The sequence below is a fragment of the Paraburkholderia sediminicola genome, assembly GCF_046026895.1.
Lineage (GTDB): Bacteria > Pseudomonadota > Gammaproteobacteria > Burkholderiales > Burkholderiaceae > Paraburkholderia > Paraburkholderia sediminicola_C.
In genome coordinates this window covers 115,344-173,014 of the sequence record NZ_JAQQEU010000006.1, presented here as the reverse complement: position 1 = coordinate 173,014, position 57,671 = coordinate 115,344, and the positions used below count along the sequence as shown (strand labels likewise).

Sequence of the window (57,671 nt, the reverse complement as noted above, 5' to 3'; positions counted from 1 at the left end):
ATGCCTTCGATGATCGAAATGATGTCCGCGATCTTCGCCGAGCTCTGGTTGATGTCGCCCATCGTGCCGACCACCTGGCCGACCACCGCGCTGCCCTTGTTGGCAATCTCCGACGCGTTGGCCGCGAGCGAACTCGCCTGGCGGGCGTTATCGGCGTTCTGCTTGACCGTGCCGGTCAGCTCTTCCATGCTCGACGCGGTTTCCTGCAGCGCCGAGGCCTGCTCTTCGGTGCGCGAGGACAGGTCGATATTCCCGGCGGCGATCTGCCGCGTCGCGGTCGCGATCGACTCGGTGCCGCTGCGCACCGCGCGCACCGTTTCGGTGAGGCTGCGCTGCATTTTGGCGATTCCGTCGAGCAGCTGCCCCATTTCGTCGCGCGAGCTCACGACCACCGGGCGGCGCAGATCGCCGGCGGCGATCGCGTCGAAATGACCGAGCGCTTCGCCGAGCGGCCGCGCGATCGCGCGGCTCAGCGTCAGGTACGAGAGCGCCGCGGCCACGATGCCAAGCGCCAGCGCGCCCATGCTGACGATGCGGAACACCTCGAAGCTGCCCTGCGCGGCGTCATAGCCCTCTTTCGCCGACTCGAACTGGAGCTTGCGCAGCGCGTCGTCGGCGCTGGCGAGTTCGTTGTAGGTTGACTGCAGCAGCTTGGCGCCGTCGATCAGCTTGCCCTGGTCGTTCGCCGAGACGATCGACGCGAACGCGTCCATCTGCCGATGCAGCGTGTCCCGTTTGGCGGCGGCATCCTGCGCGAGACGGTCCTCTTCGGCGCCGCGCGGCAGGTCGAGATACTTTTTCCACCAGGCGTCGGACGTGCTGCGCATCAGGCGCGCGCGCTCCAGCGTCGCCGCCGATTCGGGCGTGCCGGCCATGAACGCGGCGCGGTCGAGGGCGAGACGTTCGCGCGCCGCGTACAGCTCGGCGTTGCCGACATTGACAGCGCTCGGCATGGCGTCGGTGAAGGTTTCCTTGTATCCGTCGTTCGAACGGCTCATGCCGAACAGACCGAAAACGCCGGTCGCGACCAGCAGCGCGGCGAGAAAAGCCATCGTCAGGCCAATCCGTGCCTTGATCGTAATGCCCTTGTTCAACATGTCTGATTCCTGTGCCTGGCAAATGAGGGACTGCATACGCAGCGCGAAACAACGTTTGGCGTATACGTTCTGGCACTTTTCGAAGAAGCGCTCTAGTTAGTTCGTTTACGGCGCAGGAATGGCATCCTTGAATTATCTATATAGTATGAAGAAAGACGTGGAAGACAACGGAAGAAATTACAAAATACTTTCGGGGTTGGAGGGTGAGCAAGCCGCACGTAGCTTTGGCTGAGTCGCCGGGGCGTCGCGGCATGGGAAAGGAGCGGGTCTGCTTGACCGGCTGCGTATCGGAGTGATGCAGCTGCCTGAATTCAGCAGGCAAAGCAATGAAGCCACCGATGCAGCGCAGGCGCGAAACATATCCGCAAAAGCACCACCCATGCTCAAGCGCCACGATAAGGACAGAATCGGCGCCGTGCCCGGCCACGGTGAATCAGCTCAACGCGTCGAGTTCCGCGCTAGTGGGAATAGACGGCTGCGCACCGGCGCGCGTCACCGATAGCGCCGCGGCCCGCTGCGCGAAGCGGATCGCGGCATCGACGCTCGCGCCCTGCGCCAGTTGCGCCGCGAATCCGCCAATGAACGTATCGCCCGCCGCGGTCGTGTCGACCGCTTTCACGTGCGGCGCGTCAAACAGCGCGGCGGCCGCGCCGTCGAGCGTCGCGTGCACGCCGCGCGCCCCGAGCGTCACCAGCACGTTGCGCGCGCCGGCCGCGCGCAGCGCGGCGGCGGCGCGCGCCGCGTCCTCCGGCGAATCGACCGGCAGCCCGGTCAGCGCGGCCGCTTCCAGTTCGTTCGGAATCAGGTAGTCGATCAGCGGCAGCCAGTCGGCGGGCAATGGTCCGGTGGCGGGTGCGGGATTCAGGATCACCGTCTTGCCGAGCCGCCGCGCCGCGGCGAGCGCCACGCGCACCGTGACCGGCGGCGTTTCGAGCTGGCAGACCACCACGTCGGCGGCGGCCAGCACCGCCTCGTGACGGGCAATCGTTTCGGGCGTCACTTCGCCGTTGCTGCCTGCGACGATCACGATCGCGTTCTGGCTCGCGTCGTCGACGACGATCAGCGCGACGCCGCTCGATGCTATGCCGGTTTCGAGCGCCGCGCAGTCGATCCCTTCGGCTTCAAGCCCGGCGCGCAGTAGTCCGCCATTGGCGTCCGCGCCGACGCAGCCGAGCATCGACACCCGCGCGCCGAGCCGCGCCGCCGCGACCGCCTGGTTGCCGCCCTTGCCGCCCGCCACCTGGGCGAACGTGTGGCCGGCGAGCGTCTCGCCGGGATGCGGCAGGCGCGGCGCGCGCACCACGAGGTCCATGTTCAGACTGCCGACCACCGTCACGCGTGAGCGCGGTTCGTTGTTTGCCACTCGCTTCTCCTCGATGTCACCCAAGGTGTTCCGCCACGGGCTCATGCAGTGAGGTCATGCAGCGGGCTCACGCAGCAGCCAGCAGGCTCACCAGCGGGCTCATGCAGCAGCCAGCACGCTTACCAGCGGGCTCATGCAGGGAAGCCCGCTCGCGCGGCCGGGTCGCGTTGCGCCGCCCCGGCCCACGTCGCGGTGGATTCGCGCACGATCAGGCGCGGCGACACGACGCGCCGGCGGCCCGGCGCGCGAACGCTGCCCGACGAGCTCCCCGCGATCCGCTCGATCAGCGTCTGCGCGGCCATGTCGCCGAGCGCACGCACCGATTGCCCGACCGTCGACAGCGCCGGATAGGTGAAACGGCCCAGCTCGATGTCGTCGAAACCGATGATCGAGCAGTCGTGCGGCACGCCGATGCCGCGTTCGGCGGCCGCGCGCAGCGCGCCGATGCCCATCATGTCGTTGCCGGCGAAAATTGCCGACGGCTTGACCGTATCGAACAGTTGTCCGGCCGCGCGATAGCCGCCCGTCCCCGAAAAATCGCTCTCGACGATCGCGTCGACCGGAATCTCGATGCCGCGCTCGGTCATCGCGCGGATGAAGCCGTGCACCCGCATCGCGCTGACCGCCGTCTGCACCGGCCCGGTGATGCAACCGATCCGCACGTGTCCCAGCTCCAGCAGATGACGGGTGGCCAGATACGCGCCCTTTTCGTGGTCGATCTGCACCAGGTCCGCGTTCAGGCCTTCGATGTTGCGATCGACGATCACCAGCGGCTCGTGCGCGTCGGCGAGCGTTTGCGCGAGTATCGCGTCGTCGCCGGCGGACGCCACGATCAGCCCGTCGATACGCTTTTCCTGCAGCACGCGCAGATAGTTGCGCTGCTTGGCGGGGTCGTCGTCGGAATTGCAGAAGAACACGCAGTAGCCGTTGCGCGCGCAGCCGTCCTCGATCCCGCGCGCCAGCTCCGCGAAATACGGGTTGGTGCTGTTCGGCACCACGAGGCCGATCGTCGAGGTCGCGCGCGCCTTCAGCGAGCGCGCCACCGCCGACGGCACGTAGTGCAGTTCACGGATCGCGTGCTCCACCTTCGCGCGCACGTCGGCCGACACCGGCCGCGAGTTGTTCACCACGTGCGATACCGTCGTGAACGACACGCCCGCCACGGCTGCCACATCCTTGATCGTCGTCATAACCTGTTGCTCTCCTGCCTGTTTTTCCCGCCGGCCACGCCACCTGGCGACCTACCGGACGTCTTCCTCGAAGACAGACCCAACTTATGAATACCTGTGCGTTACCGCCAATCCAACTGCATCCGCGCTGCTTCCACGAACCCCGGCTCAAGCGCGCTTGCGCCGGCTCCGGTAGGTGTCCAGCACCACCGCCACCACGATCACCGCGCCGGTGATCATGCGTTTGGTCGGCTCGTTCGCGCCGATCTGCGCGAGCCCGGCCGCCAGCACCGAAATGATCAACACGCCGAAAAACGTGCTGATCACCGAGCCGCGCCCGCCCATCAGACTCGTGCCGCCGATCACCACGGCCGCGATCACCTGCAGCTCCAGGCCGACACCCGCATTCGGGTCGGCCGCTTCCAGACGCGAGATCTGGAACAGCGCGGCGAGCCCCGAGAGCGCGCCCATCAGCGCGAACACCACCACCTTGTACGGGCGCGGATTGACGCCCGCGAGCCGCACCGCTTCCTCGTTGGTGCCGATGCCGACCAGATAGCGGCCGAACACCGTGCGCGTGAGCACCAGCTGCGCGATCACCATCACCGCGACCGCGATCAGGAACGCCGGCGAAATGCCGAGCGCGATCGGGTTCGACAGGAAGTCGAACGCATCGCCGATATAGGCGGTGCGCGAATTGGTCATCTGATACGCCAGGCCGCGCGCCGCTTCGAGCACGCCGAGCGACACGATGAAGGACGGAATCCGCCAGCCCACCGTCACCGCGCCGGTGATGGTGCCGGTCAGCCCCGCCGCCGCGACGCCGAGCAGCGCCGACGGCAACGGCCCCCAGCCCCACTTCAGCGCGGCCACGCTCACCACCGACGCTCCCAGCGCCAGCACCGACCCCACCGACAGATCGATCCCCGCGACGATCAGCACGAAGGTCATGCCCACCGACATCACCACCAGATCCGGAATCTGGTTGGCGATCGTGCTGAACGTGTCATAGGTCAGAAAGTGCGAACTCAGCAGCGAGAACAGCACGATCATCGCCAGCAGCGCGCCGGCCAGACCGAGGTAGTTCGAAAAGCCGAGCCGCGTGCCGGCCGGCTTGCCGCTTGCGAGCGGCGCCGACGGATCGGCCGGCGGCACGAGGTTGGCGTTCGCGCCCGCGTTCGACTGTGCGTTGGTGCCGCCCTGCTTGCCGCCCGACGCTTCGCGCAACGATTGATCGGTCATGACAGACTCCCTGCTTCGTTGGTGTCGGGGGCGTGCAGCGCTTCGCGGCCGCGGTAGCCGGCGAACGCGGCGGCCAGCAACGCATCCTGCGACCAGCTATCGCGCTCGAACACGCCCGTCATGCTGCCCGCGGACATCACGCCGATCCGGTCGCAGATCAGCATCAGCTCGCGCAGGTCGCTCGACACCACGACGAGCGCGCGTCCTTCGCGAGCCAGCGCGCCCATCAAGCCATAAATATCGAACTTCGCGCCGACGTCGATGCCGCGCGTGGGTTCGTCGAACAACAACACGCGGCTCTCGCGCGCCAGCCAGCGGCCGATCACGACCTTCTGCTGGTTGCCGCCCGACAGCTCGCCCACGATCTGCGCCGGTCCCGAACCGCGAATCCGCATCGCGTCGATCTGCTTTTGCGCCAGCGCGTTCTCGCGCTTCGCATCGACGATGCCGTGCCGCGCCACGCCGCCGATGTTGCCGAGCGACACGTTGGCGGCCACCGGCTGCGGTAGCAGCAGGCCTTCGCCTTTGCGGTCCTCGGTGATCAGCGCGATGCCCGCGCGCACCGCGTCTGACGGCGAATCGATCCGCACCGGCGTGGGCGCCGCACCGGCCGTCGCGGCGAGCGACACGGTGCCGCTGTCCTTGCGGTCGGCGCCGTAGATCAGCCGCATCAGTTCGGTGCGGCCCGCGCCGATCAGGCCGCTGATGCCGAAGATCTCGCCCGCGCGCACCTCGAACGACACGTCGCGCACCACCTTGCCGCGCGCCAGCCGGTCCACTTTCAACAGCGGCGCGCCGATGTTGCGCACGCCCAGATCGATCCGCTCGCCGAGTTCGCGCCCGACCATCCACGTGACGATCTGCTCGCTCGTCAGCCGGGCCATCGCGTCGACGTGCACCAGCCGGCCGTCGCGCAGCACCGCGACCCGCCCGGCCACCCGCGCCAGCTCCTCGAGCCGGTGCGAGATATAGACCAGCGCGACGCCACGCGACTTCAGCCGTCCGATCTGCTCGAACAGCAGGTCGACTTCGCGCGCGGTCAGCATCGCGGTCGGTTCGTCGAGGATCAGCACGCGGCAGTCGTCGATCAGGTTGCGCGCGATCTCCACCATCTGCTGATGCCCGATGCCGAGTTCGCCGACCAGCGTGCCAGGATCGATCGCGTCGAGCCCGACTTGCGCCATCGCGTGACGCGCGTCGTCGCGCAGCTTGCGGCGGTCGATCCAGCCGAAGCTGAACGCGCCCACGCGCGGCAGGCGGTTCAGGAACAGGTTCTCGGCCACCGACAAGGTCGGCAGCAGGTTCAGCTCCTGCATCACCATGCGCACGCCGAGCGTCTCGGCCTCGGTGCGGCTCGCCGGCGCGTACGGCTCGCCGGCCAGCTGCATCGTGCCGGTGGTCGGCTCGACCAGCCCACCGATAATTTTGGACAGCGTACTCTTGCCCGCGCCGTTCTCGCCGGTCAACGCCAAGACCTCGCCGGCGCGCAGCGCCAGCGAGACGTCGGCGAGCACCGGCTCGGCATAGGTCTTGCCGATGCCGCTGACGGACAGGACGACAGGCAAGACATCGTGGTCGGTTGAATCCATCGCGATCCCGGTTCCATGGCGGCCTTCGCGGCCTCATGCGATTCGCTCGAATGAAGCCGTCGACGGCCGTCACGTATCATGTCGGCCCCATGCGCAGGCGCTAAACGACCGCTTATCCTCCCGCCGCGCAGCCGCCGTCATGACGCTTACCTCTGGAATTAACGGCGGCGCGCGCCAATTCTTGAGCGCTGGTTGAGCGTTTGTTGAATAGCGGCGGATTCGCGGGTCTGGCATCACGTCATGGGCCGCTTCTTAGCCGCTTCTTAGCCGCTTCTTAGCCGCTTCATAGCCGCTTCATAGGCCTCTTCACGAGCCGCCTGCGCGGCATGCAACGGCGCGGGCGCCAACCGACGAATCCGCGGTCCCGGCGCCGACTTCGACGCCGGGCGAACGGCGCTTATTTGGTCACGAGGCTAACCGGCGTTTCCACCACCCCGGACAGCTGCGACTGCTTCTTGTGCTCGCTGAGCGCCTTTAGCGCGGTGTCGATGCCGAACACGGCTTGCTTCGCTGCGTATTGATCGGCGGTGGCGAGCACGCGGCCGTCCTTCAGCATCGGCCTGATCGCGTTGATGTTGTCGTAGCCGACCACCAGCACCTTGCCCTGCTTGCCCGCCGCGCGTATCGCCGAGACCGCGCCGATCGCCATGTTGTCGTTGCCCGCGAGCAGCGCCTTCAGGTTCGGGTACTCGTTGAGCATGGCGGAGGCCACCGCGTTGCCCTTGTCGATTTCCCATTCGCCGGATTGCACCGACACGATCTTCGCGCCAACCTTCTGCATTGCGTCCTTGAAGCCCGCCGTGCGCTGCTGCGCGTTGGTGGTGGTCGACACGCCTTCGAGGATGCCGACCTCGTCGCCCGACTTCAGCCGCTTGGCCAGGTAGTCGCCGACCAGCTGCGCGCCCTTGCGGTTATCCGGGCCGACGAACGGCACGTTCAGGTCTTTCGACTTGAGCACGTCCTGATCGAGCCGGTTGTCGATATTCACGACGATGATGCCCGCATCCACCGCCTTCTTGACGACCGGCACGAGCGCCTTCGAATCGGCCGGCGCCAGCACGATCGCATCGACCTTCGAGACGATCATCTGCTCGACGATGCGTATCTGGTTCGCGGTGTCGGTCTCGTCCTTGATGCCGTTGGTGATCAGGTCGAACTGGCCGGGATTGTGTTTCTGGTAGTCCTTCGCGCCGGTTTCCATGGTCAGGAAGAATTCGTTGGCGAGCGACTTCATGACCAGCGCGATCTTCGGTTTATGGGCGGGGGCGTTTTGCGCGTACGCGGTGGAAAACGGCAGCGCGGCGCTAGCGGCGGCGAGAATGGCGGCGGTGAGAAGGCGACGGCGAATGCGATGGCTCATGCGTATCTCCTGGTTTTTCGGGCTCGGGTTCGAGCCATATTTTTCATGGCGCGCAAACGTTTGCGAGGGCTATTCTCAACGCAGACCTTTCGGAATGTCAACGAGCGGCCATGGTGCGGTGCACCGGCGCGCAGCATGCTGCGGCGATGCGGGGTGCTCGATCGATTCAGGCCGGCGTGCTGGATGAGCGCGCCGGCGGGCAGCGTGTGGCAGGGGTCCCTCGCTTGGTCCATGCGTGGCGGTTTTGCCACAGCCGCAAGACGAGCGACCGGCGGGCCGCCTATGCTGGCCTTTTATTGCGTGCCGTGCAAGCCGGGACAATACGAGGCGAGGCCGACGTCAGCCGCGCGCGACTGGGCGAGCTAGAGCCAGCCAGCCTTGCGGAAACGCCGGAACAGGATGAGGTCGACCAGCAGCATGATCCCCAGACATAACGGATAGCCGAACCGGAAGTGCAACTCCGGGATGTTCTGGAAGTTCATCCCGTAGATGCCGGCGATCATGGTGGGCACCGCGAACAGGGCCGCGAACGAACCCAGCCGCTTGGTCACCTCGCTCTCGGTCAGCGAGATCATCCCGAGATTGATCTGCACCGCGGTGACGACCATTTCACGCCGGCCGTCGATGGTTCGGACGATCCGCTCGAGATGGTCGTAGACATCGCGGAAGTACGCCTGCATGCCCTGGCAGACGCTCGGAGTGCGCCCGCCGGTCAATTTGCCGACCGCTTCCAGCAGCGGCGAAATATGGTGCTGCAGGATCACGAGGCGGCGCTTCAACGAGTAAAGATCCTGAATGACCGCGCGCGCCGCAGCCGAATCGTTGCGCTCGAAAATGCGGTCTTCGAGTGCTTCGATCTCGGTGTTCATCGCTTCGACGATCGGGAAGTAGCGATCGACGACGTCGTCGAGCAGCGCGTACAGCACGAAGGCCGAGCCTTCCTTGAGCAGGCGCGGCTCGCGCTCGCAGCGCGCGCGAACTTTCTGGAAGCCGGTGCGCGTGCCGCGCCGCACCGACAGCACGTAGTTGCGCCCCACGAACACGTCGACCTCGCCGAGCACCAGTTCGCCCTCTTCGTCCACCTCGACCGTATGCATCACGGCGAACAGCGACTCGCCGTACTCCTCGATCTTGGGACGCTGGTGGCCGTTTTGCGCGTCCTCGATCGCGAGTTCGTGCAGGTTGAACTCCTTTTTCATCACGGCCAGCTCGCCCGGCCCCGGCTCCTTCAGCGCGACCCAGACGAAGCACTCGGGCCGCGCCACGTAGTCACTGATGCTATCCACGTCGATGTCAGCGAGCTTCCGACCGTCCTGGTAGGCGGCGCAATTGATCAGCATGTTCGATTACCTTGAAAACGTAAGCAGACCGGCGGGCCCCGCCCTGTGCGTAAGCCTTGCGTCAGGTCCGCGTTGACGAATGAGCGTTAGCCGCCATGTTAAGCGGCGCCCCGAAAACGTCACGTGTGTAATTGTTAAACCTTGTGGGGACCGGCGTCGAACGCGCGTATTCCCTAACGGCTATTGCGCCACGCGGTGCAGCATGACGCGATGATCTTCGTTGAATGTGACCGACGCGCGGTTCGTGTAGCGTGGATCGGCCGTCACCAGAAACTGCAGTTCGACGACCGGGTCGAACTGCGTCGACACGCCGACCCGATGCATGCCGGGGCTCAGATAAAAGACCACGTGCTCGCCGTTCATCACGTTGGTGACCTGCTCGCCGTCGACGTACACCAGCGCATCGCGAAACCGCACGATCACGTCGCGCGAGCGCTCGCGCCGCACATCCACCGCGATGAGTCCCGCCGCCGGCTCCGTATAGCCGGGCCGCACGATGCGCGCCGACGGCACCGGCTTGAACGGCACCGGCTCGGCCGGAGTCGACGCGCAACCGGCAAGCACCCCGCATTGGAGCGCGACGGGGATGACGAGCGTGACCAGCGCGGCTTTGCACTGGCAATGCAAGCGCATCGGCATATCGCCTCCCCCTTGTGATTGATCGTGATTGCGCTTCTTGTCCTCGCATGGCGCGATGTCTGCCCACCCCGACTCCCGCGCCGCCATGCATGGATAGCAACGCGCGGGCGTTCCGCCAGCCGGGCCGGGCCGGGCAGCCCATACTCGCTCCTCTTGCATGGCGTCGCGTTCTTCTTCATGATCGCTGCAAAAGGGCCGCGCCGTGCGCGCTTCGCGTTGCGGATTTTCCCTCGGTTCGAGCGTGCCGCCAAGCTTGTCCGGCATGCAGACTGCGCCGTCCGCGTCGCCGGACCTGCAAGCAAGGAGACTGCTATGTGGTATTTCACCTGGATTCTCGGCGTCGGCGTGGCCTTGGGCTTCGGCATCATCAACGTGCTGTGGCTGGAGACCAACGGCAAGTTCTCGCGCGATCCGCCGCCCGGCGCCCCGCCGTCCACCGCTGCCACGGACAACCCTTCGTGACCCATCTGGTTTTCTTTTGCGGTCACGCAGGCACCGGCAAAACCACGCTCGCGAAGAAACTGATCGGCCCGCTGATGCAAGCGAGCGGCGCGCCCTTCTGCCTGCTCGACAAAGACACGCTGTTCGGCGGTTATAGCGCGGCCGCCATGGCGATGCTGACCGGCGACCCGAACGACCGCGACAGCCCGCTTTTTCTCCAGCATCTGCGCGACCCCGAGTACCGCGGACTCATCGACACCGCGTGCGAGAACCTCGAACTCGGCGTCAGCGCGCTGGTGGTCGGGCCGCTGTCGCGCGAGGTGCGCGAGCGGCGCCTGTTCGATCACGCGTGGCTGGGTGTCGGCGCGGACGTGGCGCTGCGCGTCGTGTGGGTTCATACGTCCGAAGAGACGGCACGGCAGCGGATCGTCGAACGGGCGGATCCGAACGACGCGTACAAGCTTGCGCACTGGGAGCAGTACCGGCAGCGCCGCTTCGTGCCCAGCGGCGCGCTTTGCGACGATCTGTTGATGTTCGACAACACCGCGCCCAAGCCGCAGGACTTCGAGGCGCTGCTCGCGCGCATCGTCGGCGAGCCGCAGGCGGCGGGCGTGATGATGCCGCCGGTGCCGGTCTAGCTGGCGGCGACGTCCCTGAAACAGAAATGCCCCGCGAGGCGGGGCATTTCCGGTGCGATCTGTACGACCCTTCTGTACGACTTTTTGCGCGGCCCTCTGCGGGGCCTTTCGTCGTTCAGCGCGACGGCGAAACACACCGCCGCTTCGTCTCACGGCCCTCGATTGCCGTGCGTTACAACGATGGCCGCAGGTTAGACCGTCGCCATCGCATCCAGCGACTGCCCTTCGTACAACTGGCCGAAGCGATTCGCAAGGAAGTCGCGCAGCGACACCTGCTCCTGGCGCACGAAACCCTTTTGCGGCAGCTTGCGTTCGCGGAACAGATCGAGCACCGCGCACATCGCGCCGGCCGTAGTGATCTGGATCGCGCTCATCGGCACACCGCACACGGTCTTAGCGAAAATCTTGCGGGTGAACACTTCCTGCATCAGTTGACCGTCGCGCATGCCGCTCACTGTGATGAACACCAGCACGACGTCCTGGGCGGTCGCCGGTACCGAGCGGCGCATGATGGTCTTAAGCGTGTCGCGGTCGCTCGAAAGACGCAGGTCCTCGAGCAGGAACTGCATCAGATTGCGGTGGCCCGGATAGCGCACCGACTTGTAGTCGAGCGATTCGACCCGGCCCGCCAGCGTCTCGCACAGCGTGCCGAGGCCGCCCGACGTATTGAAGGCTTCGTATTCGGTGCCGTCGAGCGAAAAATGTTCGAGGCCTTCGAGCGGCTGCACCCACTGCGTGCGGCTGTCGCGAATCGCTTCGCAAGGCTGGCAGTACTCGTTGATCAGACCATCGACGCTCCACGTCAGGTTGTACTTCAGCGCGTTGGTCGGAAACTCCGGCAGCGCGCCCACGCGCATCTTGACGTCGCGGATTTCGCTGAAGCGGTTCGCCAGTTCGTGCGCGGCAATGCCGATGAAGCCCGGCGCGAGACCGCACTGCGGCATGAACGCATGCTCGGCGTCGTCGGCGATCGCGCGGATCGCGTGCGTGGCGCGCACGTCTTCGGTCAGATCAAAGTAATGCACGCCCGCGCCCTTGGCGGCCGCCGCCACGCTCACCGCGAGGTAATACGGCAACGCGTTGACGAGCGCGTCGAAGCCTTGTATTGCGGCACGCAGCGCGGCGGCGTCGGCGGAATCAACGCGGCGTGTGGGGATGCCCTGCGCGGCGAGCTTGTCGAGCGCGGCTTGCTCGCGGTCGAAGGCGACGACTTCGTAGTCGCCGGTTTCACGCAGCATATGCGCGATGGTATGTCCGATCAGACCGGCACCCACAATGGCTACTTTCATGCGCTTCTCCTTGTTATCTGTGTGCTGTCTCCAGCTTGGGACGTGCGCTGCGCTTCACGCGCGGCGTCCGGCGGGCTGAACCCTTGAGCAACAGTTTAGGGAGAAGCGAAAACAGTTCATACACGCAAAATGCTGCGTTATGACGATGAAGTTCGACGTTATGACCAACGCGTTAGTCGATCCGACGCAATCGTATAAAAATCGCGTTAACGCCCGTGGCAGAGGTCAGCAAATATCGGCAACCCACAGCAACCATCGTGCGCGTTCACACTGTCCCGCGGTCGATCTTGCGCGCGAGGATGATCGAGGTCGTGGTCCGCTCCACGCCTTCCATGCCGCCGATCTGATCGAGCAGATCGTTCAGCCGCTCGGGCGAGTCGGCCCGCAGCCACGCGACATAGTCGAACTCGCCGCTCACCGCGCACAGCAACTGCACTTCCGGCATCTTGCCGAGGCGCTTCTGCACCGCCGGCCCGTACTTCGGCGCGATGATGATGCCGACATAGGCGACGATGCTCGAATCGAGCACGTCCTGGCCGAGCCGCACGCTATAGCCGGCGATCACGTTGCTACGCTCGAGCCGCGCGATTCGCGAGATCACGGTGGTGCGCGCCACATCCAGTTGGCGCGCGAGACTGGCGACGCTTTCGCGCGCGTTGGCTTGCAGCAGTGCAACGAGGTTGCGGTCGAGGTCGTCGAGCTGGTCGAGGCGCGGTGGTCTCATCGGGGGAGAAAGAAGTTGGTCAACGGTGCAGCGGATTATCGCGCGTCTGCGGCGCGCAATGGCGATCCGGGCGGCCGTGAAGTTCACGCGCCGAAGCGCTTGCTTGCGAAACCGCCAAGGCTGGTGGGAGCCCCGGTATGCGCGCCGCTCGCGCGCGTACCGGGCCACCGCGACCAACGAAATGGCGCAGCAACCGGTCCGCTCTCAAGCGCCCGCTCCGATCGCGGCGACGAAAGTTAACGAAAGGAAACGTAAGCGCCAGCTATTTCCCTTTCGTTTCGGTTGTAAGCGTTTGTCGCACAAGAGCCGCATTGGACGGATATCGTGATACTAATAGCGGCCACGGCGAAATGGGGCAGCCGGCCGCCGTGCGTCACCAACGGTCGATGCGTAGCGGGCCGCTCGCCACCCGCCTTGTCCCAATTCGAACAGACATCAGGAGTTTCGATGAAAAAAGCACTGGTAATGCTGGCCACCGCCATTTCCATGAGCGGCGCGTTCGCACAAACTTCCGCGCCGGCCTCGGCACCCGCAGGCGCCGCTTCCGCGCCCGCCGGCAAGGCCGGTCACGAGCGCAACGTCGAAGACCGCATCGCCTATCTGCACGCGCAACTGAAGATCACCTCCGCTCAGGAATCGCAGTGGAACGCGTTCGCCGACGTGATGCGCGGCAACGGCCAAACGATGGGCCAGCTGTTCCAGGAACGCAAGGCCGCCACCAACGTGAGCGCGCTCGACGATATGAAGCAGTACGCGACGATCGCGCAGGCGCACGCGGACGGCATGAAGAAACTGGTCGACGCGTTCGAGCCACTGTACAACAGCCTGTCGCCGGAGCAGAAGAAGCTGGCCGACGCGACCTTCCATCAGCCGGGCGGCGGTCATCGTCACCATGGCAAGGGCAAGGCTGGCAATGCGGCGCCCGCCAGCGACGCGACGGTGAAGCCGTAAGAAGTGAATTGCACTGCGCGCGGCGCGGTTTTCGCGCTGCGCGACGCCGGATTCTTTTGCGATGGGCGGCGGCATCGGCGTGCATGCGACGAGCGTCGAATACTACTCGTCGAGATTCGCGCGGGTTACGCGGCATCTTTTGTCGGCGCACCTGCCCGTTCGAAACAGGCGACTCATGCGCCTATCGCAAAAAAAACTAAAAGAAAGCAAAACAAACAGGCCGCCAGATGCATCTGGCATGATGCGGGTACTCGGCTTCAGCGGACCACGGCCCACAACCCGGCCGTGACCCCGGACCGAAGCGCCGCTGTCCATATTTCCACGCTCACCCGCCCCACCCCCGCTTCATGACCGAACTCAAAAACATCGATCTGCGCCAGGACACCCAAGCGCAACGCGTCGTCAAAGACGAAACGGTAAGCGTCGAATTTGCCGCCGCCGAAGGCGAACTGATGAGCCTCGAAGGCCCGAACCGCTATCTGCGCGGCGATGCGCTGATTACCGGATCGACCGGTGACCGCTGGGTCGTGTCGCGCGAGCGCTTCGACGCCAAGTACGTTCCCGCCGACACCGCCCTCGCGCACGGCGAACCGGGCGCGTATCGCAACCGCCCCGCCGTCGTGCTCGCCAGACAGATGAACGAAGCGTTCTCGCTCGCGCGTTCCGCGCACGGCGGCGACGTGCTGCGCGGCGCCGCCGGCGACTGGATCATGCAGTACGCCCCCGGCGACTACGGCGTAGTCCAGGCCGCGCGCTTCGCGAAGGTCTACCGGCGCGCGGACTGAGCCGTCTCAGGCGAACTCGTCGCCCAACTCCACGGTGACATCGCGCGGCACCGGCTCGCCGTTCGCATACTGCTCTTCGAGCGAGCCGAGGCTCGCTTCGACATACGCGCGCAACACCGCGAAACTGCGGCCGCGCAGCCGTGCCGGCAACGCGCGGTAACGCGCCAGCGACGCCGGCGCGATCGCCACGGTCATCACGATACGACGCGCGGTCGCGCCGAAACGCATCGCCACCCAGTGAATCGCCAGCGTCGGCGTGCCGTCTTCGGCCGCGCGCTGGATGAACTGTGTCTGCTCGGGAAACAGATCGCTGATCACGCGCGCCAGCTCCTCGAACTCGGGGTTGGCGCAGTCGTATTGGTAAGCTTCCATGGGGTCTGCCGGAAGAGATTCTGAAGGTGGGCCGGAAAAACCAGGCAGATTTTAGGCAAAGACCGGGGCTTTAGCGAGACACGGCATCACGCGGTTGCCGCGCGACGTCTGAAGGTCCGCATCAGCAGCCCCGCGACGACCACCGCGCCCAGCGCATACACGGCATCCACCGCCGAGAGCGGCACGAGCTGCGCCTGGAACAATGCGGCAGGCACGTCGACGAGCGCATGCAACACGATCGCGACCGGCAGGATGCCGCGCCAGCCCGCTCGCACGCCGCGCCACATCAGCACCGACAGGCCGATCTGAAACACCAGCGCGGCCACTCGTTCGAGCGCGAATATGCCGGCCGTCTGCGGCGTCAGGCTGGCGAGAATCAGGTGAATGCGCATCAGCGAATCGGGCGGCAGATTGCTCAGATAGCCGTCGAGCTGGCCGCGGTTTTCGAACACCGCGAACAGCAACCATTGAACCTGCACCAGCACGCCGGCCATCCATGCTTCCGCGCCGCCGTGACCGAGGCCGTAGGTCAGCGCGGTGCCGTTGTCGGCGCGCGCCGCGTTGGCGGCAGCCGCGGACTTCGCCGCAGCGCGCCTGAGCAGCAGCCGCATGCCGATGAACCGCCCCACTTCCTCGCACACGCCCGCCGCCAGCGCGCCATACACGACGAACGCGAGCGGATTCGACAGCAACGCAGCGGTCGCCTCGTTCCGATGCAGCAGGTAGTCGTTCAGCGCGCGCTCGATCACCATCGCGAACAGCGCGAACACGGCGATGCCGGCGATCGCGTCGCGCGGCTGCAGTGCGAGCGGCCGGCGCAGACGCCGGTAGATCAGAAACGGTAACGCGGCGACGAACAACGTCGCGACGGCTAGGCTCGAGAGGGTAAGCGGTGCTACAACCATGAGTTTCCTTGCGATGACCGGCGCGCACCCGCTGCGCGTCGCAGCCCGAATGATCGCAGATCAGCGCGAAGTCGACGCGCGAACGATCAGCTCGCCCGGCAAAAGACAGTCGCGCACGGCGCTTTGCACGCCTTCGATGCGCTCGTGCAGGAACTCGACCGCGCGATAGCCGATCTCGTAGGTCGGCTGACGGATCGTCGTGATGCCGGCGAGTTCGGCCCAGTCGGGGTCGTCGATGGAAAGGAGCGCGACACGCGTCTGCCAGCCGGCGCCGTAACGCGCTTTCAGATGCAGCGCGAGACGCAGCGCGACGGGGGCGTTGGCCGCGAACAGTGCGACGCGTGCTGTGGTGCCTGGGGTGCCCGCGTTGCCTGCCTTGCCCATCGCGCGATCATCTCCGCCCGCCTCGATCGCGCGGTCCAGTTCGGCGAGGCCGCGCTCGACCGCGGCCGTGTCCGCGAGATCCAGCACCAGCGTATGCGCACGTGCGGCGTTCTGGGCCCGCATCGCGTCACGAAACGCCAGCTCGCGCAGTTGCCGCGAACTGACCTGCTCGAACGGCTGAACCACGAACCAGATGTCGTCGAAACCCTGCTCCAGCAGATGGCGCGTGCCGAGTTCGGCGGCGGCCCGGTTGTCGAGGCCGACCATGTCGGCGGAGAGGCCGTCCACCAGACGGTCGACAAGCACCGCCGGAATTCCGCCGCCGCCGACCGGCCGCAGCGTTTCCTCGCGCACGCCGAGCGCGTTGACGATCACGCCTTCCACGCGATACGTGGTCAGCAGTTGCAGATAGCGCCGCTCCATCTCCACTTCATTGGCCGCATGGCAGATCAGCGGCATCAGCCCGAGCGCGTGGCACGCCGCTTCCACGCCTTGCAGCACTTCGACCGTGTACGGGTTCGTCAGATCGGCGAGCAGCATGCCGATCAGACGGTTGCGGCCGCGCTTGAGGCCGCGCGCCATCTGGTTCGGCTGATAGTCGAGCCGGGCGATCGCGGCTTCGATGCGCGCGCGCAATTCCGGCGACAGCACGCTCATCTCGCCGTTCAGATAGCGCGAAATGCTGGTCTTGCCGGTGCCGGCTTCGCGCGCGACATCGGTGATCGTCGCGCGGCGCGGCGCGGTTTGCGGCGGCGTGGTCATCGGCTATCGCCGCGCGGGGACGCCTCAGTCGGCTTGCTCATGCTCGCTCACTTCGCCAGCACGTCGCGATTGACGATGTTGGTCGTCAACTTGCCGTCGAGCGCGGCGACCAGATTCTCCGCCGCATTGCGCGCCATCGCATGACGCGTCTCGTGGGTCGCCGAGCCAATATGCGGCAGCGCGACCACGTTCGCGAGCTTCAGCAGCGGCGAGTCGGCCGGCAACGGTTCGGTGTCGAACACGTCGAGCCCCGCGCCGTGAATCGTGCCGTTTTGCAGCGCCTCGATCAGCGCCTGTTCGTCGACTGTCGCGCCGCGCGACGCATTGATCAGAATCGCGCTCTTCTTCATCGATCTCAGTTCCGCCGCGCCGATCATATGCTTCGTCTCGGGCGTGAGCGGCACTTGCAGACAGACGAAGTCGGCGCTCGCGAGCAATTCCGGCAACTCGACGCGCCGCGCGCCGTAGGCCTGCTCCGCATGCGGATTCGCGCTGCGGTTGGTGTAGAGCACCTGCATGTTGAAGCCGAGCGCCGCGCGCCGCGCGACCGCGCCGCCGATCCGCCCCAGCCCGACGATGCCGAGCGTCTTGCCCTGCACGTCGACGCCGAACTCGGCCGGTCCGATGCTGGTGCGCCACTGCCCCGCCTTGACCCATTCGGCGAGTTCGACCACCCGGCGCGCCGACGCGAGGATCAGCGAAAACACGGTGTCGGCGGTGGATTCGGTCAGCACGTCCGGCGTGTGCGCGAGCACGATGCCGCGGCGCGTGAGATCGGCGACATCGAACTGGTCGAAGCCCACCGAGATGGTCGACAGCGCCTTCAGGCGGCTCGCGCCTTCGAGCATGGCCGGGGTGATCTTCGCGCTCGCGCCGATGCCGCCGTCGGCATCGCGCAACGCGGCGACGAACGCGTCGTGCTGCTCGGGATCGACCTGCACCACTTCCGCATGCTGTTGCAGATACGCGAGCACATCTTCGGGCAGCGACTTCCAGGCGACGATCTTCTTCATCAGCTTATTTTCCTTGCAACGGGGTGGCGAGTGCGGGCGCCTGGGTGAGCGGCTGCGGCTTGACGATCAGCGTCAGGATCACCGCGGCGATCAGCGCCACGCTCATGAATGCATAGGATGCCGAAGGCGAACCGGTCGCGCCGTTCAGATAGCCGACCACATACGAGCCGACGAACGAACCGAGCGCGCCCATGCTGTTGATCAGCGCCATCGCGCCGCCCGCGACGTTCTTCGGCAGCAGTTCCGGCACGATCGCGAAGAACGGCCCATAAGGCGCGTACATCGCGCCGCCCGCGATCACCAGCAATGCATACGAGAGCCAGAAATGCGTGGAGCCGAGCGCATACGACGCCGCGAACGCCACCGCGCCGACCAGCAGGAACGGCCACACGAACACTTTACGGCGGTTGAGTTTATCCGATGCCCATGAAGCTGCAAGCATCGCGATGGTCGCGGCCAGATACGGCAGCGCCGACAGCCAGCCGGTCTCGACCATGCCGAGCGTCGAGCCGTTCTTGAGGATCGACGGCAGCCACAGCACGAAGCCGTACACGCCGATGCTCCAGCAGAAATACTGCGCGCACAGCTTGATCACCGCGGGTGTGCGAAACGCTTCGCTGTAATTGCGCACCGGCTTGATCGCGGCCTGCTCCGCGCGCAGCGTTTCGGCGAGATCGTCCTTTTGTTGCTGGTTGAGCCACGAGACCTGCTGCGGCTTGTCCTGCACGATGAACCACCAGCACACGGCCCAGATGATCGCGGGCGCGCCCTCGGCGATGAACATCTGCCGCCAGCCGAACGAATGCACCAGATAGCCCGACACCACCGACATCCACAGCACCGTCACCGGGTTGCCGAGAAGCAGGAAGGTGTTGGCGCGCGAGCGCTCGCGCTTCGTGAACCAGTTGCTGATGAAGATCAACATCGCGGGCATCACGGCGGCTTCGACGACGCCGAGCACGAAGCGGATCACCATCAGCGCCGGAATGCTGCTGACCATGCCCGTTAGCGCCGCGCAGCCGCCCCACAGGATCAGGCTCCAGAACACGAGCTTCTTCACGCTGCGGCGTTCCGCGTAGATCGCGCCGGGAATCTGGAAGAAGAAATAGCCGAGGAAGAACAGCGCGCCGATCAGCGACGACAGTCCCTTGCTGATGCCGAGATCCTGGTTGATGCCGGCGGCCGACGCGAAGCCGAAGTTGGCGCGATCCAGATAGGCGAGGCTGTAGGTGATGAATACGATCGGCATGATCGTCCACCAGCGGCGAATCGCGAGCGATGAGGTCATGAGTGTCTCCTTTGTCGACCAGAGTTGGCGCTTTAGCGCTTACTCCGGTCCCATACACGATAGTTGCTGAGTTGGCGCTTTAGCGCCTACTCCGAAACAATGATGGAAAGTGATGCGGCGCTGTCGGGCGCTCTTGCTGTTATCGAGGCGCCCTGGGTAAAAGCGGACGACGGCTGTACGCTCAGGCCGCAGATGCGATCGGTGCCGCGGCGGCGGCGTTCGCATCGGCCAGTTCGAGCGCGCCGAGTTCGGCGCGGTGCGGCAGGCCTTCCGAATCGCCGATCACCTGGATCGCCAGCGCGCCGATGCGGTTGCCGCGCGCCACCGCTTGCGGCAACGGTTTGCCTTCGAGCAGCGCGCTGATCACGCCGACCGCGAAACCGTCGCCCGCGCCGACCGTGTCCACGACGTTCCCGACCGGCTTCGCGGCGATCACGCCCGAGCCGTCAGCGGTGCGGAAGTAGGCGCCGTGCGCGCCGAGCTTGACGATCACGCCGCGCGCGCCATGTTCCAGGTAGAAACCGGCGATGTCCTGCGGCTCCGTGTAGCCCGTCAGGATCTCGCCCTCGCCGATGCCGGGCAGCACCCAGTCGGCCAGCGCGGCGAGCGCATTCAGACCCTCGACCATCGCGGCGCGCGAGGGCCACAGGGTCGGGCGCAGATTCGGGTCGAACGAAATCGTCTTGCCGGCCGCGCGCATTTCGCGCGCGAGATGGAATGCGAGTTCGCGCGAGCTTGCCGAGATCGCGGGCGCGACGCCGGTCAGATGCAGGTGCCGCGCCGGCAGCACGTAGTCCGCCGCATAGTCGGCGAGCGACAGGTGGCTCGCCGCCGAGCCCTTGCGGAAATATTCGACCGCCGGGTCGCTGCCGTCGTCGTTTTTCGACTTGAGCTGGAAGCCCGTGGGATAGCGTTCGTCGGTGCTGACACAGCGCTGATCGATGCCCTCTTTCGTCAACGTGTCGCGCACGTACTGGCCGAACGAATCGTTGCCGACGCGGCTCATCCAGCCCACCTGGAAGCCGAGCCGGGACAAACCGATCGCCACGTTCAGATCCGCGCCGGCGACGCGCTTCGTGAATTGCCCGACGCCGGCCAGCGGGCCGGTTTCAGCGGCGACGAACATGGCCATTGCTTCGCCGTAGGTGATGACATCGAGTGCTGCGCCTGGGGTGTTCATGCTTGCTCCTGCGTGTTCCTTCTGCTGCGGGTTGTGCGTTTTGCCGCGGGTTTTTGGTGCCTGGTTTGCGGGTGGTTGGCCGTGCGTTCGCGGCGCGTTGGCGGTTGCGATGCGTCCGCGCTTGCCGTGCGTTTGTCACGCGTTTTTTCGGGCCGTTTCGCCGGCGTCATGCCGGGCGTCGTTCCGTCCGTTTTGCTGCGAGCCTCGTGCCGCCCGCCGTTCCGGATGCTGCTCTTTCTCTCAGGTTCCAGCCGCCGCTCACACCGCAGCCAGCCATTCGACATAGTGCGCCGCGTCCGCCTCGACACGGGTCGCATCGAGTGGAAACTCGATGCCGCGCGGCACATCGCGCGGCAAGCGGTCGAGCACCGCGATGAAGCGCGTATCGTCGGCGGCGGGCGCGGCGGAAAAGCGCCGCGCGCCCTCACCCATCGTCGTCTTGCAATGGATGTATTCGACGTGCGGCGCGAGCTGTGCGGCGGCCTCGAGCGGTGCGACGTCGCGCCATGCCCAGTTGCCGATGTCGAAGGTCATGCCGAGCACGTGCGCATGCTCTTCGCGCGCCAGCGCGTCGAACAGTCCGACGAACTGCGTGAGCGAGCCGCCTTCGGCCAATTGCCCGTTTTCCACCACCAGCCGCACATTCGAATCTTGCGTCTGCTCGGCGATCTCCGCGCCGGCTGCGTCGCGCACGAACCCGCCTAGTTGCAGCTTGACGAAGCGCGCGCCGAGCGCACTCGCTTCGTCGAACGCCAGACGCAGCGCGGCCGCGTCGAGCCGGCCGTCGGCCGTGTACAGCGCCGCGGGTGTCGAAAACACCGACCACAAGCCCAGTTCGGCAATCGCGCAGCCTAGCGCACGCAGGCGCTGCGGCGCGGCTTCGGCCTCGCCGGCGAACAGCTCTCGACGCACCTCGAAGCCCGCGGCGCCGGCCCGCCGGCTCGCCTGCGCGCACTTCAGGTGACCCTGCGCGCGGACCGCATCCATCCCGAATGCGCTTGCGACGATCACGATGTCCATCACGTCAGCCATGTCGAATCTACTCAGTTCTGTGCCGTTGTCGGTATTTGGAACCGGTTCCAAGCCCGCTTCGAAAAAAAGCGCCGAAGCGCTTGCGATGCCCGAATGATGCGGCGAGACCCGCCGAACGCACCATAGAGGAAATCCCCAGGCGCGCCGGGCACGGCTGCGCCGCTCAGACGCCCTCGGCGAGACAGAGCGCGAGAAACCGCTCGACCACGCGCGACGGCGCACTCGCGAAGGGGACGAGAATCGACAGACGACGCGTCAGCGGCTCCGGGCCCAGCGACAACCGGCATAGCGCACCGTCTTCGTGACGCATCGACATGCCGGACACGAAGCCGACGCCCATGCCGGCCCGTACCGCCTCCTTCACCCCTTCGACGCCGGCGATTTCCAGCGCCACGCGCATCGGCACACCCACCCGCGCGAATGCGCGCTCGACGATCTGCCGCACCGCCGAGCCCGCCTCGCGCAACACCAGCCCATGCGCGGCGAACGCCGCCAGATCCGCACGCCCGCCCTCGCCCACCTGCGCCAGTGGATGCGAACGCGGCACGATCGCGACGATCTCGTCCTCGCGCCATGCGTGCACGGCGGTGTCCGGCGGCAGATCGGCGCCGACCGGCCCTTCGATCATCGCGATGTCCACGGAGCCGAGCGCCTCGACGATTTCCGTGGTGTTGCCGTTGGCGGTATGCACGGTGACCTCCGGATAACGGCGATGAAATTCGGCGATCAGGTACGGCAGCAGGTAGCTCGCTGGCGTGGTGCTCGCGCCGATCCGCAAGGTGCCTTGCTCGAGGCCGCGCAGCGCGTCGCGATAGGCGTGCGCCTGGCGCCAGGTGTCGCGCAGCCGCATCGCATAGCTCGCCAGTTGCTCGCCGGCTGGGGTCAGGCGCACGCCGCGCCCGTTGCGCTGATAGAGCGGCTCGCCGAATTCGTCCTGCAATTGCCGCAACTGCCCGGATACCGCCGGCTGCGACAGATGCACCGCCACAGCCGCGCGGCTGATATTGCGATGCTCGGCGACGGCGGCGAAGGTTATAAGTTGATCGGGGGTCATGGCAATAGAAATATCAGTTGAGCCGATACTTTACATCCTAAATGATGATTTTTCATATCCTTATATCTCTTTTAGGATTAGGCCCATCGAATCCAGTCAGTCAGGCCCGCGCCATGTCCACCACACCGGTACACCTTACCGCCGTCACACCCGCCGAGTCGTCCACGCGCGGGCAACTGAACGGCATTCTCTTCGTCGCGCTGTTCGCCGCGGCCGTGACCCGCATCGCGTCGATCCCGGCGATCGCCGGTCTGGGCTTGAGCCCGCTGATCGTCGGCATCGTCGCCGGGGCCATTTATGGCAACGCGCTGCGTGACGGCATGCCCGCGAGCTGGGCGGCGGGCGTCAATTTTTCGGCGCGCAAGCTGCTGCGCATCGCCGTGGCCTTCTTCGGCTTGCGCGTGAGCCTGCAGGAAATCGCTCAGGTCGGGCTGCCGGGCCTCGCGGAATCGGTGCTGATCGTGGTGAGCACGCTCGTCATCGGCACGTGGGCCGGCATGAAGATCATGAAGCTCGACCGCGACACGGCACTCCTGACCGCCGCCGGCAGCGCGATCTGCGGCGCGGCCGCGGTGCTCGCGTTCGAATCCACGCTGCAATCGAAGCCGCACAAGAGCGCGATGGCCGTGGGCAGCGTGGTGCTGTTCGGCACGCTGTCGATGTTCCTGTACCCGGTGCTGTTCAACGCGGGCTGGCTGCATCTCGATACGCTCGGCGCTGGTCTGTTCTTCGGCGGCACGATTCACGAGGTGGCGCAGGTGGTCGGCGCGGCCAGCAACGTGAGCCCCGAAGCGACGCACATCGCCACCATCGTCAAGATGACCCGCGTGATGCTGCTGGTGCCGGTGCTGCTGGTGGTCGGCATGTGGGTGAACCGCTCCGCGCGCAACGCGGCGGCAGCGGGCTCGCCGGACGGCGCTCACGGCAGCGCCCCCCGCAAGCTGGCGATTCCCTGGTTCGCGGTCGGCTTTCTCGCGTTCGTCGTGATCAACTCGCTGCACGTGCTGCCGGAAGCCGCGACCAGCACGCTCAACACACTCGACACCTTCGCGCTGACCATGGCCATGACCGCGCTCGGCATCGAAACGCGCTTTTCGCAGATCCGCCAGGCCGGCCCACGTGCGCTGACCACCGGCCTGATCCTGTACGTGTGGCTGATTGCCGGTGGTCTGGGCATCACATGGGCCGTCCAGCACCTGCTCGGCTAAGCCACCCGCGCTTTCGAACCCACCCCGCCGCGCGCGGGGTTTTGCGCATTCTGGGGAAGCATCCGGCGCGCTCGCGCGGCATACTGGCTGCTGGCGTCACCTGCTCCTGCAACCCGCTCACGCCGAGCGCATGGGCGACCGGAACGAGGATCGAACGATGAGCCTGGAACTTTACTACTGGGACGGCCTTCAGGGCCGCGGCGAATTCGTGCGGCTCGCGCTGGAGGAAGCCGGCGCCGACTACGTGGAAGTGGCGCGCGGCACGCCGTCGGAGGGCCTCGGCACCGGCACGATGATGAGCGTGATGAAAAGCCGCGACGAACCCCATCCGCCGTTCGCGCCGCCGTTTCTGAAAGACGGCGATCTGGTGATCTCGCAGACCGCCAACATCCTGTTCTATCTGGGGCCGCGGCTGAATCTCGCGCCGTCGGCCGAAAGCCTGCGCTACGTTGCCAACGGTCTGCAGCTGACCGTCGCCGACGTCGTCACGGAAGCGCATGACACGCATCATCCGCTCGCCAGCGGCCTTTACTACGAAGATCAGAAAGACGCCGCGAAGGTGCGCGCGCACGACTTCATCGACAACCGGATTCCGAGGTTCATGTCGTATTTCGAACGCGTGCTCAAGCAGAATCCGGCCGGCGACAGCTTCATGGTCGGCGACGCGCTCACCTACGTCGACCTGTCGATGTTCCAGCTGATCGACGGCCTGCTGTACGCGTTCCCGCGCGCGCTCAAGCGCTTCGGCGAACACTATCCGCGACTCGCCGCGCTGCACGACGCGGTGATCGAGCGGCCGAACATCGCCGCGTATCTGCAGTCCGAGCGGCGCATCGAACATAACGAGGCCTGCATCTTCCGGCACTACCCGGAACTCGACAAGGCGGCGACTTGAACCGCGCCGTCGTCCATCGCTCACCCGCAGCAGCGCGCCCGCCGTCCATAGCGGGCGCGCTGCTGTCGTGGCGCCCGTCCTTTAACCCCCCCTCATGCCCCGTACCGCCGACGTGCTTTCATTCCTGCTGAAGCTGCGCACCCGCGCCCAACATCTGTTCCGCCTCTCCGAAGCCCACACGATGCTGGTCTGGTCGGTGGTGGTCGGCATCGCCGGCGCGTTTGCGACCATCGCCTTTCGCGAGGCGATCGCGCTGCTGCAACTGGCGGTGACCGGCCGCTCCGGCAGCTTCGTCGAGATGGCGCGCAGCTTGCCGTGGACCGTGCGCATCTGGCTGCCCGCGGCCGGCGGCCTGATCGCCGGCTTCTTCCTGCTGATCGCGCAGCGCCACGCCGACAAAGCCAATCACGTCGACTACATGGAAGCGGTCGCGATCGGCGACGGCGTGGTGCCGGTGCGGCTGAGTCTGTGGCGCAGCGTGTCGTCGCTGTTCACGATTGCGAGCGGCGGCTCGATCGGCCGCGAAGGACCGATGGTGCAACTGGCCGCGCTGGGGGCGTCGCTAATCGGCCGCTGGGTGCATTTCGATCCGTCGCGGCTGCGTCTGCTGGTCGCCTGCGGCGCGGCGGCCGGGATCACGTCCGCGTACAGCGCGCCGATCGCAGGCGCGTTCTTCGTCACCGAGATCGTGCTCGGCTCGATCGCGATGGAGAGCTTCGGGCCGGTGGTGGTGTCGGCGGTGGTCGCCAACATCACGATGCGCGAATTCGCCGGCTACAAGCCGCCGTATGAGATGCCGGTGTTTCCGGCGGTGACCGGCGTCGAGGTGCTGCTGTTCGTCGCGCTCGGCGCGCTGTGCGGCGCGGCGGCGCCGCAGTTTCTGCGGCTGCTCGACGCGTCGAAGGCGGCCTTTCGCAAGCTGCCGGTGCCGCTGCCCGTGCGGCTCGCACTCGGCGGCTTCGTGGTCGGCATCATCTCCATCTGGACCCCCGAGGTGTGGGGCAACGGCTATAGCGTCGTCAACTCGATCCTGCATTCGCCGTGGACGTGGACCGCGCTCGTCCTCGTGCTGGTGTTCAAGCTCGCGGCGACCGCGGCCACCGCCGGTTCCGGCGCGGTCGGCGGGGTTTTCACGCCGACCCTGTTCGTCGGCGCGGCGGTCGGCTCGCTGTTCGGCCAGGGCATGCATGCGCTGTGGCCGCATGCGACCTCGGCGCCCTACGCGTATGCGATGGTCGGCATGGGCGCGTTTCTCGCCGGCGCAACCCAGGCGCCGCTGATGGCGATCCTGATGATCTTCGAGATGACGCTCAGCTACCAGGTCGTGCTGCCGCTGATGCTGTCGTGCGTGGTCGCGTATTTCATCTCGCGCGCGATCGCCAAGACCTCGATGTACGAAATCACGCTGCGGCGCAATCGCGAGGAACAGGAGCGCACGCGCCTGCGCGCCACGCAGATGCGCGAGCTGATCCGTCCCGCCGAAACCGTCGTGCTGCCCAACGCGAGCGTGCAGGAGATGACGCGCGTGTTTCTCGAATATCCGGTGAAGTATCTGTACGTCGCCAACCAGTCCGGCGCGTTTCTCGGCGTGGTCGCGCTCAAGGACATCACATCCGATCTGCTCGACAAGCGCGACACGGCGGCGAAAACGGCGGCGGATTATTTGCAGGCGCACTTCGACGTGCTCACGCCGGATATGTCGCTCGGCGTCGCGTTGCAGCACTTCCTCGCGTTCCAGGGGGAGCGTCTGCCGGTAGTGGAAAGCGCCGCGCATCCGAAGCTGGCGGGCGTGGTCTACAAGACCTCGCTGCTCGATGCGTATTTCCGCATGAATCCGACTCACTAGGCGGCCGCGCCCGCAAACCCGGCGGCGCCGTGCAAAGCGCCGCAAATTTTCTACAATGGGTAGACCGCTGCAGCGCAAGCACAAGGCGCCGGCAGCGCGTGTTACGCCAGGACGGGCGCACCGAGACGCCCGCCGTTCGATCGGAGCGAACATGAGCGAACCGTCCCTCGATGCCGTGCGCCGCGACCAGGCAGGCTGGATTTTCCTGCACATCGAAGGCGAGCCCTACGATCGCGGCGAACAGCACGGGCAGCTGCTCGCCAGCGAAATCCAGAACGCGATCCGCACCGCCCGCTACCTCGCGAAGTGGGACACGGGCGAGGAGTTCGACACCTTCGTCGACGCCGCGGTCGCCCAGTTCGCCAACCGGCTCGACACCGAATTCGCCGACGAAATCCAGGGCATCGCCGACGGCGCGAAGCTGCCGTTCGCCGAAGTGCTGGCATGGAACGGCTACATGGATCTGCTGCAGAGCTGGTGGCCGAGCCACGCGGCAAAGCAGCAGCCGCAGCTGGGCGTGAAGCCGTGGCGCGGCCGGCGCGGGCATCATTGCAGCGCGTTCATCGCGACCGGCAACGCCACGCGCGACGGCCGCATCGTGATGGCGCACAACTCGTGGGACCGCTACGCCGCGGGCGACGCGTTCAACGTGGTGTTCGACATCGTGCCGGATCGCGGCAACCGCATCCTGATGCAGGGCCTGCCGGGCTGCATCTCCAGCCTCACCGACTTCTGGGTGACCGCCGCGGGGCTGATGGTTACCGAAACCACGATCTCCAACTTCGCCGGCTATAACCCGGCGGGCGCGCCGGAGTTCTACCGTTCGCGGCGCGCGTCGCAGTATGCGGACAGCATCGGCGAATGGTGCGAGATGTTCGCGCTCGCCAATAACGGCGGCTATGCGAACAGCTGGCTGCTCGGCGATGCGAAGACCGGCGAGATCGCCCGCTATGAGCTGGGGCTGCACTATTCGGGCTTCGAGACCACCAGGGACGGCTTTTACAGCGGCTATAACACCGCGACCGATTTGAAGATCCGCAACCAGGAATGCATCGGCGAAGGCGAGGACTATACGGACGTGCGCAAGAACGGCGCGCGGCGCCTGCGCTTCATGCAGCTCGAGGAAATGCATCACGGCAAGATCGACGTGGAACTCGCCAAGCAGATGATCGCCGATCATCACGACGTCTATCTCGATCGCAACGACAACCCGTGCTCGCGGACCATCTGCGGCCATCTGGAACTGGACGACGCGCGCTTCGGCGGCACCGATCACGGGCCGTTCAATCCGTGGGGGGCCAACGACGGCAAGGTGGTCGACAGCGAAATGGCGCGGGAGATGGCGTTCACCGCGCGCTGGGGTCATCCGTGCGGCCGGCCGTTCGACGCCCAGGCGTTCATGAAGCGTCATCCGCAGTGGAACTGGCTCAACGGCTATATGCGCGACCGGCCTTCGTGGCCGTGGACGCGTTTCGACGTGCTGCATTAGCGCGGCTGCTTGCTGTTAGTGGGCCGTTTGCCGCCCGTGTGCCGGTCTGCTGCTCACGGGCCGGTTGCTGCCAGCGCGGCTCTGTTGCTGCCCGCCCGCTGCCTGCCATCTCCTCGCCTGCCGCTCAGCATTGCACTGCGCCGCATCCGCCGACATGGCCGCAACGGCCGCCCGCACAGGCGCTACGCCGCCTTGGCGCAATCGTCGCAAGATCTAAAATCTACAATACCGTTTTGTCGCAAATGTGCGCGCTTTGCAGGATTTGCCATCTAAGATGGTAATTGCAAGCGGCCCGCACATCGCAATAGCGCGTGAAGCTTGCGCCTTCCTTTCGACGCGGGGACGGCACAGCGTTTGCTCAATTGTCAGCGCCGCATGAGCTTAGGAGGTCGGGCGATGAAAACCTCGACACTGTTGACCATGGTGACGCTGTCCGCCTCGTGCTTCGCCGCGCCGGTTCACACCGCGCCGGACGGCACGAATGCCAGTATCCTCGCCGAACGCGCTAACTCCGCACCCGTCGCGCCGCCGGCGCCAGATGTCGCCGCCACGGACGATAACCGTCCGCAGCAATGGCAGCACATTGCGCTGCCGAAGTCGCGCCATCTCGAGCGCAGCTTCATGGGGCAGAACGAACATTTGCAGACCTGACGGCGACCGGTATCGTCGCGCGACTGGGTGTCAGCGGTTCTTGCCCGGAATTGAGTAGCGTCGATCAGCGTGGGCAGGCGCGGGTGCTTCGGGTGCCAAAGCCGCGGCGGGTCCGCGGCGGGTCGAGCGGTTTTTGAGTTGCGCTGGCGTTGCCCGGCAATGTCATGGTCGCTCTGAGCCGTTGCGTGCGCATGCCCTCGCAGCGCCAACAACTGATTTCAATCGCGCACCAACTGGAGCAATTGCATGACTGCCTCGGCTATTCCCGGCGAATCGATCGATCTGCAGATCGCCGACCTCCTCAGCGAAGTCCAGTTCCCGACCAACAAAGACGCGCTGGTCGACGCCGCGCGCGAAGCCGGCGCGAGCAATGAAGTGCTGTCGATGCTCGACGGCATGCCGGAACAGGATTACGTCGATATCGAGTCGGTCACGCGGCTGATCAGCGGCAATTACGGGCCGGGCTTGGGAGCATAGGCACGCGGGACTGATTTCGTCGCCGCAGCCGCAGTCATGGGCATCGGTAGAGTCTGGGGACGAACGCTCGTGTCTGCCGGCGGCTGTTGCATCCGATAGCTGTTTACAACCACACGGCCCCCGCGCTGCCAGGCCGGGCAGACAGTTGCTGTGCGGGGGCTCTTGGCGCACAGACCGGGCCTCGCGCGCGGCCATTCTGCCTGCACAATCCGCACTCCGTCGTGCGTTGTTTTTTGACGGCACGCCGGCTGCCACCCGCCGCAATCGCCCTCAAACCGGCGACGACTCCACCACCCGCGTTCTGCCCGCATGGGCCTTCTCGGGCAAGCGGCGCGTCAATTCCGGCACGGCCACGGCGTCCATATGCACTAACGAAGCGACCGCGGGGTGCCCCGGCGCCCCGATCCGCGCAGCGCGCACCAGCGCGCCAGCCGGTTGGAAGTGCTCGACGAGGTGATCGATAAAAGTGCGCACCTTCGCGGGCAGATGAAGACGGCTCGGATACGCAATCGTGATTTCGATCGGCGGCAAACGGTAGTCGCCGAGCAGGGGCACGAGCCGCCCGGACGCCAGGTCCCTGCCGATCAGATAGCTCGGCAGAATCCCCACGCCCATGCCCAGCAGCGCGAACTGCCGCAGCATCTCCGTATTGTTCGCGGCGATCGCGTTGACCGGCCGCACCCGCACTTCGCCGCCGCCCGGTCCGGTGAACACCCGTTCCTCGCCGCCCTGTTCGGGCGGCCGGCTCAGACAAGGATGCTGCAACAGATCTTCGGGGTGCACCGGCGTGCCGTGCTGCGCCAGATAGGCGGGTGTCGCGCACACCGTCATGCAGGCGGTGGTCAGGCGTCGCGTGACGATGCTCGCACTGCGCATGTGCCGCGCGACCAGGATGCCGACGTCGAAGCCTTCCTCGACCAGATCGGCGTGACGATCCGCCAGCGTGACATCCGGCACGACGTCCGGATAGCGCGCCGCGTACGATTGCACCACCGGCGCGAGACTATGCAGCCCGAACACCACCGGTGCGACGATGCGCAACGTGCCGACCGGTTCGTGATTGCGCGCCACCACCATCTGCTCGACCCCTTCGAGGTCGTCGAGAATGTGCCGCACGCGCTCCAGATAGGTCCTGCCGGATTCGGTCAGCGACAGACGGCGCGTCGTCCGGTTGAGCAGCCGTGTGCCCAGACGCGCTTCCAGATCGGCCACATGCCGCGTGACCACCGCCGTGGAAAGATCCAGCGCGCCCGCCGCGCCGACGAAACTGCCGAGGTCCGCCACCTTGACGAACACGCGCATCGACTGCAGTTGATTCATGGACGACTCCTGCCTCGGTAAAGCCGGGCCGGCGCAACCCTCGCCGCCTTTCAAGACCCGCGCGGCAAGGCGCGCACGGGTTTGCCCAACGATCCGATTGTATCGACCCGATCATGTCCCAACCCTGACCTGAACATGACATTCCAGTCAGATTAGCGACGCGCACTCAGCACACTTTTGCGATGCGCGCGCTGAATTCGGAGTAGGTATAAACCCTTATAAGCTGATAACATAGCGGCCGAAAGGAAATTACCGCCATGACACCTCGTTTTCAGCTTCTGGAAAAAATCGCGTTTTCGCTGGTCTGCTGGTCCGCCGCGGCCTGCTCGGCTTTCATTGCGTACGAGCGCTGCCCGGACATCCAGGTCGTCCTGCATGCCGGCAAGGAAGTCTTGCGCTACAGCGGCGAGTATTCGCTGGCCTGCGCGGCGCCGTCCGCCGACATCTGCGCGCCGTTGCCGAACGACTGATTCACCGGCTCTGCCGCACCTGCATGTCGAATCGCCCCGCCGCTCGCGTCGTATCCGAACCGCGCCGGCCGGGTAGCGGTTCGGCCTGAGTCAACCGCCTCACCGCCGTCATCGCGCGCAAGCCGCGCGGATCACTCGTCGCGCCCGAACACCACGCGCGAGAAAAATCCCGCCAGCACCGCTTCAGCCATCTCCGTCGGCACGTTCTGCGGGTCCACCGTGTAGAAGAACTGCACGCCGTCGCACAAGCCCATCAAACCGATGGCGAGCCGCTCGGGCTCCATCAGCATCGGCGTGCCGACGCGCGCCGAGAACTCGCGGATATAAGCGCTCAACTGTTCGAGCTTCTCGTGCATGAACGCGTTAAAGCGCAGCCGGAAGCGGCCGTCGCGCACCGCGAGCAGCTTCGCCTCGACCCACAACAGAAAACATTTGTTCTCGCGATGCAGGCTGCTGTAGTAACGCAGCACGCGCGCTTCCATCTCTTCGCGCGAGGCGGCGTTCTCGAAGATTGCCTGCAACCCCGCCTGCATCGTTTCGTGATCGCGCCGCAACAGCTCGAGAAACAGTTCGCTCTTGCTGCGGAAGTTCGAATAGAACGCGCCGCGCGTATAGCCTGCCGCCCCGGCGATGTCCTCGACACTCGCCGCGACGAATCCCTTCTTCATAAAAATGGCTTGCGCAGCGTCGAGCAGACGCTCGCGCGTCTGGTCTTTGCTTTGTTCGCGGGTCAGTCGTTGCCGTTTCATGGGCGCAAGTCTAGCACCGAAAAGGAATTCAAATTCATAGCTATATTCAAATACAGGTGTGTATTAGAATGCAGGTCATCATTCGAAGTCAGACGCGTATGCCGATTGCATGAACCGGTCTGCGGGTCTTCGCTGGCGGGCCGCTGCGGCTTGTCGTGTTCGTTCGCTGTCTCCAGTTGGGGTATTTGTGAAGCGTCCCGGTCCTCCCGCATCGTCGACGATGCGCCAGCAGTCCCATCGGCAAATGCGCCGCGCAGCTTGCGCCGTGGCGCTGGCGGGCGTCGTCGCGCTGGCCGCCTGCTCGAAGAAAGAAGCGGCCGCGCCCGCGCCGCGCCCGGTCGTCGCCGTCGCCTTGCATGCGGACGGCCATGCGATGCAAGCCGCTTCGCTGCCCGGCGAAGTGCAGTCGCGTTATGCGACGCCGCTGTCGTTTCGCATCGGCGGCAAGATCATCGAGCGGCGGGTGCGCCTCGGCGACGTCGTGAAGAGCGGTCAGATCGTCGCCCAGCTCGATCCGGCGGATGCGCAAAAGAATGCGGCCAGCGCGCAGGCGCAACTCGAGGCGGCGCAGCACGGCCTCGTGTTCGCGAAGCAGCAGCTCGAGCGCGACCAGGCGCAGGCGAAAGAAAACCTGATCGCGCCGGCGCAGCTCGAACAGACCACCAATGCCTACGCGTCCGCGCTCGCCCAGCGCGATCAGGCCGCGCAACAGGCGGCGCTCGCGAAGAACCAGTTGCAGTACACCACGCTCGTCGCCGCTCACGCGGGCGTCATCACGGCGGAACAGGCCGACACCGGGCAGAACGTGTCCGCGGGCCAGGCCGTGTACAACCTCGCGTGGAGCGGCGACATCGACGTGTTATGCGACGTGCCGGAAAGCGCGCTCGCCGGGTTCGCGGTCGGACAAAGCGCGAGCGTCACGCTCGCCGCGCTGCCGGGACGCAAGTTCACCGCGCGCGTGCGCGAACTGTCGCCCGCCGCCGACGCGCAAAGCCGCACCTGGCGCGCCCGGCTCACGCTCAACGACCCCGGCCCTGACGTGCGTCTGGGCATGACCACCGATGTCACGCCGGTCACGCCGCTCGCGCCGTCGCAGGCAAACGGCTCGTTCACGCTGCCCGTCACCGCGCTGTTCCACGCAGGGAGGCAACCCGCCGTGTGGGTCGTGCGTGCCGCCGACAACGCATTGGAACTGCGCCCAGTCACGGTCACGCGCTACAACGAGCGCACCATCGTGATCAGCGACGGACTCAAGGACGGCGAACGCGTGGTATTGCAAGGCGTGCATACCGTGAGTGCCGGCGAGAAAGTCAACGTGATTGCGCCGCTGCATCCCGAGGACTTCGTTTCATGAGCACGGCGCACGAAGAAGGACGCTTCAACCTGTCCGCCTGGGCGCTGCGTCATCAGGCGCTGGTCGTGTTCCTGATCGCGCTGTCGACCGCGTTCGGCATCCTCGCCTATACGCGGCTCGCGCAATCCGAAGACCCGCCGTTCACGTTCCGCGTGATGGTGATCCGCACCTTCTGGCCCGGCGCGAGCGCGCGGCAGGTGCAGGAGCAGGTGACCGACCGCATCGGCCGCAAGCTGCAGGAGACGCCGGCCATCGATTTCATCCGCAGCTACTCGCGCCCCGGCGAGTCGCTGATGTTCTTCACGATGAAGGACTCCGCGCCGGTCAGCGACGTGCCCGAGACCTGGTATCAGGTGCGCAAGAAAGTCGGCGATATCGCGGCGACCTTGCCGCCGGGCATTCAGGGCCCCTTCTTCAACGACGAATTCGGCGACGTCTACACCAACATCTACACGCTCGAAGGCGACGGCTTTTCCGCCGCGCAACTGCACGATTACGCGGACCAGTTGCGCACGGTGCTGCTGCGCGTGCCGGGCGTCGGCAAGGTCGATTACTTCGGCGACCCCGATCAGCACATCTACATCGAGATCGCCAACACGCAGCTCACGCGTCTGGGCATCTCGCCGCAGCAACTCGGCCAGGCGATCAATGCGCAGAACAGCGTGTCGCCCGCGGGCACGCTGACCACCGCCGACGACCGCGTGTTCGTGCGCCCCACCGGCCAGTTCAAGGATGTCGCCGCGCTCGCCGACACGCTGATCCGCATCAATAACCGCACCTTCCGTCTCGGCGATATCGCGACGATCAAACGCGGCTATGACGACCCGGTCGTCACGCAGATGCGTTTCGGCGGCAAGGCGGTCCTCGGCATCGGCGTGACGATGCAGACGGGCGGCGACGTGATCCGCCTCGGCAAGGCGCTCGACGAGCAGACGGCGCGGCTGCGCCAGGCGTTGCCCGCCGGCTTGCAACTGGTCGAGGTGTCGAGCATGCCGAAAGCGGTCGCGCGCTCGGTCGACGACTTCCTCGAAGCCGTCGCCGAAGCCGTCGCGATCGTGCTGGTGGTGAGCCTCGTGTCGCTCGGCGTGCGCACCGGCATGGTGGTCGTGATCTCGATCCCGGTGGTGCTCGCCGTCACCGCGCTGTGCATGTACGTGTTCGACATCGGTCTGCACAAGGTGTCGCTCGGCACCCTCGTGCTGGCACTGGGGCTGCTGGTCGACGACGCGATCATCGCGGTCGAGATGATGTCGGTGAAGCTGGAGCAAGGCTGGAATCGCACGCGCGCGGCGGCCTTCGCGTACACCAGTACCGCGTTTCCGATGCTGACCGGCACCCTCGTGACCGTCGCCGGTTTCCTGCCGATCGCGCTCGCCAAATCCAGCACCGGCGAATACACGCGCTCGATTTTTGAAGTGTCGGCGATCGCGCTGATCGCGTCGTGGCTCGCGGCCGTGGTGCTGATTCCACTGCTCGGCTATCACCTGCTGCCCGAGCGCAAGCGTCAGGCGCACGAGGCCGAGGACCACGAGCACGACATCTACGACACGCGCTTCTACCAGCGTCTGCGTGGCTGGATCGGCTGGTGCGTCGAGCGGCGCTTCGTCGTGCTGGCGATCACCGTCGTGCTGTTCGTGCTGGCGTTGGCGGGCTTCACGCTGGTGCCGCAGCAGTTCTTCCCGAGCTCGGATCGTCCGGAGTTGCTGGTGGATGTGCGCCTGCCCGAGGGCGCGTCGTTCGAAGCCACGCTGCGTCAGGCGCAGCGGCTCGAAAAGGCGCTGGTGGGCCGCGCGGAAATCGACCATACGGTGAGTTTCGTCGGCACCGGCGCGCCGCGCTTCTATCTGCCGCTCGACCAGCAATTGCCGCAACCCATCTTCGCGCAGTTCGTGATCACCGCGAAGTCGGTGAAGGATCGCGAGAAGCTCGCGCAATGGCTCGAACCGGAATTGCGCAATCACTTTCCGGCGATCCGCACGCGCCTGTCGCGCCTCGAAAACGGGCCGCCGGTCGGCTATCCGGTGCAGTTCCGCGTGAGCGGCGACGACATCGCGACCGTGCGCTCGATCGCCGAGCGCGTCGCCGCGACGATGCGCGCCGACCGCCGCACCAGCAATGTCCAGTTCGACTGGGACGAACCCGCCGAACGCTCGGTGCGTTTCGAAGTCGATCAGAAACGCGCGCGCGAACTCGGCGTCAGCTCGGAAGACATCTCGAGCTTCCTCGCGATGACGCTCTCCGGCTACACCGTCACGCAGTATCGCGAACGCGACAAGCTGATCAGCGTCGACCTGCGCGCGCCGCGTGCGGAGCGCGTCGACCCGTCGCAACTCGTCGCGCTGGCGATACCCACGCCGAACGGCGCCGTGCCGCTCGGCACGCTCGGCCATCTGCGCAACGATCTCGAATACGGCGTGATCTGGGAGCGCGACCGTCAGCCGACCATCACCGTGCAGTCCGACGTCACGGGCGGTGCGCAAGGCATCGACGTCACGCATGCGGTGGACCGCGCGCTCGCCCAGATTCGCGCGACGCTGCCGGTCGGCTACCGGATCGAAGTGGGCGGCTCGGTCGAGGAAAGCGGCAAGGGCCAGACGTCGATCAACGCGCAGATCCCGATCATGGTGATCGCCGTGCTGACCTTGCTGATGATCCAGCTACAAAGCTTCCCGCGCGTGCTGATGGTGGTGCTGACCGCGCCGCTCGGGCTGATCGGCGTGGTCATCACGCTGCTGCTGTTCGGCAAGCCGTTCGGCTTCGTCGCGATGCTCGGCGTGATCGCGATGTTCGGCATCATCATGCGCAACTCGGTGATTCTGGTCGATCAGATCGAGCAGGACATCGCGTCGGGACACAAGCGTTTCGACGCGATCGTCGGCGCGACCGTGCGGCGTTTCCGGCCGATCACGCTGACCGCCGCGGCCGCCGTGCTCGCGCTGATTCCGTTGCTGCGCTCGAATTTCTTCGGCCCGATGGCGACCGCGCTGATGGGCGGCATCACGAGCGCGACGATCCTCACGCTGTTCTATCTGCCCGCGTTGTACGCCGCGTCGTTCAAGGTGCGTGGCGACGAACGCGAAGCGCAGACACCGTCCGCGTCCGGTGCGACGCATACGGGGAATTGAACATGGCTACTTTCGCAGTCTCGCGCGCAGTCTCCCGCTGCCCGCGGCTCGGTCTTGCCTGCGCGCTCGCCTTCGCGCTCGCCGGCTGCTCGTTCGGGCCCACTGGCGAGCCGCCCGCGATGCCGCAGCCGGCGCACTACGGCGCCGAAGCGCAGCCGACGCAAACCGCGCCCGCGCAAGGCGTCACGCAGCAGTTCGTGGTCGGCGCGAAGCCGGTGCCCGAATGGTGGAAGCTGTATCGGTCGGACACCTTGAACGCGCTGGTCGACGAAGGCCTGCACAACAGTCCGACGCTCGCCGCCACCGACAAGTCCCTCGCCGCCGCGCGCGAGCAGTTGCGCGCGCAGATCGGCAGTTCGCTGCTGCCGACCATCGACGCGGGCGGCCAGGCGACCCGCAATCGCGCGCTCGCGATTCCCGAGATCGGCCCCAACACGTTTCTGTACAACGTCTTCGTCGGTCAATTGCAGGCGCACTACACGTTCGACCTGTTCGGCGCCGCGCGCCTCGCCAACGCGGGGCTCGCCGCGCGCGTGAACGTGCAGGCGTATCAGTTCGATGCGGCGCGTCGGGCGCTCGCGGCCAACATCGTGACAGCGGCGATCACGAGTGCCGCGCTGCATGCGCAGATCGAGACCACCGAGCGGCTCGTGACCATCGCCAACGACCAGGCGCGCGACACGCAGCGCCGCTATGCGCTCGGCGCGCTCTCGCATGCCGATCAGTTGAGCGCGCAGCAGAGCGCGGCGAGTCTGTCCGCGAGCCTGCCGGGTCTCAAGCAGCAATGGCTGACCACGCGCCACGCGCTGGCGGTGCTGCTCGGCCGTACGCCGGACGCCGCGCCGGACGATCTCGAACTCGCGCGGCTGCACGTGCCCGAACAGGTGCCGGTCGTGGTGCCGTCGGAGCTGATGCGTTCGCGGCCCGACATTCAGGCCGCCGACGCCGCCGTGAAGGCCGCGGCCGCCGATGTCGGCGTCGCGACCGCGCAGATGTTCCCGAGCCTGTCGCTGAGCGCGTCGATGGGACAAGGCGGTTTTAGCTGGCCAGTGGCACTGTCCGGCGCCGGCGCGATCTGGAGCATCGGCGCCTCGTTGTCGCAGCCGCTGTTTCATGGCGGCGCACTGCTCGCGCAACGCCGCGCCGCGCAGGACACCTACGACGCGACGATCTCGCAGTACAAGCAGACCGTGCTGGCCGCGTTCCAGAACGTCGCCGACACGCTCGCCGCGCTCGAACACGATGCGCAGGCATTGGATGCGGCGAACCTCGCCGCGCGCTCGGCACAGGGCGTTTTCGAAGAGACTTCGGGACGCTACCGGCTGGGCGCGCTGCCGGTCGCTTCGACGCGTTCGAGCGAGCAGCAGTTTCGCAACGCGCAGCTCGACGAGATCCGCTACACCAGCGCGCGTTTGACGGACACGGCGGCGCTGTTTCAGGCGATGGGCAATCCGCCGGTCGACGCGGCGGCGAGCACCGCTGCGGCGTCATCAACGGCGGCGGCGAATGCGGGTACGTCGAACTAAACCTGGCAATCCGTACGGACGCTCATCGACTTATCCCCAGTTTATGTTGACGAGCCTGTTGAAAACTATCTGACAAGCGGGCTAACACGTTGAACGCGCTGGGATTTATCGGAGCGGCACGGAATGCATCAGCGTGCGTCGGGCGAGCATCGCTGGCGTCGATCAAGGCCGTTGCGATCGCTCAACGTTATCCCCAGTTTGTGTGGAGAGATCTGTTGATAACCCTGGGGTTGCGCGCTTAAGTGCTTGAAGCGAATCGGTTTGTCGAGCGCGGTGCCGGTGGATGCAGCGGCATGTGAGCGCTGAAGCCACAGCGCGGCGTCATAACCGCGCTGCCGCTTATCCACAGATTCTGTTCATAGACCTGTTGATAACGCCTGGAGATCCCAACCAAGTGTCTGAGCACGCTATGAATTCCGGTGCCGATGCGTTTGCCGACGCCCAATGCTGCCGGCCCTGAATCCATCGCCACGCCCGCACCCTCAATAAACCCCCGCCTCGCCCGCCGGCCGATTCTTGAACCGCTTATGCACCCAATAATATTGATCAGGAATCCGTCGCACCTGCGTCTCGAGAAACTCGGTGATCCGACGCGCGTCGACCGATACATCGTCGGACGGAAAATCGCTTAGTGCGTCGAAAATGGTCAGCTTGTAGCCGCGATAGTCCGGCAGCACCTCGGTCACGAACGGCACTACCCGCGCATTGCCGGCGCGCGCCATCCGCGATACCGACGTCAGCGTGCACGCCGGCACGCCGAAGAACGGTACGAATACCGAATCGCGCAGACCGAAATCCATGTCGGCGGCAAGCATCACCGGCTTGCCCTCGCGCAGCACGCGCAACGCGCGCCGCACGCTGTCGCTGCGCGGAATCATCTCGGTGCCGAAGCGGCCGCGCTGGCGCTTGGCCATCGCGTCGAACAGCAGGTTCGACATCGGCGTATAGAGCGATGCAACCGGGTGGCGTGTCGAATACATCATGCAGCCCGCCTCGATGCCGACGAAATGAAAGCCGACGAAAATGGTCGGCTGCGACGGGACGGCGGCGAGATCGATCGCACTCTCCACTTCGACGAGGCGCGCGAGCGCCTGCGCATTGCCGAACCATTGCGGCCCGCGCTCGACATAGCTGCGGATCACATGACAAAAGTGCGCGCGCGCCAGGCGTTCGCGCGCGTCGTCGCTCATGTCGGGAAAGCACAGTTTCAGATTGGTATGCACCACGCGCCGGCGCGTGCTCGGAATGCGGTACAGCAACGCGCCGATGCCGTTGCCGATGCGCGCGAGCACCCCGTAGGGCAACAACGCGAACGCGCGCAGCAGAGCCGTCGTCAGACAGATGAGAATACGACTTTTCACAAGGGGGAACCCGGTGGATGCTGGATGACGAACACACCGGCCGCCGCAACCTCGGGGTTGCCAACGATCGAAGTGGCATGCGCGCGCGTCAAACCGGGTCTCGCGCTGCGCGTTCGGAAGTGCTGCGTTTCGCTCGCGGCGAAACGCCGAGGTGCTGGCGGCCGAAACCGTTTGAGGATCGGGCGCCCGGATTGGACCCAAGGGCAAAAGCACCGCAGGCGTGATTAAAACACACTGGCGATCGCGGACACAGAAGCTGCAGGCCCGAGCGCCCGTAAAGCGTTGCCGGGCCTCGTTTTTCCGTAGCCTTTCAAAATCTCGCGCGGGGTGTGCGGTCGCATGGCCCCGCACACCCCGCACACTCATCAAGGCTTGTTCGATTCGAACAAATCCATAATTTGCTTGCGTTCGTTCGACGACACGCTCGGCGGCGGCACCGCCGGCGGCGTCATGCCCGCCGGCCCCACGCCGCCAACCGCATCGCTCGTGCCGGCCAGAGGATTCGTCGAATCCAGGCCGATGCTGGCGACGAAGCCGTTGCCCGGCGTCATGTCGGTAAAGAACAGTTCGCCGTCCACCGTGGTCACGGTGTCGGGCTGCTGCGGTTCGGCCTGCGGCACGCCGCGCAGCGCGCGCTGCATGTACTCGACCCAGATCGGCAACGCGAGCTGCGCGCCGAATTCGCGGCTGCCGAGGCTCTTCGGCTGGTCGTAACCCATCCACGCGACCGCCACCAGCGACTGCTGATAACCGGCGAACCAGCCGTCCTTCGCATCGTTGGTCGTACCCGTCTTGCCTTGCAGGTCCGAGCGATGCAGCACGTTGGTGCCTGCGCCCGTGCCGGCCGTCGCGACCGAATGCAGCAGGCTGTTCATGATGTACGCGTTACGCGGCTCCAGCGTGCGCGGCGCGTCGCGTCCGGCCGTGAGCGGCTGCGCTTTGGAAAGCGGCTGGCCGTGCGCGTCCGTCACTTCGCTGATCAGATACGGGTTGATCCGGTAGCCGCCGTTGGCGAACACCGAGTACGCGCCCGCCGACTGCAACGGCGTGACGAGCCCCGCACCGAGCGCCATCGGCAGATACGGCGGGGTCTTGTCGGCGTCGAAACCGAAGCGCTGCGTGACGAAGTCTTGCGCGTATTTGGTGCCGATGAACGACAGAATGCGGATCGACACCAGGTTCTTCGACTTCTGCAACGCGACGCGCATCGGCATCGGACCGTCCGGCTGATCGTCGTCCTTCGGCTCCCACGCGTCGCCGCCCGGCGTGCTCGACGGGAAGTACAGCGGCGCGTCGTTGATGATCGTCGCCGGTCCAAGGCCCTTGTCGAGCGCCGCCGAATAGATGAACGGCTTGAAGCTCGAGCCCGGCTGGCGCCATGCCTGCGTGACGTGATTGAACTTGTTCTTGTTGAAGTCGAAGCCGCCGACCAGCGCGCGGATCGCGCCGTCCTGCGGCGTGAGCGACACGAGCGCGCCTTCCACTTGCGGCAATTGCGTGATCTGCCAGTTGCCCTTGTCGTCGGCGACGAGGCGCACGATCGAGCCCGGCTTGATCTTCGTGGCGGCCGTGGCGCGCGCGCTCAGCGCGCCCGCGACGAAACGCAGGCCGTCGCCGCTGATCGTCACCTGGGTGCCGTCCACCAGTTGCGCCTTCACCTGCTTCGGACTCGCGTCCGTCACCACGGCGGCGATGATCTCGCCGTTGTCGGGGTGGTCGGTGAGCGCGTCATCGATGGTCTGATCGCGGTCGTCGCCCGGCTCGGGCAGTTGCACGAAGCCTTCCGGCCCGCGAAAGCCGTGGCGCCGCTCGTAATCCATCACGCCCTTGCGCACCGCGCGATACGCGGCGTCCTGGTCGGCCGAGTCGATCGTGGTGGTGACGCTCAGACCGCGCGTATAGGTTTCGTCCTTGTATTGCGCGTACATCATCTGCCGGACCATTTCGGCGATGTACTCCGCGTGCACGCTGTATTCGTTGCCGGGATTCTTGGTGTGAATCTCTTCCTTGACCGCCTCTTCGTATTGCTCCTGGCTGATGTACTTCAGCTCGAGCATGCGCTTCAGAATGTATTCCTGGCGGATCTTCGCGCGTTTCGGGTTGACCACCGGGTTATACGCCGAAGGCGCTTTCGGTAGGCCGGCCAGCATGGCAGCTTCGGCCAGCGTGATGTCTTTCAGATCCTTGCCGAAGTACACGCGCGCAGCCGCGGCGAAGCCGTAGGCGCGCTCGCCCAGATAGATCTGGTTCATGTACAGCTCGAGAATCTGGTCCTTGGTCAGCGCGCGCTCGATCTTGTACGCGAGCAGCATCTCGTAGATCTTGCGCGTATAAGTCTTTTCGCTCGACAGGAAGAAGTTGCGCGCCACCTGCATGGTGATCGTGCTCGCACCCTGCGACGCGCCGCCGTGCGCGAGGTCGGCAAAGCCGGCGCGCAGAATGCCCACGAAGTCGACGCCGCCGTGTTCGTAGAAGCGGTAGTCCTCGATCGCGAGCACCGCTTTCTTCATCTGGTCGGGAATATCCTGGAAGCGCACGAGGCTGCGCCGCTCCTCGCCGAATTCGCCGATCAGCACGTGGTCCGCGGTGTAGACCCGCAGCGGCACTTTCGGACGATAGTCGGTCAGCGCGTCGAGCGACGGCAGTTGTGGCCCCATCACCACGAGCGCATAGCCGACGATCAGCGCGCCCACCACCGCGATCGTCGCGAGCAGCCCGGCGAACCAGATGACGAGCGTCGCGCCGAACGAGCGGCGGCCCGCCTCGGCGTCGCGCGAAGCGGCATTGCGTCCTGGAGTGCGGTGGTAGGAGTCCCGGTCTTCACCGGCCGGAGAATGGGAGGAATGCGGTCGTTTGATGATTGGCATGACAGGAAAAGTGGGCGCATGACTGAACGCCTTTCTGCCCGCGCTCGTGGCGCGCGCATGGGTCGTGATCGAGCATCGCAGCCTGAGGTGTAAAACACCGCGCTGCCGCTTGCCCCCGGCCGGCCGCACGGCACGCCTCGGACCAAGTCCGGCGCAACGTAACGGCGTATTTTAAAAGAAATCAAGCCGGCCCCAAGGCAGTTTTTTTGTAAGAATTCCCTTCGCGCCGCTTGGGGCCGGTCGTTCCGTGCAATCCCCGGCGTACTCCCCGAATGGGCTCCAGTTATCAACAGAAAATGTGCAAAGGCCTGTGGACAAGCGGCCTGCACACGCCACAACTCGTTGATGTCACGGGATTTTCACGCTGCGACCGTTCCGCATCGCTGCAACTCGTCATATGATGGTCTCGGCGCGCGTGACGACACCGATGCGGACACCGCCGATGCGCGCGCGCCGCGTATGCTCGCGTATGCAGATACGCGCCTTGACCCGCCAATGCCAACAAGACTGCGAGCCGATCATGAACAAGCCCAGCGAGCGCATCGTCGTATTCGTGACGACCGCGCAGAAACGCGCGATCACCGCCACTGCCGAGAATCTGGGCATTAGCGTGAGCGAGCTGATGCGGCGCGCCGTGCTGAGCTTCGGCGCGACCAGTGAGCAGGTGAAAGCGGCGAGCATCGTCGACCGGCTGCGCGCGCCGCGCGCACCGGACGCGCTCAACGCCGCGTTGCAGCGCGTCGCGCGCGGCACGCGGCACGCGCGTGCCACCCTGCCGGCGGCGTTGCAGGCGCGCGCAGACATCGCTGGCGAGCCTGCGGCCGACGCGTCCGCAGCGGGGCCGGCCGCCCGCGGCGGTTCCGCTGCGGTATCCGTTGCCAATGCGCTGCCGCTCACGCCCGCGGCAACGCCTGGTCCTCTTCTGCCCGCCGGTTTGGCGGCCGCGCTCGCCGCCGAAGTCGATCTGGAAGCGGCCGCGACCGCCGAGGCGGTCGCGCGCGTCGCAGCGGCGCGCGCGGGGGGCGGTGAAGATTTGACACCGCAGCAGCCCGATATCGAGGCGCAATTACGCAGCGTTCTGAAGCGCCCGCGCGTCGACACGCCTCGCGAGGACGACAATCCCCGCAGCGACCCGAGTACCGAGGGCGGCCGCTTCGCGTGATGCAACAGGGCAGGCGCTTTGCCCACCATGCGAATCAATCGGTTGCATGTCGTTACATTAAAATTGATTTAAATAAATGAGCTTTCGACATTGCAAGCTAAAGCTGTTTGTACGGCGACCTGTTCAACGGCTAAAAGCTGTTGGCACACACGTTATTCGCAGTGCGCAAAGAGAAGCACTTCCCGTGTTTTCTTCATTTCGCCGCTCCGTGCCACACCGCCGCGGGCCACTGCGCAATCGCACCCTTTAAGCCGTTTTTAAGAGGGGCCGTGGTGTAATATCCGCCAGCTACTCTATGACCCGTCGCGTAATCGTTTGAAATCAACGTCACTGACTTCAAGACAACAATTTGCATGCTCGCTATTGCAATTAGGAAGCGTGCCCCGAACTCCGGTTCGAACGTTGCGCAGCTTCCCGCACAGCGGCGTAAAGTAAACGGTTGAAAGCAGTTCAGCGCGCGGGATTATTCAGCGCCAACATCATTCTCTGGAGGTTTTCATGTCGCTTTTTGACAGCATTTCGCGCACGCTCAAAGGTCTCCTGAACGACGCGGCCGACTCCGTGCAAGATCCGTCGCGCGACTCGCGCCAGATCGTGCGCGAACTCGACGAAAGCATCGGTAAAGCCGAGAACTCGCTGATCGAGATTCAGGCGCAAGTGGCCACGCAGCAAAGCAAGCGCGATGTTGCCGCCGACAAGGCGAAGAAGTACGAAGACGGCGCCAAGCGCGCGCTGCAATCCGGCGACGAAGCGCTCGCCCGCGAAGCGCTCAGCGCGCAAGCCACCGCCGAAGCCGAACGCGATGCGCTCACGAAGGAACTGACCACGCTCGAACCCTCGGTCGCGCAGCTCAAGAGCCAGATCGAAGACATGCGCAGCCGCCGCAACGACCTGAGCGCGCGCTCGAACATTCTTCAAGCCAAGCAGCAGATTGCTCAGGCCAAAGACGTCGCGGCCACCGCGTTGGGCGGCATCGGCGGCCAGAATCTTTCCGAAGATTTTCAGAAGCTCGAAGACAAGGTGGCGTTGTCGAATGCGCGTTCGGATGCGCGTCTGAATTCCGCCGACGTGAAAAGCGGCAAGGCGCTCGACGACAAGCTCGCGGATCTGAACCGCGGCCCGTCTGTAGAAGAACGCCTGGAAGCGTTGAAGAAGCAGATCAACGCGCCGGCCCAGTAATTGCGGCGGCAGCGCATGCCGGGGCGGCCGCGTGCGGAAGTCCGGCATGCCGGCCGCACCAATGTGCGGCCACTGCAAACGACTCAAGGAGACGGGCGTCACGCGCCCGGTCCGTCAATGAAAAAACTTCTCGCAACTGCGTTCGCTTCGTTGCTGCTGGTGTCGGCCGCGGCGTTCGCCGTGCCGACGGCTCAGCAGATCGAATCCGCCATGTCGCAGGGCAACTGGCAGCAGGCCGACACCGGTCTGAGCGAGGTGCTGCAGGCGCACCCGAACAATGCCCACGCGCACTATCTGTACAGCCAGGTGCTCGACCGCGAAGGCCGCTATGGCGACGCGCTCGCCCAGCTGCAGCAGGCCAGGACGCTCGACCCGCAAATCCGTTTTACCGATCCGAGCCGTTTCGCGCAAACTGAAGCACGCATCCGCAAGGATGCGGAGCGCGCGGGCGACGCGGGTCGCAACAGCACGGGCCGCGCCGCGAATCCGTTCGTACAGCAGACTGCGCCTGCTGTGCAGCAACAGTCGGCGATGATCTCGCAAGCGCAACAACGGCATGGTCCGGGGGTGGGTATGTGGATCGGTATCATTGTTCTGATCGGCGTGATTGCCTTGGTGCTGCGCTGGACGCTGCGCCGTGCCCGCACGCAAGACGACACGCGCGCCGACGACGATCGTCGCGTGCAACTGAAGCGCGCGACCGACATGCTCAATGCCGTGCGTTCGCTTAAGCTCGACGTGAAGCTCTCCACCGCGCCAGGGCATGAGGCGCTGGAGAAGGAAGTCGAAGCCACCGAAGACCAGCTGCGCGGCGTCGTCGAGACCTTGTCGAACGGCAAGAATCCGCTGCCGCCCTATCAGCTCGACGAACTCGAGCAGCGCATCGGCAGCCTGCGCGCGCGCGCCGAAGGGCGGCCCGATCCGGCTGCCGCCAGCCAGCAGTCCACCTACGCGCAGGAAGCCGAGCGTTTCGGCAACCCACCGCAAGCGCCCTATCCGCAGCAAGGTCCGTATCAGCAGCAGCCACCGGTGATCGTGCAGCAAGGCGGCGGCGGTTTCGGCGGCGGCATGGGCGGCTTGCTCACGGGCGTACTGCTCGGCGAAGCGTTGAACTCCGGACGTGAGCGCGTAGTGGAGCGTGACGTGATCGTCGACGACGAAGCGCGTCGCCGCGGCAACGATGGGGGCAATGGCGGTGGCCTCGACTTCGGCCAGGGCTCGAACGACTGGAGCGATAACGGCGGCGGCGTCGACATGGGCAGCAGTGACGATTCCGGCGGCTGGACCGATACCTGAGCATCCGCGATGTAACGCCGCATGAAGGATGCGGCAGTCGACGACCATCAGCTACGCGGCTATTGAAGAACGGGCTCCTCACGGAGCCTGTTTTTTTGCTGACTCTGACCCGCTTCACGAGATGGCCGCTCGCGAGACTTCAATCAGCCCGCGCCCCTGCCGCCATCTTCTGCGACCTCGTGCTGCGCATCCAGCGCCAACCCCGCAGACAGCCGGACGAAGAAGCGTTCCGCGTAATCGACCAGCGCGGCGCGGCGCGCGAATTGCGCGTCGATGTATTCGGTCGACAGATGAAACAGTCGCAGCGCGATCTGCGTGCAGACTTCACTGCGATTTCACGGCCCAGCGTGGGGCACAAGTTCATCTGCCCCACATCGTCCGGGCATTTGCGCAGACACCTCATGAAGGTTCGCTCGCACCCCTTCGTGCAGCAGCATCGGCCGCAAGCACCGGCTCACCGATTCAACGGCCTCGTGCGCCAGTTCGCGCAAACCCAGGCTCGCGAAACTGCGGCCGCCGGAGGTCAGCCGCAGTGCATCGAAACGATGAATCTGGCGACCTACCGATCATCAACAACGCAGTGCGCAACGTCGGCGCGCGAATTGCATCCGCCTTCTCGTCTGCCCTCGCCGGACCCGTGCGCCCACCTATCACCCTCACCCGCCGCCCAACAACCGCAGCAGCCCCCACAGAAACTTGCAGAGCAGCACGATCAGCTCCCACAGGTAATAGAGCTGATCCCAGCCCGAAACGCGTGCGAAAGAGTCGATCATGGATTGCCGGTAAGAAAAAGAAAGGGCTGCGAACTGCGGTTCGGTATTAGCGCACATGATAGCGACTGCGGGATACCCCGTATCAAGTCGGCTGAATGCGTGCCGTAAATGCGCGGATAACTCGCCGCATCCAAGCCGGGTGACGGCGCCGGTCGCGGGTCACCCGCACGCCCGCACCTCTGCACCACCCGAGCCATCAAGGAGACGACCATGACGCGTTTCAGTTTTCGCCGAGCGGCCCGTGCGCACACGGTCGTCGGCGATATCGCGGCGCAAGCCGGCAAACTGGGTATCGAAATCTGCGACGTATCGGGCCACGTCGAGGAAGTCGCCGCCCGTGTGCAGCGTCAGGCGCAAGTCTGCCGGGCGCTGCGCGAGTCCGCCGCGCAAACGCTCGCGGGCAATCACCGGATTGCCGCCGCCGCGCGCGAAATGAGCAGCGTATCGGCCGACGCCGCGACCGGCGTGCAGCAGTCGCAGCAAACGCTCGAAGCATCGCTGGCCGACATTCACGGACTGGTCGAAGGCGTGACGGTGATCGAAAGCCAGATCGGCGCGCTGCGCAGCGCGTTGGCGCATGTGAGCCGGGTGTCCGAGGAAATCTCGCTGATCGCCCGCCAGACTCATCTGCTCGCGCTGAACGCCGCGATCGAGGCCGCCCGCGCCGGCGACTCCGGCAGGAGCTTCGCGGTGGTGGCCGCCGAGGTGAAGAACCTGTCGGCGAAAACCGCGCAGGCCACCGGGCAGATCGAGACGACGCTCGCCCAGCTCACGCAGCAGACCGAACAGCTGATCAACGAAGGCTCGGTGAACACCGCGCGGGCGCATCGCGTACGCGAAGGCACGCGCAAGATCGGCGACGTCGTTCATGCAACGGGCGACGCGATCGCGCATCTGAACAACGAGGCCGGTCAGATCGCGGCGCTGACCGGCGAAATCGAAACGCAGTGCGACGGCCTCGAAGCGCAGGTTCTGGAAATGGCGAGCGGCGTCGAGGACTCGGGCAAAAACTTCGTGCAGGCGAAAGACCGCTTGGGCAATCTGCTCGGCGTGTCCGAGACGCTGATCGAGCTGACCGCGGCGACCGGCGTCGAAACCGGCGACACGCGCTTCATCGAAGCGGTGCAGCAGGCCGCAGCAGCAGTCAGCAAACTGTTCGACGCGGCGGTGGCGCGCGGCGACGTATCACTCGAAGACCTGTTCGATCAGCACTACGTGCCGGTGACGGGCACCAATCCGCCGCAGTTCCTGACCCGCTTCACCGCGTTCACCGACCGCGTGCTGCCCGCGATCCAGGAGCCTCTGCTCGAGCTCGATCCGCGCGTCGCGTTCTGCGCCGCAGTCGATGCGCGGGGTTGTCTGCCGACTCACAATCTGAAGTTCTCGCTGCCGCCGCGCGACGACGCCGTGTGGAACATGGCGAACTGCCGCAACCGGCGCATGTTCGACGATCGCACCGGCATTGCGGCGGCGTCGCATACGAAGAAGTTCCTACTACAGACGTACCGCCGCGATATGGGCGGCGGCCAGTTCGTGCTGGTGAAGGATGCGTCGGCGCCGGTGTTCGTCGGCGGACGGCATTGGGGCGGCGTGCGGATCGGTTACAAGGTTTGAACGCGGGCGGGCATCGCGCGGCGCACTGAACCGTGCGGTCCGCGCGACGCATGCCAGTTTAAACCGCCATCACCGCGCGCCTGCGCTCCGCGCGCTGCATAAAGTAGTTGGCCGCCACGACGCCAACCGTCACGACCGCGATGAACAGCGTCGCGAGCGCATTCATTTCCGGGTTCAGCCCTAGCCGAACGCGCGAGAACACCACCAGCGGCAACGTCGTCGAACCGGGGCCGGACAGGAATGCCGAGAGCACCAGATCGTCGATCGACAACGTGAACGACAGCAGCCACCCGGACACCAGTGCCTGCGAAATCAGCGGCAGCGTGATGAAGAAAAACACGCGCAGTGGCGTGGCACCCAGGTCCAGAGCGGCTTCTTCGAGCGAAGGGTGCAGCTCCCTCACGCGCGATTGCACGATGATCGCGACATACGAAATGCACAGCATCACGTGGCCGATCCAGATCGTGAAAATGCCGCGCCCGGCCGGCCACCCCAGCCACTTCGCCATTTCGATGAACAGCAGCAGCAACGAGATGCCCTGAATCACCTCGGGAATCACCAGTGGTGCGTTGATCATGCCGGTATACAGCGTGAAGCCGCGAAACCGTCCTAGGCGGGCGAGCACGAAACCGGCCCACGTGCCGATGATCACCGACGCGAACGCCGTCAGCAACCCGATCCGCAATGACAGCCAGGCTGCCGCGATCAGTTCGTCGTCGTTCAGCAGCGCCGCATACCAGCGCGTCGAAAAGCGCGTCCATACGGTGACCAGCTGCGACTCGTTGAACGAATACACCACCAGGCTCACGATCGGGATGTACAGAAACAGAAACCCGATCCCAAGCGCAATCAACTGCAATATCCGGTTCGGCTTCATCAGCGCCTTTCCTCCATCGCCTTCGCCTGCGCGTGCTGGAACAGGGCCATCGGCACCAGCAGCAGCAACACCATCGCGCACGTCACCGCGGAGGCCATCGGCCAGTCGGCGTTGTCGAAGAACTCATTCCACATCACGCGACCGATCATCAGCGTGTTCGCGCCGCCCAGCAGTTCGGGAATCACGTACTCGCCCACCGCCGGAATGAACACCAGCAGACATCCGGCGATGATGCCGTTCTTCGATAGCGGCAACGTGATCTGCCAGAACGCTTTCCACGGCTTCGCGCCGAGGTCGTAAGCGGCTTCGAGCAGGGTCAGGTCCATCTTCACCAGATGCGCGTAGAGCGGCATCACGAGGAACGGCAGGTACGAATACACCATGCCGATATAGACCGCGGTGTTCGTGTGATACAGCTCGATGGGCGAATGGATCATCCCGATCGACATCAGGAAGTTGTTCAGCAAGCCGTTGTTCTTCAGGATGCCGATCCATGCGTACACGCGAATCAGGAACGACGTCCAGAACGGCAGCATCACCGCCATCATCAGCACGTTGCGGCTCGCCGGATTCGACCGGGCGATGTAATACGCCATCGGATAACCGATCAACAGACACAGGACGGTCGAGATCGCGGCGACCACCACCGAATTCACATAGGTCGCGAAATAGAGGGTGTCGGTCAGCAGAAACGCGTAATGCGACAGGTCGAGCGTGATGTGAATCGCGCCTTCCGCGAAGTTGACCAGTTGCGTGTACGGCGGAATGCCGAGCTGCGAATCGGCGAAGCTGATCTTCACGACCAGCAGGAACGGCACGAGGAAAAACAGCAGCAGCCAGACGAACGGCCCCGCCACCACCGCGCTGCGGCCGGTCAGATTGAAGCGCCGCACCGGCCATCTGACGAAGGCATCGAGCACGCGCTTCATGACGTCAGCACCACGCCGGCCGACGCGCTCCAGCGCACGTACACTTCATCGCCCCAGGTGGGCGGATCGATCTCGTTGAGCGCGAGGCTCGTCACGTTCGCGATCACGGTCTTGCCGCCGTCGAGCTTCACGTGATACAGCGAATAGCCGCCCATATACGCGATATTCGTGACGACGCCCTTGCCCCAGTTGTACGCGCCCTCGGGCGGCTTGCGCGTGAGCGCGATGCGCTCGGGCCGCACCGAAATGGTCACCGGCATGCCGAGCGGCCCGGTGATGCCGTGGCTCACGTAGAGGCGGCACGGCAGGTCGGGCGTTTCGATGAACACGTAGTCAGGTTCGTCCTCGACCGTATGGCCTTCGAACAGATTGGTCGAGCCGATGAACTCCGCCGAAAAGCGGCTATTCGGATACTCGTACACTTCATGCGGCGTGCCGAGCTGCACGATCTCGCCTTCGCTCATCACGGCGAGGCGGTCCGCCATCGTCATCGCCTCTTCCTGATCGTGGGTGACCATCATGCAGGTGACGCCGACCTTGTCGAGAATGTTGACCAGCTCGATCTGCGTGCGCTGGCGGATCTGCTTGTCGAGCGCGGACATCGGCTCGTCGAGCAGCAGCAGCTTGGGCCGCTTGACGAGCGAACGCGCCAGCGCCACGCGCTGCTGCTGGCCGCCCGACAACTGATGCGGCTTGCGCTTCGCGAAGCGGCCCATCTGCACGAGTTCGAGCGCCGTCTGCACGCGCTCCTTCAGTTCGGCCTTCGGCACGCGTTCCTGCTTCAGACCGAAGGCGACGTTCGCCTCCACCGTCATGTGCGGAAACAATGCATACGACTGGAACATCATGTTGACCGGCCGGCGATACGGCGGCAATTGCGCAAGGTCTTCGCCGTCGATCAGGATCTTGCCGGAGGTCACGGTCTCGAGCCCCGCCATCATGCGCAGCAAGGTCGACTTGCCGCAGCCCGAACTGCCGAGCAGCGCGAACAGCTCGCCCTTCTTCACCGACAGGTTGACCCCTTTGACCGCCACGGTCTCGCCGAACTTCTTCACGACGTCGACGATCTGGATGAACTGGTCCGCTGCGTCGCCCGTGCCGACGCCCGTGCCGACGCCCGTAACGGCGTTCAGGCCCGCGGGCGGCGCGCCCGTCCCGGCCAGTGCGCCCGACTGGTCACTACTTATCATGATGCTGCTTCACTCCGGCGTTTGACGAACAAAGCCCCCGGTGGACACCGAGGGCTTCATGATGATGCTTACCCTTCTGCTGCCGCGGGTCAGCGGCCGGACTTGAACTCAGTCCACAGCCGCGTTTGCAGCCGCTGGATTTCCTGCGGCAGTGGCTTGAGCAGGAACAGGGTCTTGATGGTTTCAGGCGGCGGATACACCGCCGGGTCGTTCGCCACGTCCTTGTCCACGTACTTGCGCGCTTCGAGGTTCGCGCTCGGATAGTAGACGGCGTTGGTGATCGCGGCGTGCACCTGCGGCGTTTCGATGTAGTTGATCCATTCGAGCGCGGCTTCCTTGTGCTTCGCGTCCTTCGGGATCGCCATCACGTCGAACCACACGGGCGCGCCGCCCTTCGGAATGAAGTACTCGATCTTGTACGGCTTCTTCGCTTCGACCGCGCGATGCTTGGCGATCACGACGTCGCCCGACCAGCCGTACGCGAAGCACACGTCGCCGCCCACCAGGTCGTTGATGTAGCCCGACGAGTTGAACTGTGTGATGTACGGGCGGATCTTCTTCATCATCTCGAGCGCGGCGCGGTAGTCGGCCGGGTTCGTGCTCATCGGATCCTTGCCGATGTAATGCAGCGCGGCCGCGAACATCTGGTCTGGCGCGTCGAGCACGGACACGCCGCAGGCCTTCAGCTTCGAAATGTTTTCCGGCTTGAACAGGATGTCCCAGCTGTCGAGCGGCGTGTTCTTGCCGAGAATCTGCTGGACCTTGGTGACGTTGTATCCGAGACCGGTCGTGCCGTACGCCCAGGGCACCACGTATTTGTTGCCCGGATCGGCGCCGGCCACGAGCGCCATCAGCGACGGATCGAGGTACTTCAGGTTCGGCAGCTTCGACTTGTCGAGCGGATCGAAGATGCCCGCGGCGATCTGCTTGCCGGCGTAGTTGCTGGTCGGCACGACGATGTCATAGCCGGAATTGCCGGTGAGGAGCTTCGCTTGCAGCGTGTCGTCGCTGTCGTAGTTGTCGTATTTGACCTGGACGCCGGTCTGCTTGGTGAAGTTCGGAATGGTGTCCTTGGCGATGTAATCGGACCAGTTATACACGTTCAGCTGCGTATCCTTCGCTGCGGCCGTCAACCATGGCATCGCGCACAGCATCAGCGCGGCCACTTGTCCCACTACCCGTCTTTTCATCCCGTTCTCCGATCCTGACCGGCTCGCGCCGACCGTCGTCACTCAGGCCGCGGCATCGCGCGCGGCTCCCCTGAAAAACCCGAAAACTACCATCAATTATTGCGCGCTCCAAAAGAAATGCCCGACTGTCGCGCAAACGGTACAGCCCAAGGCGCACCATTGGAAAATGCGCGCAATTTTAGCGGGTTATCGGCGCCTGTCTACCCGAAAAAAACGCGCATGGCACTCGCGTTGTTATCTCGTTGTCAAGTTGGGGCGGCTTGGGTGGTCGGCCGGCGTGCTCGTGCTTGTGCCTGGCTTATGGATTGCGGCCGGCTTCTCCATGCGGGACCCGACTGCGTTGCTCCCGCCCACGCCTCGGACGAGCATGAGCCGTCAGCCGTTCGACGGTGCACAATAGCCGTCAGGAGACCGGCTGCCGGCACGCCGCCTAGCGCGCCTCCGCCCCCCGGCTCCCGCCCGTCTGCGCCGCCCACCCGGCGGCCATTGGGCACATGGCTTGCGAGAGGATGTGGTCTCGAACTTCAGGCACCGATGAACACCAACCCATTCGCGCTGCGACCGAACCGCCGCCGGCGTCTGCCTGACGGCGGCCCGGCGCGTCCTCCGCACTGGTTTTCGTTTGTCGGCGCGGGCGCGTTGATCGCGGTCGGCTATATCGACCCCGGCAACTGGGCGACCGCGCTCGGCGCCGGCGCGGGCTACGGCTACCGCCTGCTCGGCATGGTGCTGCTGTCGAGCCTGATGGCGATGCTGCTGCAATGGCTGTCGTCGCGCCTGGGCGTCGTGACCGGCCGCGATCTCGCGCAGATCTGCCGCGAGCGTACCGGCCGCCGCGGCACCCTGTTCCTGTGGCTGACCAGCGAAGTCGCGATCATCGCGTGCGATGTCGCCGAGGTGGTCGGCAGCGCCGTCGCTCTGCAATTGCTGCTAGGCGTGTCGCTGACCGTCGGCGTGCTGATGTCGGCGGTCTGCACGTTTGCCCTGCTCGCGCTTCAGCAGAAAGGCGGCCGCAAGCTCGAAGCGGTGATCGCGGCGCTGATCGGCTTCGTCGGCCTGTGCTTCGTGGTGCAGCTCGCGCTCGCGCGGCCCGACTGGCACGCGGCGCTCGCCGGCACCGCGCCGAGCGTCGAGCTGCTGCGCAACGCGGGCATGCTGTGGCTGGCGGCGGGCATCGTCGGCGCGACGGTGATGCCGCACAACCTCTATCTGCACTCGGCGCTCGTCAAGCATCACGCGCCCGAAGGCAGCGACGCGCAGATCAAGGCCGCGTTGCAGGTGGTCAACATCGACACCTTCGCTTCACTTTCGTTTGCCTTCGTGATCAACGCCGCGTTGCTGATCGTGGCCGCCGCGGTGTTCTACGCGAGCGGCCATCGCGACGTGACCGATCTCGCCGACGCCCACCGCCTGATCGCGCCGCTCGTCGGCACGCGCTGGGCCAGCATCCTGTTCGCGGCGGCGCTGCTGGCGTGCGGGCTGAGCGCGACGGTCACCGGCACGCTGGCCGGTCAGGCGGTGATGGAAGGCTTTCTGCAGATCCGGCTGCCGCGCTGGAAGCGCGCGCTGCTCACCCGCGCGCTGGCGATCGGGCCCGCGCTGTTCGCGGTCGCGCTTTTCGGCCAGCACGGTTCCAACCAGTTGCTGGTGGCGAGCCAGGTGGTGCTGAGCCTGCAATTGCCCCTCGCGGTCGTGCCGTTGATCCGCTCTACGTCGAACGCCGAGCTGATGCACGGTTGGCGCGTGCGCGGCGTGCCGCTCGCGCTCGCGTGGTTGTGCGCGGGGTTCATCGTCGCGCTCAATGGGGCGTTGCTGTGGCAACTGGCGTTTGGCAGGTAGCGGGTCGCGGGCCGCGGCGCCGCACATCATCGGTTAACATAGCGGCACTTCGCTTCTTCGCTCCAAGGTTTCCGATGGCATCGAATCTTCACGATCTTCCCGACAGTCCGTGCATCGGCGTGTGCTCCACGCTGTTCGACGAGGTTTGCAAGGGCTGCGGCCGCACCGCTGTCGAAGTGTCCAACTGGGTGTTCCTGAGCGACGAGGAAAAGCGCGCCGTGTGGCTGCGCATCGAGCAGGAAGGCACGGCCATGCGCTTTCAGAACGACAGGCTGTAGCCTTTCGCGCTGCGCCCCTGCCGATGGACATGAGCGCAGCGCCTCAAAAACTGGCAGCGACAAAACGACGCCGGGGGTGCAGCTGGAACTGAGCTGCCCCCGGCGTTTCGCATGGCGAACGCGGCGCGTGCCGCGCGCCAATCAGAACCGCATCCCGACGCCCAGACCGACGATCACCGGATCAATGCTTAGCCGGCCGAGCGGCTGGCCGCCGAGCGACGCATCCGTGTGCATCCATATCTTCTTGATGTCCGCATTGACGAACAGCGACCTGGTGACCTGCAGGTCCACACCGGCCTGCAACGCGGGGCCGAAACTGTGATTGCTGATCGAGATCGGCGCGCCGCCCGCGTTCAGCCCGTTGTTATAGAACAGCGTGTAGTTGAGACCCGCGCCGAGATACGGACGAATGCGCCCCGCGTGGTTGAAGTGATATTGCAGCAGCAGCGTGGGCGGCAACACGTTCACGCCGCCAAGACCGCCGAGGTTCGACGTCACCTGATGGCGCGAAGTGGCGAGAATCAGCTCGACGCCGAGGTCGTCGCGAATCATGTAGGTCAGATCCAGCTCGGGCACGATGGCGTTGTTGACGCCCACGTTGAGCGCCGACAGTCTCTGGCTGGTGTTCACGTTCGGCACGATGCTGATCGCGCGCAGACGCACGAGCACGTCGCCGGCGTGGATGCCGCTCAGCGGGTCGTCGCTCGCGGCGTGTGCGTGCGGCGCGAGCGCCGCCGTGCATAGCAGGCTCGCTGCAACAGCGGCGGTCTTGATTTTTTTTCTGAACGAGTACTTCATGTGCTTCCCCGCGTGATGAATGATTGATATCGCGCGGAGATTGTCGAAGTTCCGGTCAGGCAGCGCGTTGACCCGTATCAACCCAGCGAGGACGACCATCGCCCTGCGACAGCTGGCCGCGTCGCGCCGGTCAGCAGCAGTTCGAGGAGATCGTGGACGCTGCGAATCGCGGTACCGAACGGCAACGCTTCTCGGCCGCGAAAAAACAGGCCGTTGGCCACGTCGCCGCGCAAGGCCGCGGCGAGCCGCGTGTCGATGCAGAAGTGGCCGAACTTCTCGATCCCGTCGCGCCAGCCGCACACGCTCAGGCATTCGAGCGCGGTCGGACACGCGTGCTTGAGCGCGCCGACCTTCTCGCGGATCTTCGCTTCATGGCGCAGATAGCGCATCAGCCACGGCGTTTTCACCGCCCGCGCGGGCAGCCCCGTCACGCTGATGAATTCGACGATGTCGCCGGGCGTCGCTTCGGCCAGCACGCGCTTGAAGTTCGGACGCGCATCGCCTTCCTCGGTGACGGCGAACGGCGTGCCGAGCTGCACGCCGTTCGCGCCCGCGTTCAGCAGCTCGCGCACGGCCGCGTGACTGTTGATGCCGCCCGCGACGATGACAGGCACGTCCCGGCGATTCAGGCCAAGCGATGCGAACACGGTGTCGAGCTCTTCGAGAATGCGCGGGAAGTCGAAGCGTCGGTCACGCATGTCAGCGAGATTGCCGACACCGAGATGGCCGCCCGCGTGCGCCGGATGTTCGATCACGACCGCGTCGGGCAAGCGGCCTTTCTTCAGCCACTTCTTCAGCACGAGCGAGACGCCGCGGCTATCTGACAGGATCGGGATCAGCGCGATGTCACAGCCTTCGGTCATGTCCGGCAGATCGAGCGGCAGGCCCGCGCCCATCACGATCGCATCGGCGCCGCTCTCGCAGGCCACGCGCACATAGTCCGCGTGCGCGCTGACCGCCTTCATCACGTTGACGGCGATCATTCCGCGTCCTTCGCTGATGTCTCTGGCCGCGCGGACTTCGCGCTCCAGCGCGGTGAGGTTGGCCTGTGCGAGCGTCGCCGTGTCGGGCGACTGGCGGCACAGTTGGACGAGGTCGCGATGATGGTGGCGCAGATCGATGCTGGCGATGGTGCCGAGCGCACCTTCACGGGCGACGCTGCCGGCCAGCCGGTGGGCTGAGATGCCGACGCCCATGCCGCCTTGCACGATCGGCAGCAGCGAGCGGCCGCGGATCACCAGCGGCGGGAAAGAGTGAGTGTTGAGCATGACTGGCCCGATGACGAATGATCAAACCGTTGATGATCGGCTGTCGGGCGCGGGCTGCTTTGCGTCAGGTCAAGGCGGCTGCGAATGAACGGGGCGCGCGCATCGTCGGGTTGATGCTGGTCATATGAAGCAGAGCTTGAATGCGATGCAGGTTTGGGTGCGCACATGAACAAAGCCCGCTTCGAAGAAGCGGGCTTGGCTTTGCGTTGCAGCGTGACTGCTGCGCAACCTGAGCAGCGTGTGCGTCGATGACGCTTACTGCACGCCCTGGCTCAGCAGGAAGTCTTCATAGTTGCCACCGAAGTCGTTCAACGTGCCATCGGTCTTCACTTCGATGATCCGGTTCGCGAGGCCGCTCACGAACTCACGGTCGTGCGACACGAAAATCAGCGTGCCTTCGAACTTGTCGAGCGCGATCTGCAGCGACTCGATCGACTCCATGTCCATGTGGTTGGTCGGCTCGTCCATCATCAGCACGTTGTGGCGGCCCAGCATCAGCTTGCCCCAGATCATGCGGCCCTTCTCGCCACCCGAGAGCACCTTGACCGACTTGCGGATGTCGTCGGCATTGAACAGCAGCCGGCCGAGCGTGCCCCGCACCATCTGCTCGTCGTCGCCTTCCTTGCGGTAGCCGTCGATCCAGTCCATCAGCGTGACGTCGTCCGGAAACTCTTCGTACGTATCTTGCGGCATGTAGCCGACGTTCGCGTTCTCCGCCCACTTCACCGTGCCGTGGTCGAGCGTGAGCTTGCCCAGCAGCGAGCGCAGCAGCGTGGTCTTGCCCGCGCCGTTCTCGCCGATGATCGCGATACGCTCGCCCGGCTGCACGCTGATGCTGAAGTCGTTGAAGATGGTGCGCTCGTACTTCTTCGCGATCTTGTCGGCCACCACCGCGATGTTGTGGAGCTTCTTCTCGTATTCGAAGCGGATGAACGGGTTCTGGCGCGACGACGGCTTGAATTCCTCGATCTTGATCTTGTCGATCATCTTCAGACGGCTGGTAGCCTGACGCGCCTTCGACTTGTTCGCCGAGAAGCGGCGCACGAAGTCCTGCAGGTCGGCCACGCGTTCCTTCGCCTTCGCGTTGGCGTTCTGCTGACGTTCGCGCGCCTGCGTGCTGGCGAGCATGTAGTCGTCGTAGTTGCCCGGATAGACCTTCAGCGTGCCGTAGTCCATGTCGGCCATGTGCGTGCAAACCTGGTTCAGGAAGTGCCGGTCGTGCGAGATGATGATCATCGTCGAGTTGTACTGGTTGAGCACGTCTTCCAGCCAACGGATCGAGTTGATGTCCAGGTTGTTGGTCGGCTCGTCCAGCAGCAGCAC

At 65.4% G+C, this 57,671-nt stretch carries 51 protein-coding genes (2 of these 51 cut by a window edge); 21 read left to right on the top strand and 30 right to left on the bottom strand.

Features of this window, described 5'->3' with window-relative positions; all coding sequences use genetic code 11:
- The 8 genes from PQR02_RS06870 to PQR02_RS06835 all read right to left on the bottom strand — a co-directional run.
- Positions 1-1,097 carry the 5' portion of a methyl-accepting chemotaxis protein gene (locus tag PQR02_RS06870; protein WP_408227375.1) on the bottom strand. Its footprint begins 685 nt before the window's first position, so the window shows 1,097 of its 1,782 coding nt (coding positions 1-1,097); it begins with the start codon at positions 1,095-1,097; its stop codon lies off the left edge, out of view.
- Between the two features lie 433 nt (positions 1,098-1,530).
- Entirely contained in the window at positions 1,531-2,460 is a 930-nt protein-coding gene (gene rbsK, locus PQR02_RS06865; RefSeq protein WP_408227372.1) for a ribokinase, read from the bottom strand.
- Positions 2,461-2,591: 131 nt separating this feature from the next.
- On the bottom strand, positions 2,592-3,650 hold the full coding sequence (locus tag PQR02_RS06860) for a LacI family DNA-binding transcriptional regulator (protein ID WP_408227369.1): 1,059 nt from the start codon (positions 3,648-3,650) through the stop codon (positions 2,592-2,594).
- A 147-nt stretch (positions 3,651-3,797) separates the two neighbouring features.
- A complete protein-coding gene (locus tag PQR02_RS06855; RefSeq protein WP_408227365.1) occupies positions 3,798-4,871 on the bottom strand; it encodes an ABC transporter permease in 1,074 nt (357 codons plus the stop codon).
- Entirely contained in the window at positions 4,868-6,460 is a 1,593-nt protein-coding gene (locus tag PQR02_RS06850) for a sugar ABC transporter ATP-binding protein (protein ID WP_408227362.1), read from the bottom strand. Before PQR02_RS06850 ends, PQR02_RS06855 begins: the two co-directional genes overlap by 4 nt.
- Positions 6,461-6,857: 397 nt before the next feature.
- On the bottom strand, positions 6,858-7,820 hold the full coding sequence (locus tag PQR02_RS06845) for a sugar ABC transporter substrate-binding protein (protein ID WP_408227359.1): 963 nt from the start codon (positions 7,818-7,820) through the stop codon (positions 6,858-6,860).
- Positions 7,821-8,182: 362 nt separating this feature from the next.
- On the bottom strand, positions 8,183-9,160 hold the full coding sequence (gene corA / locus PQR02_RS06840; protein WP_408227356.1) for a magnesium/cobalt transporter CorA: 978 nt from the start codon (positions 9,158-9,160) through the stop codon (positions 8,183-8,185).
- Positions 9,161-9,340: 180 nt separating this feature from the next.
- A complete protein-coding gene (locus PQR02_RS06835; protein ID WP_408227353.1) occupies positions 9,341-10,063 on the bottom strand; it encodes a hypothetical protein in 723 nt (240 codons plus the stop codon).
- A gap of 48 nt (positions 10,064-10,111) precedes the next feature.
- Here PQR02_RS06835 and cydX point away from each other — a divergent pair, with 48 nt between their 5' ends.
- Both cydX and PQR02_RS06825 read left to right on the top strand, forming a co-directional pair.
- Positions 10,112-10,261: a cytochrome bd-I oxidase subunit CydX gene (cydX, locus tag PQR02_RS06830; RefSeq protein ID WP_408227350.1), complete on the top strand. Its 150-nt coding sequence runs from the start codon at positions 10,112-10,114 to the stop codon at positions 10,259-10,261.
- Positions 10,258-10,878 carry a P-loop nucleotide/nucleoside kinase family protein gene (locus tag PQR02_RS06825; RefSeq protein ID WP_408227347.1) on the top strand — a complete coding sequence of 207 codons (621 nt, stop codon included), beginning with the start codon at positions 10,258-10,260 and terminating at the stop codon, positions 10,876-10,878. Before cydX ends, PQR02_RS06825 begins: the two co-directional genes overlap by 4 nt.
- Before the next feature lie 191 nt (positions 10,879-11,069).
- On the opposite strand, the gene PQR02_RS06820 is transcribed toward PQR02_RS06825, so the two are convergent.
- The gene (locus tag PQR02_RS06820) at positions 11,070-12,167 is read right to left on the bottom strand and encodes a saccharopine dehydrogenase family protein (protein WP_408227344.1); all 1,098 of its coding nucleotides are present in this window, start codon (positions 12,165-12,167) and stop codon (positions 11,070-11,072) included.
- Positions 12,168-12,432: 265 nt separating this feature from the next.
- A complete protein-coding gene (locus PQR02_RS06815) occupies positions 12,433-12,891 on the bottom strand; it encodes an Lrp/AsnC family transcriptional regulator (protein ID WP_408227341.1) in 459 nt (152 codons plus the stop codon).
- A gap of 447 nt (positions 12,892-13,338) precedes the next feature.
- Between PQR02_RS06815 and PQR02_RS06810 the strand changes: the two genes are divergently transcribed.
- Positions 13,339-13,842 (top strand): Spy/CpxP family protein refolding chaperone, encoded by a 504-nt coding sequence (locus tag PQR02_RS06810; RefSeq protein ID WP_408227338.1) that lies wholly within the window; start codon positions 13,339-13,341, stop codon positions 13,840-13,842.
- Positions 13,843-14,189: 347 nt separating this feature from the next.
- Positions 14,190-14,627, top strand: coding sequence for a PGDYG domain-containing protein (locus PQR02_RS06805; RefSeq protein WP_408227335.1), 438 nt, complete (start codon positions 14,190-14,192; stop codon positions 14,625-14,627).
- Between the two features lie 6 nt (positions 14,628-14,633).
- Here PQR02_RS06805 and PQR02_RS06800 read toward each other — a convergent pair whose 3' ends face one another.
- From PQR02_RS06800 to PQR02_RS06765, 8 genes are all read right to left on the bottom strand, one after another.
- Positions 14,634-14,999, bottom strand: a complete 366-nt coding sequence (locus PQR02_RS06800) for a DUF3022 domain-containing protein (protein WP_408227332.1) — start codon at positions 14,997-14,999, stop codon at positions 14,634-14,636.
- A gap of 86 nt (positions 15,000-15,085) precedes the next feature.
- The gene (locus PQR02_RS06795; RefSeq protein ID WP_408227329.1) at positions 15,086-15,904 is read right to left on the bottom strand and encodes a YhfC family intramembrane metalloprotease; all 819 of its coding nucleotides are present in this window, start codon (positions 15,902-15,904) and stop codon (positions 15,086-15,088) included.
- Positions 15,905-15,964: 60 nt separating this feature from the next.
- Positions 15,965-17,050 carry a LacI family DNA-binding transcriptional regulator gene (locus PQR02_RS06790; protein WP_408227326.1) on the bottom strand — a complete coding sequence of 362 codons (1,086 nt, stop codon included), beginning with the start codon at positions 17,048-17,050 and terminating at the stop codon, positions 15,965-15,967.
- Positions 17,051-17,097: 47 nt separating this feature from the next.
- Positions 17,098-18,063: a 2-hydroxyacid dehydrogenase gene (locus tag PQR02_RS06785; protein ID WP_408227323.1), complete on the bottom strand. Its 966-nt coding sequence runs from the start codon at positions 18,061-18,063 to the stop codon at positions 17,098-17,100.
- 4 nt (positions 18,064-18,067) lie between these two features.
- Positions 18,068-19,351: an MFS transporter gene (locus PQR02_RS06780; RefSeq protein ID WP_408227320.1), complete on the bottom strand. Its 1,284-nt coding sequence runs from the start codon at positions 19,349-19,351 to the stop codon at positions 18,068-18,070.
- A 181-nt stretch (positions 19,352-19,532) separates the two neighbouring features.
- Positions 19,533-20,531: a sugar kinase gene (locus tag PQR02_RS06775; RefSeq protein WP_408227317.1), complete on the bottom strand. Its 999-nt coding sequence runs from the start codon at positions 20,529-20,531 to the stop codon at positions 19,533-19,535.
- 258 nt (positions 20,532-20,789) lie between these two features.
- Positions 20,790-21,563, bottom strand: coding sequence for a sugar phosphate isomerase/epimerase family protein (locus PQR02_RS06770; RefSeq protein ID WP_408227314.1), 774 nt, complete (start codon positions 21,561-21,563; stop codon positions 20,790-20,792).
- A gap of 163 nt (positions 21,564-21,726) precedes the next feature.
- The gene (locus PQR02_RS06765; RefSeq protein ID WP_408227311.1) at positions 21,727-22,617 is read right to left on the bottom strand and encodes a LysR family transcriptional regulator; all 891 of its coding nucleotides are present in this window, start codon (positions 22,615-22,617) and stop codon (positions 21,727-21,729) included.
- A gap of 113 nt (positions 22,618-22,730) precedes the next feature.
- On the opposite strand from PQR02_RS06765, the gene PQR02_RS06760 reads away from it, so the two are divergent.
- The 6 genes from PQR02_RS06760 (at position 22,731) to PQR02_RS06735 (ending at position 29,183) form a co-directional block, all read left to right on the top strand.
- Positions 22,731-23,825, top strand: a complete 1,095-nt coding sequence (locus PQR02_RS06760; protein ID WP_408227308.1) for a YeiH family protein — start codon at positions 22,731-22,733, stop codon at positions 23,823-23,825.
- A gap of 157 nt (positions 23,826-23,982) precedes the next feature.
- Entirely contained in the window at positions 23,983-24,720 is a 738-nt protein-coding gene (locus tag PQR02_RS06755) for a glutathione S-transferase (RefSeq protein WP_408227305.1), read from the top strand.
- A 112-nt stretch (positions 24,721-24,832) separates the two neighbouring features.
- Complete coding sequence (locus PQR02_RS06750; protein WP_408227473.1) at positions 24,833-26,566, top strand: ClcB-like voltage-gated chloride channel protein; 1,734 nt, start codon at positions 24,833-24,835, stop codon at positions 26,564-26,566.
- Between the two features lie 151 nt (positions 26,567-26,717).
- Positions 26,718-28,055, top strand: a complete 1,338-nt coding sequence (locus PQR02_RS06745; protein WP_408227302.1) for a C45 family autoproteolytic acyltransferase/hydrolase — start codon at positions 26,718-26,720, stop codon at positions 28,053-28,055.
- Between the two features lie 396 nt (positions 28,056-28,451).
- Positions 28,452-28,706, top strand: coding sequence for a hypothetical protein (locus tag PQR02_RS06740; RefSeq protein ID WP_408227299.1), 255 nt, complete (start codon positions 28,452-28,454; stop codon positions 28,704-28,706).
- Between the two features lie 246 nt (positions 28,707-28,952).
- Positions 28,953-29,183, top strand: coding sequence for a DUF2795 domain-containing protein (locus tag PQR02_RS06735; RefSeq protein WP_149670218.1), 231 nt, complete (start codon positions 28,953-28,955; stop codon positions 29,181-29,183).
- A gap of 270 nt (positions 29,184-29,453) precedes the next feature.
- Here PQR02_RS06735 and PQR02_RS06730 read toward each other — a convergent pair whose 3' ends face one another.
- Entirely contained in the window at positions 29,454-30,503 is a 1,050-nt protein-coding gene (locus PQR02_RS06730; protein WP_408227295.1) for a LysR family transcriptional regulator, read from the bottom strand.
- A gap of 257 nt (positions 30,504-30,760) precedes the next feature.
- On the opposite strand from PQR02_RS06730, the gene PQR02_RS06725 reads away from it, so the two are divergent.
- Entirely contained in the window at positions 30,761-30,973 is a 213-nt protein-coding gene (locus PQR02_RS06725; protein ID WP_408227292.1) for a hypothetical protein, read from the top strand.
- Positions 30,974-31,104: 131 nt separating this feature from the next.
- Here PQR02_RS06725 and PQR02_RS06720 read toward each other — a convergent pair whose 3' ends face one another.
- On the bottom strand, positions 31,105-31,722 hold the full coding sequence (locus PQR02_RS06720; protein WP_408227289.1) for a TetR/AcrR family transcriptional regulator: 618 nt from the start codon (positions 31,720-31,722) through the stop codon (positions 31,105-31,107).
- A 220-nt stretch (positions 31,723-31,942) separates the two neighbouring features.
- Between PQR02_RS06720 and PQR02_RS06715 the strand changes: the two genes are divergently transcribed.
- From PQR02_RS06715 to PQR02_RS06705, 3 genes are read left to right on the top strand one after another with little or no spacing between them, the layout of a single operon-like run.
- Positions 31,943-33,076, top strand: a complete 1,134-nt coding sequence (locus tag PQR02_RS06715; RefSeq protein ID WP_408227286.1) for an efflux RND transporter periplasmic adaptor subunit — start codon at positions 31,943-31,945, stop codon at positions 33,074-33,076.
- Positions 33,073-36,201, top strand: a complete 3,129-nt coding sequence (locus PQR02_RS06710) for an efflux RND transporter permease subunit (RefSeq protein WP_408227283.1) — start codon at positions 33,073-33,075, stop codon at positions 36,199-36,201. Before PQR02_RS06715 ends, PQR02_RS06710 begins: the two co-directional genes overlap by 4 nt.
- A 2-nt stretch (positions 36,202-36,203) precedes the next feature.
- Positions 36,204-37,727 (top strand): efflux transporter outer membrane subunit, encoded by a 1,524-nt coding sequence (locus PQR02_RS06705; RefSeq protein ID WP_408227280.1) that lies wholly within the window; start codon positions 36,204-36,206, stop codon positions 37,725-37,727.
- A gap of 128 nt (positions 37,728-37,855) precedes the next feature.
- Here the strand turns inward: PQR02_RS06705 and PQR02_RS06700 are convergent, their stop codons facing one another.
- The 3 genes from PQR02_RS06700 to PQR02_RS06690 all read right to left on the bottom strand — a co-directional run bounded on the left by PQR02_RS06700 (position 37,856) and on the right by PQR02_RS06690 (position 41,955).
- On the bottom strand, positions 37,856-38,074 hold the full coding sequence (locus tag PQR02_RS06700) for a hypothetical protein (RefSeq protein ID WP_408227277.1): 219 nt from the start codon (positions 38,072-38,074) through the stop codon (positions 37,856-37,858).
- A gap of 135 nt (positions 38,075-38,209) precedes the next feature.
- Complete coding sequence (locus tag PQR02_RS06695) at positions 38,210-39,088, bottom strand: lipid A biosynthesis lauroyl acyltransferase (RefSeq protein WP_408227274.1); 879 nt, start codon at positions 39,086-39,088, stop codon at positions 38,210-38,212.
- Positions 39,089-39,453: 365 nt separating this feature from the next.
- On the bottom strand, positions 39,454-41,955 hold the full coding sequence (locus PQR02_RS06690) for a penicillin-binding protein 1A (RefSeq protein WP_408227271.1): 2,502 nt from the start codon (positions 41,953-41,955) through the stop codon (positions 39,454-39,456).
- 520 nt (positions 41,956-42,475) lie between these two features.
- Here PQR02_RS06690 and PQR02_RS06685 point away from each other — a divergent pair.
- From PQR02_RS06685 to PQR02_RS06665, 5 genes are all read left to right on the top strand, one after another.
- Positions 42,476-43,117 carry a hypothetical protein gene (locus tag PQR02_RS06685; protein WP_408227470.1) on the top strand — a complete coding sequence of 214 codons (642 nt, stop codon included), beginning with the start codon at positions 42,476-42,478 and terminating at the stop codon, positions 43,115-43,117.
- Between the two features lie 498 nt (positions 43,118-43,615).
- The gene (locus PQR02_RS06680) at positions 43,616-44,296 is read left to right on the top strand and encodes a PspA/IM30 family protein (RefSeq protein WP_408227268.1); all 681 of its coding nucleotides are present in this window, start codon (positions 43,616-43,618) and stop codon (positions 44,294-44,296) included.
- A 117-nt stretch (positions 44,297-44,413) separates the two neighbouring features.
- On the top strand, positions 44,414-45,592 hold the full coding sequence (locus tag PQR02_RS06675) for a tetratricopeptide repeat protein (RefSeq protein ID WP_408227265.1): 1,179 nt from the start codon (positions 44,414-44,416) through the stop codon (positions 45,590-45,592).
- A gap of 95 nt (positions 45,593-45,687) precedes the next feature.
- Complete coding sequence (locus PQR02_RS06670; RefSeq protein ID WP_408227263.1) at positions 45,688-46,473, top strand: hypothetical protein; 786 nt, start codon at positions 45,688-45,690, stop codon at positions 46,471-46,473.
- Between the two features lie 102 nt (positions 46,474-46,575).
- Entirely contained in the window at positions 46,576-47,979 is a 1,404-nt protein-coding gene (locus PQR02_RS06665) for a methyl-accepting chemotaxis protein (protein ID WP_408227260.1), read from the top strand.
- A gap of 58 nt (positions 47,980-48,037) precedes the next feature.
- Here PQR02_RS06665 and PQR02_RS06660 read toward each other — a convergent pair whose 3' ends face one another.
- The 4 genes from PQR02_RS06660 to PQR02_RS06645 all read right to left on the bottom strand — a co-directional run bounded on the left by PQR02_RS06660 (position 48,038) and on the right by PQR02_RS06645 (position 52,165).
- Entirely contained in the window at positions 48,038-48,856 is an 819-nt protein-coding gene (locus PQR02_RS06660) for an ABC transporter permease subunit (RefSeq protein ID WP_408227257.1), read from the bottom strand.
- On the bottom strand, positions 48,856-49,785 hold the full coding sequence (locus tag PQR02_RS06655; RefSeq protein WP_408227254.1) for an ABC transporter permease subunit: 930 nt from the start codon (positions 49,783-49,785) through the stop codon (positions 48,856-48,858). The genes PQR02_RS06660 and PQR02_RS06655 overlap by 1 nt, the downstream gene beginning before the upstream one ends.
- Positions 49,782-50,975, bottom strand: a complete 1,194-nt coding sequence (locus PQR02_RS06650) for an ABC transporter ATP-binding protein (protein WP_408227252.1) — start codon at positions 50,973-50,975, stop codon at positions 49,782-49,784. Before PQR02_RS06650 ends, PQR02_RS06655 begins: the two co-directional genes overlap by 4 nt.
- Positions 50,976-51,064: 89 nt before the next feature.
- Positions 51,065-52,165 carry a polyamine ABC transporter substrate-binding protein gene (locus PQR02_RS06645; RefSeq protein ID WP_408227249.1) on the bottom strand — a complete coding sequence of 367 codons (1,101 nt, stop codon included), beginning with the start codon at positions 52,163-52,165 and terminating at the stop codon, positions 51,065-51,067.
- A 534-nt stretch (positions 52,166-52,699) separates the two neighbouring features.
- Here PQR02_RS06645 and PQR02_RS06640 point away from each other — a divergent pair.
- Together PQR02_RS06640 and PQR02_RS06635 are read left to right on the top strand one after the other, a co-directional pair.
- Positions 52,700-54,004: an Nramp family divalent metal transporter gene (locus PQR02_RS06640; protein ID WP_408227246.1), complete on the top strand. Its 1,305-nt coding sequence runs from the start codon at positions 52,700-52,702 to the stop codon at positions 54,002-54,004.
- A 74-nt stretch (positions 54,005-54,078) separates the two neighbouring features.
- The gene (locus PQR02_RS06635; protein ID WP_408227243.1) at positions 54,079-54,282 is read left to right on the top strand and encodes a DUF1289 domain-containing protein; all 204 of its coding nucleotides are present in this window, start codon (positions 54,079-54,081) and stop codon (positions 54,280-54,282) included.
- Between the two features lie 141 nt (positions 54,283-54,423).
- Here PQR02_RS06635 and PQR02_RS06630 read toward each other — a convergent pair whose 3' ends face one another.
- From PQR02_RS06630 to PQR02_RS06620, 3 genes are all read right to left on the bottom strand, one after another.
- On the bottom strand, positions 54,424-55,080 hold the full coding sequence (locus PQR02_RS06630) for an OmpW/AlkL family protein (RefSeq protein ID WP_408227240.1): 657 nt from the start codon (positions 55,078-55,080) through the stop codon (positions 54,424-54,426).
- A gap of 77 nt (positions 55,081-55,157) precedes the next feature.
- Positions 55,158-56,348 (bottom strand): NAD(P)H-dependent flavin oxidoreductase, encoded by a 1,191-nt coding sequence (locus PQR02_RS06625; RefSeq protein WP_408227237.1) that lies wholly within the window; start codon positions 56,346-56,348, stop codon positions 55,158-55,160.
- Positions 56,349-56,603: 255 nt separating this feature from the next.
- Positions 56,604-57,671, bottom strand: the 3' portion of a protein-coding gene (locus PQR02_RS06620) for an ABC-F family ATPase (protein WP_408227234.1). 525 nt of this gene lie beyond the right edge of the window; 1,068 of the gene's 1,593 nt are visible here — the last part of the coding sequence; its start codon lies beyond the right edge, outside the window; the stop codon is at positions 56,604-56,606.

Coding starts and splice junctions, on each gene's coding strand:
- PQR02_RS06860 (WP_408227369.1), bottom strand. CDS start 3,650: ATGACGACGATCAAGGATGTGGCAGCCGTGGCGGGCGTGTCGTTCACG.
- PQR02_RS06855 (WP_408227365.1), bottom strand. CDS start 4,871: ATGACCGATCAATCGTTGCGCGAAGCGTCGGGCGGCAAGCAGGGCGGC.
- PQR02_RS06850 (WP_408227362.1), bottom strand. CDS start 6,460: ATGGATTCAACCGACCACGATGTCTTGCCTGTCGTCCTGTCCGTCAGC.
- PQR02_RS06845 (WP_408227359.1), bottom strand. CDS start 7,820: ATGAGCCATCGCATTCGCCGTCGCCTTCTCACCGCCGCCATTCTCGCC.
- corA (WP_408227356.1), bottom strand. CDS start 9,160: ATGCTGATCAATTGCGCCGCCTACCAGGACGGTCGGAAGCTCGCTGAC.
- PQR02_RS06835 (WP_408227353.1), bottom strand. CDS start 10,063: ATGCCGGACAAGCTTGGCGGCACGCTCGAACCGAGGGAAAATCCGCAA.
- cydX (WP_408227350.1), top strand. CDS start 10,112: ATGTGGTATTTCACCTGGATTCTCGGCGTCGGCGTGGCCTTGGGCTTC.
- PQR02_RS06820 (WP_408227344.1), bottom strand. CDS start 12,167: ATGAAAGTAGCCATTGTGGGTGCCGGTCTGATCGGACATACCATCGCG.
- PQR02_RS06815 (WP_408227341.1), bottom strand. CDS start 12,891: ATGAGACCACCGCGCCTCGACCAGCTCGACGACCTCGACCGCAACCTC.
- PQR02_RS06810 (WP_408227338.1), top strand. CDS start 13,339: ATGAAAAAAGCACTGGTAATGCTGGCCACCGCCATTTCCATGAGCGGC.
- PQR02_RS06805 (WP_408227335.1), top strand. CDS start 14,190: ATGACCGAACTCAAAAACATCGATCTGCGCCAGGACACCCAAGCGCAA.
- PQR02_RS06800 (WP_408227332.1), bottom strand. CDS start 14,999: ATGGAAGCTTACCAATACGACTGCGCCAACCCCGAGTTCGAGGAGCTG.
- PQR02_RS06795 (WP_408227329.1), bottom strand. CDS start 15,904: ATGGTTGTAGCACCGCTTACCCTCTCGAGCCTAGCCGTCGCGACGTTG.
- PQR02_RS06790 (WP_408227326.1), bottom strand. CDS start 17,050: ATGACCACGCCGCCGCAAACCGCGCCGCGCCGCGCGACGATCACCGAT.
- PQR02_RS06785 (WP_408227323.1), bottom strand. CDS start 18,063: ATGAAGAAGATCGTCGCCTGGAAGTCGCTGCCCGAAGATGTGCTCGCG.
- PQR02_RS06780 (WP_408227320.1), bottom strand. CDS start 19,351: ATGACCTCATCGCTCGCGATTCGCCGCTGGTGGACGATCATGCCGATC.
- PQR02_RS06775 (WP_408227317.1), bottom strand. CDS start 20,531: ATGAACACCCCAGGCGCAGCACTCGATGTCATCACCTACGGCGAAGCA.
- PQR02_RS06770 (WP_408227314.1), bottom strand. CDS start 21,563: ATGGCTGACGTGATGGACATCGTGATCGTCGCAAGCGCATTCGGGATG.
- PQR02_RS06765 (WP_408227311.1), bottom strand. CDS start 22,617: ATGACCCCCGATCAACTTATAACCTTCGCCGCCGTCGCCGAGCATCGC.
- PQR02_RS06760 (WP_408227308.1), top strand. CDS start 22,731: ATGTCCACCACACCGGTACACCTTACCGCCGTCACACCCGCCGAGTCG.
- PQR02_RS06755 (WP_408227305.1), top strand. CDS start 23,983: ATGAGCCTGGAACTTTACTACTGGGACGGCCTTCAGGGCCGCGGCGAA.
- PQR02_RS06745 (WP_408227302.1), top strand. CDS start 26,718: ATGAGCGAACCGTCCCTCGATGCCGTGCGCCGCGACCAGGCAGGCTGG.
- PQR02_RS06740 (WP_408227299.1), top strand. CDS start 28,452: ATGAAAACCTCGACACTGTTGACCATGGTGACGCTGTCCGCCTCGTGC.
- PQR02_RS06735 (WP_149670218.1), top strand. CDS start 28,953: ATGACTGCCTCGGCTATTCCCGGCGAATCGATCGATCTGCAGATCGCC.
- PQR02_RS06730 (WP_408227295.1), bottom strand. CDS start 30,503: ATGAATCAACTGCAGTCGATGCGCGTGTTCGTCAAGGTGGCGGACCTC.
- PQR02_RS06725 (WP_408227292.1), top strand. CDS start 30,761: ATGACACCTCGTTTTCAGCTTCTGGAAAAAATCGCGTTTTCGCTGGTC.
- PQR02_RS06720 (WP_408227289.1), bottom strand. CDS start 31,722: ATGAAACGGCAACGACTGACCCGCGAACAAAGCAAAGACCAGACGCGC.
- PQR02_RS06715 (WP_408227286.1), top strand. CDS start 31,943: ATGCGCCAGCAGTCCCATCGGCAAATGCGCCGCGCAGCTTGCGCCGTG.
- PQR02_RS06710 (WP_408227283.1), top strand. CDS start 33,073: ATGAGCACGGCGCACGAAGAAGGACGCTTCAACCTGTCCGCCTGGGCG.
- PQR02_RS06705 (WP_408227280.1), top strand. CDS start 36,204: ATGGCTACTTTCGCAGTCTCGCGCGCAGTCTCCCGCTGCCCGCGGCTC.
- PQR02_RS06690 (WP_408227271.1), bottom strand. CDS start 41,955: ATGCCAATCATCAAACGACCGCATTCCTCCCATTCTCCGGCCGGTGAA.
- PQR02_RS06685 (WP_408227470.1), top strand. CDS start 42,476: ATGAACAAGCCCAGCGAGCGCATCGTCGTATTCGTGACGACCGCGCAG.
- PQR02_RS06680 (WP_408227268.1), top strand. CDS start 43,616: ATGTCGCTTTTTGACAGCATTTCGCGCACGCTCAAAGGTCTCCTGAAC.
- PQR02_RS06675 (WP_408227265.1), top strand. CDS start 44,414: ATGAAAAAACTTCTCGCAACTGCGTTCGCTTCGTTGCTGCTGGTGTCG.
- PQR02_RS06665 (WP_408227260.1), top strand. CDS start 46,576: ATGACGCGTTTCAGTTTTCGCCGAGCGGCCCGTGCGCACACGGTCGTC.
- PQR02_RS06660 (WP_408227257.1), bottom strand. CDS start 48,856: ATGAAGCCGAACCGGATATTGCAGTTGATTGCGCTTGGGATCGGGTTT.
- PQR02_RS06655 (WP_408227254.1), bottom strand. CDS start 49,785: ATGAAGCGCGTGCTCGATGCCTTCGTCAGATGGCCGGTGCGGCGCTTC.
- PQR02_RS06650 (WP_408227252.1), bottom strand. CDS start 50,975: ATGATAAGTAGTGACCAGTCGGGCGCACTGGCCGGGACGGGCGCGCCG.
- PQR02_RS06645 (WP_408227249.1), bottom strand. CDS start 52,165: ATGAAAAGACGGGTAGTGGGACAAGTGGCCGCGCTGATGCTGTGCGCG.
- PQR02_RS06640 (WP_408227246.1), top strand. CDS start 52,700: ATGAACACCAACCCATTCGCGCTGCGACCGAACCGCCGCCGGCGTCTG.
- PQR02_RS06635 (WP_408227243.1), top strand. CDS start 54,079: ATGGCATCGAATCTTCACGATCTTCCCGACAGTCCGTGCATCGGCGTG.
- PQR02_RS06630 (WP_408227240.1), bottom strand. CDS start 55,080: ATGAAGTACTCGTTCAGAAAAAAAATCAAGACCGCCGCTGTTGCAGCG.
- PQR02_RS06625 (WP_408227237.1), bottom strand. CDS start 56,348: ATGCTCAACACTCACTCTTTCCCGCCGCTGGTGATCCGCGGCCGCTCG.